Genomic DNA, 57,671 nt, shown 5'->3' with positions numbered 1-57,671 from the left:
ACCGTGAGCATGGCCCAGGACGGCTACAAGGCGCTGCAGCAGCTGCAGGAAAACCCGGGCATCGAACTGGTGCTGATGGACATCATGATGCCGGGCATGGACGGGTACGAAACCACCCGCGAGATCCGCAAGCGCGCGGAGTGGAGCAACCTGCCGATCATCGCGGTCACCGCCAAGGCGATGCATGGCGACCGTGACAAATGCCTGGACGCCGGCGCCAATGATTACCTGACCAAGCCGGTGGACCTGGACAAGCTGTTGTCGATGATGCGCGTATGGCTGCAGAAGTAGGCTCTCCGGTGCCCACACCGCGCCGCGATGACATCGACGATATCGAAGTCGACGGTTTCATCCAGGCAATGACGCGGCGCCATGGTTACGACTTCAGCGGCTACGCGCCGGCCTCGCTCAAGCGGCGGGTGCAGGCGTTGGTGCAGTCGCTGGAAATCGCCCATGTCGGCGAACTGACCGCACGCGTGCTGCGCGACGATGAAATGGTGCCGCAGGTCATCGCCAAGTTGTCGGTGCCGGTGTCGGAGATGTTCCGCAACCCGGCGGTGTTCCGGAAACTGCGCGATGAAGTCTTCCCGGTGCTGGCTTCGTACCCGCAGATCAACATCTGGCAGGCCGGCTGTGCGCACGGACAGGAGGTCTATTCACTGGCCATCCTGCTCAAGGAAGCCGGCCTGTACGACCGCTGCCAGATATTTGCCACCGACTTCAGCGATGAGGCGTTGGCGCGCGCGCAGGAAGGCATCTTCCCGATCCGCGATGCACGCCTGTACTCGGAGAACTACCTTGCTGCTGGCGGCCGCCACACGCTGTCGGACTATTACCACGCTCGCTATGACTTCATGAAACTGGATGAGCGGTTGAAGGAACGGGTCACGTTCGCCAACCACAATCTGGTCTGCGATGGGGTGTTCTGCGAGGCGCAGCTGATCCTGTGCCGCAACGTGCTGATCTATTTTTCCGACACGTTGCAGGACCGCGTGCTGGGGTTGTTCCGCAACAGCCTGAGCCGGGGTGGCATCCTTTGCCTGGGCAACCGCGAGTCGATCCGCTTCGCCCCCAGTGCACGCGATTTCGTACCGCTGGACGCCGAGCTGCGCCTGTATCGCAATGCCGGAGCAACCCTGTGACTGCGCTCCCGCTGTCGCCGCCGGAGATGGTGGTGATGGGCTGCTCGGCCGGTGGGTTGTCAGCGCTGCACAGGGTGCTGGGTGGTTTGTCCAAGCCGCTGCCGGTACCGATGGTGGTGGTCTGCCATAGCGGCTCGGAAGACATGCGGGTGTTCTGCGAGCTGCTGGAAAGCCGTAGTGGATTGCCGGTACGCGAAGCCGAAGAGCGGCTGCTGCCCGAGCCCGGCCATGTCTATGTCGCGCCTTCGGGCTATCACCTGTTGTTGGAGCGCGACAAGCGTTTTGCATTGAGCGTCGATCCGCGCGTGGCATTCTCGCGGCCATCGATTGATGTGTTGTTCGAATCGGCCGCCGACGTGTGGCGCGACCGGGTGCTGGCAGTGCTGATGACCGGCGCCAACGCCGATGGTGCCGAAGGTTGTGCAAAGGTGCGTCGTGCCGGTGGCACGGTGGTGGTGCAGGACCCGGAAACCGCACAGGTGCCGATGATGCCCGCCGCAGCGCTTGAGCTTGCCGGTGCCGACTATTGCCTGCCGTTGCCGGAAATTTCTCTTTTGCTGGAATCCTTATGTTCGTGACCAAGTCGCCTGCCGTGCAGCGCCCCAAGATCCTGGCCGTGGACGACAACCCGGCCAACCTGCTGGTGATCCGGCGGGTGCTGGCCAAGCTCGATGTCGAAGTGGTCGAAGCCTCCTCCGGCAACGATGCGCTGAAGGCCACGCTGGATGATGAGTTCGCGCTGGTGTTGCTTGATGTCTACATGCCGGACATCAACGGCTTTGAAGTAGCCGAGATCCTGTCGCAGGAAGAAGGCACGCGGCAGACGCCGATCATCTTCGTCACCGCGACCTATGCCGACGACGTGCACCGGCTCAAGGGCTATGGCTTCGGCGCGGTGGACTACATGGCCAAGCCGCTGGAAGCGACCATCCTGCTGTCCAAGGTGCAGGTGTTTCTGGAGCTGTACCGGCACCGTGTTGCATTGCGCGCGGCGCTGGGAGAGCTGTCCGAGCGCAATCGGCAGCTGGAGATCGAAGTAGAGCAGCGCAGGCTGATGGAGCAGGAGATGCGCCACCTGGCCATGCACGACATGCTTACCGGCCTGCCCAACCGTGCCCTGTTCATGGATCGCCTGGAGAGCGCGCACCATCGCGCCACGCGGCACGGCGGCATGTTCGCCCTGGTTTATGTGGACGTGGACCGTTTCAAGGCGGTCAACGATACCTGGGGCCACGCCGCCGGCGATGCGATGCTGGTCGAACTGGCCGCACGACTGCGCAGCACCCTGCGTGAGAACGACACCGTCGCGCGGCTGGGCGGCGATGAATTCGCATTGGTGCTGGAAGAGCTGGAGGACATGCAGGACGCGGAGCGGCTGCTGGAGCGCGTGCGCGCCGCCCTGCTGTCGCCGATGCGGTACCTGCGCGACGGTGAGGAAATCGAGCTCTCGGTCAGCGCCAGCATCGGCCTGGCCGCGTACCCGGCCGATGGCGCCGAGGTGGGTGCCCTGCTGCACGCCGCCGACCAGGCGATGTACCTGATCAAGCGCGGCCGCGAAGTGGCGTGAACCGCCGGGGCATGTGCAGGCGGGGATGAAGTCCCCGCCCGTGGACTGATCGGGCCGGGGCCTCAGGCCTCGAACACGTGGCCCGTCTGCTTGGGCGCGGACGGCGTGCCGGTCGAGGCCGGTGCCAGCATCTGCTTCCAGGCGGCGTATACCGCACCGGCAAATACCGGCATCAGCACCGCCATCAGCAACAGCTGGGCGATGGCCAGGGCCGCTGTCTGGCCGGCGACCAGGCCGACGATCAGCGCCACGATCATCACCGCGAAATAGATCGCGAAGATGGCGATGAAGGCCAGCACGAAGAACACCAGCATCGCCGGCAGGTTGTGGATGCTGGCGCGCAGGCTCTGGCGCAGCGCCTGTACGCCGGTGCTGTTCTCGAACATCACCTGCGGCGGCATCACGAACAGCGCCAGCGTCAACGCCGCGAATGTGCCCAGCATCAGCGCCAGCCACAGCAGGATGCGACCGGCCGGCAACGTGGCCACCAACGACTCGATCTGCGTCGGGTCTGGCTGCGCGCCGGACTGGCTGATCTCGTTGATCTTGAGCATCACGTCCGACAGCTGCTGGAAGCCGGCGGGCCCGCCGACCAGCACGAACAGCAGTGCACCCAGCACCAGCGCGGCGATCAGCTGCGGCAACAGGGCGACCAGCAGATGCGGTGCGCGGCCTTCCTGCACGCCCTGCAGCAGGTGTGCCGGACGGGCCTGGCGGCCCTGGTCGACCTCGCGGATCGCCCACAGCATGCCGCCCATGAACAACGGGCCGGCCAAAATCAGCAGGAATTGCAGCACCAGGCCCAACGATGCCGGGGCCAGCACGGCCAGCGACAACACCAGCGAGGTGCCGACGCCCCACAGGATGCCCAACGAACCCAACGCCAGCGGTGCGCGCTTGAGCAGGCCAAAGCCGGTCAGCAGCCAATCCGCACCGGCAGACGCCGGCACTTTGTGAATCTCGCTCATTGCAGTTCCGAAACAGGGGGGAACGCCGGCAACGCTGCAGACGCTGGCCGATTATCGCCCGAAACCCAACCCGGGGTTATGAGCAACAAGTAACGGGGGAGGGTTGGGGAGGCGGGGCTTTCAGGTGGGCCGCGCCGGCTTCATGGGTACGGCCATCCCGCAGATACCGGCCCCGCCAAGGCGGCCGGCAACCTCAATGCGTCGAACTACCCCGGCGGACATGCCGCACGAACCGGCGCAGCAGCTGGCGGGCCAGCGGTGCGGCGCTCACATCGCGGGCGACGCTGCGTGCGCAGCCGCCGTGGCGGGCGATGCAGTCGGCGCGGGCGCGGACGTAGCCGCGCATGTGGTGGGTGGCGAATTCGGGGTGGAACTGCAGGCCCCAGGTCTGCTCACCCCAGCGGAAGGCGTGGCAGTTGTCCTGCGCCGAGCGGGCCAGCACGGTGGCACCGTCGGGGGCGCGTAGCACGGTCTGCAGATGGGTGGCGTGGGCCGGGAAACTGGCCGGCAGACCGGCGAACAAGGGGTCGGCGGCGGCCGGTGCTTCCAGTTCCAGCACGATGGTGCCGGACTCGCGGCCGGCCGGGTTGTAATCCACCTGCCCACCCAGCGCATGCGCCAGCAGCTGGTGGCCGTAGCAGATGCCCAGCAGCGGCATGCCGCCGTGGGCGGCGTCGCGCAGCCAGTCGGCGCTGCGTTCGCTCCAGTCGGCGCGGTCGGTGACGAAAGCCGCCGAGCCGGTCACGATGGTGGCCGCGAAATCGCCACGTTCGGGCAGTGCTTCACCGTGCTCGACGTTGACCACCACGGTCTCGGCCTCTTCCAGCCCGGCGGCGACGCGGATCCAGTGCGGGAAGCGCCCGTAACGGCGCAGGGTCGGGAACGGCTGCCCGGTTTCAACGATCAAGAACGGCTGGGGCTTCATTCCGAGGGCGGCAGGACAGACAGGACTTCCTCGATTGTAGTCAGCCCTGCGGCCACCTTTTCAAGCCCGGTGCGGCGCAGGGTACGCAGCCCTTCGTGGCGTGCAGCGCGGTTGAAGGCGGCCAGGTCCATGTCGCGGGTGATCAGTGCGCGCAGCCGCGAACCCAATGGCAGCAGCTCATATAGGCCGACGCGGCCCATGTAGCCGGTGCGCCGGCACTCCAGGCAACCGACCGGTGCATATGCAGTGACGACATCAGGTAATGCTTCATGGGCATCACGCAACGGCGCCCAATCGGCATCACTGAGTGCATCCGGCACCTTGCAGTGCGGGCACAGCGTGCGCACCAGGCGCTGCGCGAGCACGCCGTTGACGGTGGAAGCGATCAGGTAATGCGGCACGCCCAGGTCGAGCAGGCGGGTGATGGCCGACGGTGCGTCGTTGGTGTGCAGGGTCGACAGCACCAGGTGGCCGGTGAGCGAGGCCTGCACCGCCATCTGCGCGGTTTCCAGGTCGCGGATTTCGCCGATCATGATGATGTCCGGGTCCTGCCGCAGCAGGGTGCGCACGCCGCTGGCGAAATCCAGGTCGATGTTGGTCTGCACCTGCATCTGGTTGAACTCGGGCGCGATCATTTCGATCGGATCTTCCACCGTGCACACGTTCACGTCCGGCGTGGCCAGCCGCTTGAGCGTGGAATACAGGGTGGTGGTCTTGCCCGAGCCGGTGGGGCCGGTGACCAGCACGATACCGTGCGGGCGGGCAACCAGCTCGTTCCAGCCGGCGGCCTCTTCCGGGCTGAAGCCCAGCTGCTCGATGCTCTTGAACGCCGAGTCCGGGTCGAAGATGCGCATCACGCACTTCTCGCCGAACGCGGTGGGCATGGTCGACAGACGCATTTCCACCTCGCGGCCGCCCGGCGAGCGGGTCTTGATGCGGCCATCCTGCGGGCGACGGCGCTCGGCCAGGTCCATGCGGCCCAGCACCTTGACCCGGCTGATCACCGCGGTCATCACCGACGGTGGCAGCTCGAACACCTTGTGCAGCACGCCGTCGATACGGAAGCGCACCCGACCCATGTCGCGGCGTGGCTCCAGATGGATGTCGCTGGCGCGTTGTTCGTAGGCGTACTGCAGCAGCCAGTCGACGATGCTGACGACGTGGTGGTCGTCGGCGTTGACGTCGCCGGAGCTGCCCAGTTCCACCAGCTGCTCGAAACTGGGCAGGCCGCTGCTGTTGCCGCCATCGCGGGCGTCGCCGCGGGCACCGCGCACCGAGCGGGTGACACCGAAGAACTCCATCGAGTAGCGGTGCAGATCCAGCGGGTTGACCAGCACGATGTCGATACGGCGTCGGGTGAGGTGCTGCAGGTCCGGCACCCAGTCGCGCGCCATCGGCTCGCTGGTGGCCACCAGCACGCGCTCACTGTCCACCGCCAGCGGCAGGATGCGATGCCGGCGTGCGTAGGCATGGGACACCACGGCGGTGGCGGCGGCCACGTCGACGCGGGTCGGATCAATGCGCAGGTGGCGGGTGTTGGTACGTGCGGCCAGCCATTCGGTCAGTCGCTCCAGCGCCAGATCGCCGGAGGCCGGCGGGGCAGCGGCCAGCTTCAGGTTGGCCAGCAGCACCAGCGGGTGCACTTCGCTGGCGTTGCGCGCGCCCTGGGCCGAGAAACGGATGCGTTCCAGGTCATGCGCGGCGACCATGCCATCGCCCAGCAGGGCCGAGGCGACATTGGAAAACTGCAGCCTTCCCGGGGCGATGTTCACGGGAATGGGTGGTATCTGTGCGCTGTGCGCGGCCTGCTGTTCCACCCCTAACTCCTTGTCGGCACGGCCGCCGTGCGGTCGGTCGCTATACTAGCGCACCCCTTATGCACGGCTCAGGCAGCATGTCCGCGACCCCCAACGTTCCTATTACCTTCCAGGGCCTGATCCAGACCCTCAACGAATACTGGGCGAAGCAGGGTTGCGTGCTGATCCAGCCGCTGGATCTGGAAGTGGGCGCCGGTACCTTCCACCCGGCCACTTTCCTGCGTTCGATCGGCCCGGAAAGCTGGAATGCCGCCTACGTGCAGCCGTCGCGCCGTCCTACCGACGGCCGTTACGGCGAGAACCCCAACCGCCTGCAGCGCTACTACCAGTACCAGGTGGCGATGAAGCCCAGCCCGGACAACATCCAGCAGCTTTACCTGGATTCGCTCAAGGCGCTGGGCATCGACCCGCTGGTGCATGACCTGCGCTTCGTCGAGGACAACTGGGAGTCGCCGACCCTGGGCGCCTGGGGCCTGGGCTGGGAAATCTGGCTCAACGGCATGGAAGTCACCCAGTTCACCTACTTCCAGCAGGCCGGTGGCCTGGAGTGCAAGCCGGTGCTGGGCGAAATCACCTATGGCCTGGAGCGGCTCTGCATGTACCTGCAGAACTGCGACAACGTCTATGACCTGATCTGGACCTACGGCCCGGACGGCACCCCGGTCACCTACGGCGATGTCTACCTGCAGAACGAGGTGGAACAGAGCACCTACAACTTCGAGTACGCCGACGTGGAAGAAATGTTCCATCGCTTCGACGCCTGCGAGAAGGAAGCGCAGAAGCTGATCGACGTCGGCCTGCCGCTCCCGGCCTACGAACAGGTCTGCAAGGCATCGCATTCGTTCAACCTGCTTGACGCGCGCCGCGCCATCTCGGTGACCGAGCGCCAGCGTTACATCCTGCGCGTGCGCACGCTGGCCATGGCCGTGGCCAAACTGTACGAGGCCAAGCGCATCGAAGCCGTGGCCGCCAAGGAGGTGCAGGCATGAGCATGCAACCGCTGCTGATCGAACTGGGCGTGGAAGAGCTGCCGGTCAAGGCGCTGCCGGGTCTGGCGCAAGCCTTCTTTGATGGCGTGATCGACGGGTTGGCCAAGCGTGGCATCGCCTTCGAACGCGATGACGCCAAGCCGCTGTCCACCCCGCGCCGCCTGGCGGTGCTGCTGCCGGGCGTGGAAACCGAACAGCCCGAACAGCATTCGGAAGTGTTCGGCCCGTACCTGAACATCGCGCTGGACGCCAACGGCGAGCCGACCAAGGCATTGCAGGGCTTTGCTGCCAAGGCCGGCATCGACTGGACCGCGCTGGAGCGCACCACCGACGCCAAGGGCGAGCGTTTCGTGCTGCGTTCGGTCACCCCGGGTGCGCAGACTGCCGCGCTGTTGCCGGAGATCGTGCGCGAGGCCATCGCCGCGATGCCGATTCCCAAGCCGATGCGCTGGGGTAGTCACGAATACGCCTTCGCGCGTCCGGTGCATTGGCTGGTGCTGCTGCACGGCAACGACGTGGTTGATGCCGAACTGCTGGGTTTGAAGTCCGACCGGATGAGCCGCGGCCACCGCTTCATGGCCGACAAGCAGGTATGGCTGAGCAACCCGGGCGACTATGTTGAATCGCTGAAGGCCGCCAGCGTGCTGGTCGATGCCGACGCGCGCCGTGAGCGCATCGTCGCCGAGGTCAACGCCGCAGCCGCGCAGGCCGGTGGCGTGGCGCGCATCACCGACGACAACCTGGAACAGGTGGTCAACCTGGTTGAATGGCCGACGGCGGTGCTGTGCAGCTTCGAGCGCGAGTTCCTGGCAGTGCCGCAGGAAGCGCTGGTCGAGACGATGGAGGTCAACCAGAAGTTTTTCCCGGTGCTGGATGACGGCGGCAAGCTGACCGAGAAGTTCATCGGCATCGCCAACATCGAATCCAGGGACGTGGCCGAAGTGGCGAAGGGTTACGAGCGGGTGATCCGTCCGCGTTTCTCCGATGCCAAGTTCTTCTTCGACGAAGATATGAAGCAGGGCCTGGTGTCGATGGGCGACGGCCTGAAGACCGTCACCTACCAGGCCAAGCTCGGCAGCGTGGCCGACAAGGTGCAGCGTGTATCGGCGCTGGCCCAGGTCGTCGCCGCGCAGGTGGACGTGGATCCGGTGCATGCCAAGCGTGCTGCCGAACTGGCCAAGAACGACCTGCAGTCGCGCATGGTCAACGAGTTCCCGGAACTGCAGGGTATCGCCGGTCGCCACTATGCGCTGGCCGGTGGCGAATCGCCGTCGGTGGCCTTGGCCATCGACGAGGCTTACCAGCCGCGTTTTGCCGCCGATGACATCGCCGCCTCGCCGCTGGGCAAGGTGCTGGCGATTGCCGAGCGTCTGGACACGTTGGCCGGCGGCTTTGCCGCAGGCCTGAAGCCGACCGGCAACAAGGATCCGTTCGCGTTGCGTCGCAATGCGCTGGGGTTGGCGCGCAGCATCATCGAATCCGGCTTCGATCTGGACCTGCGCGCGCTGCTCACCGCCGCCAACGCTGGCTTGGCCGAGCGCAAGGTGCAGGCAGATGTTGGTGAGCTGTACGACTTCGTCGTCGACCGTCTGAAGGGTTACTACGCCGACAAGGGCGTGCCGGCCACCCACTTCAACGCCGTGGCCGAGCTGAAGCCGGCCTCGCTGTACGACTTCGATCGCCGTATCGATGCCATCGGCATCTTCGCCCAGCTGCCGGAGGCCGAAGCACTGGCCGCGGCCAACAAGCGCATCCGCAACATCCTGCGCAAGGCTGAAGGCGAGATCCCGGGCACGATCGATCCGTCGCTGCTGCGCGAGCCGGCCGAGAGCGAACTGGCCGAGGCCGTGGTCGCCGCCATCGACGACACCGGCACCGCACTGTCGCAGAAGGACTACGTGGCCGTGCTCGGCCGCCTGGCCCGTCTGCGTCCGCAGGTGGATGCGTTCTTCGACAACGTCATGGTCAACGCCGAAGAGCCCGCACTGCGCGGCAACCGCCTGGCGCTGCTGCGCACGCTGGGCGACCGCCTCGGCAGCGTGGCGGCGATCGAGCATCTGTCCAGCTGACGCATGGACGTCGGCGCCTCCTGGCAGTCCGCACAGGCCGCTCTGGCCCGGCGTGACATTCCCGAGGCCCGACGACACCTGCTTGCGGTGATTGAACAGCAACCCGCGCATGCCTATGCGCGGGTACTGTTGGCCGGCACGGTGCTGGCACAAGGCCGCCTGCGCGAGGCGGTGCAGCAGTTGCAGCATGCTGCGTCACTCGATTACCGCGACCCGGCATTGTTGTTGCGCGTCGCGCAGGCGCTGCTGCGGGTAGGTGACAGCGAAGGGGTGGCCGTGTTGATGCGGCAGGCCTGCGTGAATCAATGCAACGATGCCCCGACCCTGGCGGCTCTTGCACATGTGCTGCAGTCGCTGGGACTGCATGCCGATTCGCTGCGCTTGATGCGGCGTGCTGCCGACGCCGGTTTCGACAATCCGGATTTCCAGTATTTCCTCGGCGTGCAATTACAGTTCAATGGCGAGCTGGATGCTGCGGAGCAGGCGCTTATACATTGCCTGCAGGTACGCCCAGGCTACGGTCGAGCGGCACTGACGCTGGCCAGGCTGCGTCGATGGAGTGCAGCAAGCAACCACGTCGATATGCTGCGCCGGCAATTGACCATCGCGCCCGGCGACAGCGAAGAGGCCGCTGCGTTGTGGTTCGCCCTGTACAAGGAACGGGAAGACCTGGGCGATTACCACCAGGCCTGGCATGCATTGCGCGAAGGCAACCTCCTGATGTGGCGGCGGCTGCGGCATGACAGTGTTGTCGATCAGGGGCAGCACGATGCGATGGCGCAGCTGGCTGCCGCCGGTACTTTTGCAGGTGCGCCCACCGCGTTGCCGGAAGACGAAGGCCCCCAGCCCATCTTCATCGTCGGCATGCCGCGCTCGGGCACGACGGTGCTGGAGCGCATGCTGGGCAATCATTCGCAGGTGACATCGGCCGGCGAGCTGGGGGATTTCGCACAGCAGTTGCGCTGGGCGGCGGACCAATCCGGGCGCGCGTTGCTGGACCCTGCATTGCTGCGGGTGCTGCCCGATCTGGACTATGCCAGCGTCGGCCGGGGTTACCTGCAACAGACCCGTTGGCGCCTTGCAGGGCAACGCTGGTTCATCGACAAGCTGCCGCCCAATTACCTGTTGGCCGGTCCGATTGCGCGCGCGCTGCCAAAGGCGGTGATTGTCTACGTACGGCGTGATCCGATGGCGGTGTGCTTCTCGAACTACCGCGCGATGTTTGGTGAATCCTACGGTTACAGTTATGACTTCAATGCACTGGTGGTACATCACCGGGCGCATGCGCGCCTGATGGCCGCATGGCAGACGCATCTGCCGGGACGCGTGCTGGAGATCGATTACGAAGTGATGGTGCGGCAGCCGGATGTTGCCCTGTCGCAGGTGCTGCAGTGCTGTGGCCTGGCCAGTGAAAGCGGCGCCAGTGATCTCACCCGCAATGCCGCAGCGACGGCCACGTTGAGCAGCGTGCAGGTGCGCGAGCCGGTGCACGCCCGCAACATCGACGAGTGGCAGCGCTATGCGACGCAGCTTGAGCCGCTGCGCGAAAAGTTGCGGGCTGCCGGATAACAGAGGAGCGGCCAAAGCCGCTCCTCCGTCCCCACGAACTGCTCCGTCTTTTTACTGGGCGCGACCGAAGCGCCAGTTCATCTCCAGCATGTACGAGCGGCCGTAGCCGTTGTAGTTGAAGATGTTGTAGTACGGATACGAGGTGTAGGTGCGATCACGCGGCGGTCGTTCGTTGGTCAGGTTGTTGGCGGTGACGCTCAGTGAGACATCATCGGTAACCGCATAGTCCAGGGTCAGGTTGAAGGTGGTCCATGCCTTGACCTTGCCGGCATCATCCGCAGCGTAGCCCTCAGTGGTGTCCTGGGCGGCGAAGTTGGGCGTACGCCCGTAGCGGATGCCGTACAGCGTCGTCGTCAGGTCACCCATCTGCCAGCCCAGCGTGCCGCTGAAGATGTTCTTGAACTCGGACGAGTAGTACGGATTGCGCAGCAGGTCGATCACCGGATCCTCCGGATACTGCTGGCTTTCGTGCTTGAGCGTGACGTTGTAGCGCGCGCCCACCATGAAGCTGCCCCAGTTGTCGGTGGCCCAGCGATAGTCCAGGTTGGCTGTGATGCCGCTGACATCCTCCTTGGCGACGTTGATCGGGTTCACCGCCACGGTGTCGATCTGGTTGGGCTGCGGCGCATTGGGGCCGGCGCGGCCGATGCGTGCCAAGGCATCGATGCAGGTGGGCGAACTGGCGTCGAGCTGGCCCTGGCGGCACGCGGCTTCGTTGCGCAGCAGCAGGTCCAGATCGAGGTCGGCGACCTTGTTGTCGATCTTGATGCGGTAGTAGTCGGCGCTGATTGTGAAGCTGTTGTTGGGCGACCAGACGACCCCGCCGCCCCATGATTTGGCGGTGATCGATTTCAGATCACCATTGCCGGAGCGGGAGCCGCGCACCTGTTCGTCGTTGAGTGTGCACTGGCTGATCGGGACGCCCGGTTGCTCGGTGGCGCAGCGGTAGTAGTCCGGAACGAAGGTGTAGAAGCCGCTGTCGCCTGCAAAGACGTAGGCCATGTCCGGCGACTTGAACGCGGTGGCGTAGTTGCCGCGGAACAGCAGCGAATCGATCGGCCGGAATTCCAGCGCGGCCTTGTAAGTGGCGCGGGAATCACTGCCGCCACCATCATTCTTGTAGTCGTCATAACGCCCGGACAGGCTGGCGGTGAGTTTGCTGAAGATCGGTACGCGCAGCTCCACCGCCGCGGCCCAGTTGTCGCGCTTGCCCTTGCCCTGGGTGCCGCTGAGCCCCCAGAACTGGTCGCTGACCACGCGTGTATCGGTGGGGTTGCTCCACGACTGTTGGCCGGCCTGCAGCACGCCGGCAAAGCCGACATCACCGGCGGGCAGGGTGAACAGCGAGGTGTTGGTGAACTGCAGGTTGACGTTCTGTGTCCAGGTCTTGGATTTGGTGCGGATCTCACCCTGGAAGCTGCGGTACTGCTCGGGCGTCAGTGCCTGATAGAAGCCTGCATCGTTTGGCTCGTAGATTGGATAACCGTAGTACTCACCCAACTGCGGGCCGAGGAAGTGCTCGCGGAAGAAGTCTTCCATCTTGTCTTTCAGCGGCCACCATTGGCGGCTGTCGATGTGGTACTCGGAGCGGGCGTAGTAGGCGTTGTAATCCCAGTTGGACTGGCCCACCGCACCCTTGATGCCGAGGGCGATGTTGTACGAATCGGCGGTCTGGCGCTCGTTGTTGAAGTTGAGGTCGCCGGTTTCCTCGGGCGAGAAGATGCGCTGGTAGCTCTCCAGGTCGCCGGTGAGGTTGTTGAAGATGTAGCCGCTGGTATCCAGTGAGGGTTGCCAGAAACGCGAGCCGGAGTTGCTTTCGTTCTTGGTGCGGTTGACCAGCAACGTCGCATACAGATCGGTGCTGTCGTTGAACGCATAGTTCAAGTTGGCGTAGCCGGACGCACTGCGTTCCTTATTGAGGATTGACGAATAGCCGGGCTCATAGCGGCTGCCGCAATAGTTGCCGCGACCGGGTCGCGTGTCGTAGATGGTGGTGCCCCCGAACAGTCCGGCCAGCGGCGCGCAGGCGTCTGCGCCAGGATCGATATAGGCGCCGCTGCTGCTGTTGTGGACGAAGGTGCGGCTGCCATAGCGCGCATCCGCGTCGGGGTTGTCGTTGGTGGAGTCGAAGTCCTTGCGGTTGAGGCCGTAGATCGGATCCTGGTTGCTCAACTGCAGGCCCCAGGTCACATCGAGCTTGTCCCAGCTGTGGCCGCTGGTCAGCTGGAAGCGCTGGTTGTTGCCGCCGCCACCGTCATAGCTGCCGATGCGGAAGCTCATCTCGGTGCCGTCGATCTTCTTCTTCAGGATGATGTTGACCACGCCGGCGATGGCGCTGGAGCCGTAGATGGACGACTGGTTGCCGGGGGCGATGTCGATGCGCTCCACCATCGCGGTGGGAATGCTCGCCAGATCCACGAAATTGCTCTGCCCGTTGTAGAGCAGCGGGTAGTCAGCCATCGGCCGGCCATCGATCAGCACCAGGGTGAAGCCCGGGTCCAGGCCGAGCAGGCTGATCGGCTTGGCAGAGGCCGTGAAGCCGCCCGAGAACTGGCTGTCCTGCACCGCGCCGGTCGCCAGTGGCTGCGAGCGCAGCACTTCGTAGACGTCCTTGAAGCCCTGTCGTTGGATGTCCTGGGAGGTGATGGACGTGATCGGAGTCGCGGTCTCGACCTGCACCTGCGGGATCAGCGAGCCGGTGACGGTGATCTTGTCGAGGGTCTCCACGTCCCGCTTGTCATCGGTGGGCTGGGATTGGGCGAAGGAAAGAGGGGAATAAGCGGTAATGACGGCACAGACTGCCGTGGCCAACAGGTGTGGTTTCATCGTTTATTTCCTGACGCATCGAATTGAGGGCAATGCCCAGTCAGGCCGGTTGCTCCTTCCAGGAGCGGAGTTCTTCCGGGATTACGTCACGCACGAATGTCAGCTGCCGGTGAGGCTGGTGCGTTTACGATAATTTAACCAAAGCCGTGAACGTTGCGTGATGCTTTGGGTCTTCACGCAACGCATCGGTATGCTTGTTCACATGCTGCCAAAGATTTTTGCTTTTTTATCCCTGACCGCGCTCCTCGTAGCGCCCCTCGCCCATGCCCGTGGAACCGTCCAGAAGGTGGAGATCAAGGGGTTGGACAAGGGCGATGACGCCGCCATCCTTGAGAACATCGAGGTCTCGCTGTCGCTGTATGACGTGATCGACAAGGTCCAGGGCGAGTCGCGACTGGAGTACCTGCTGTCGCAGGCCGAGCGCCAGACCCGCCAGGCGCTGGAGCCGTTCGGCTACTACAACCCCACCATCTCCGTGGAGGCGCCACGCGAGGGCGACAACGTGCGGGTGGTGATCCAGGTGGACAAGGGCCCGCAGATCAAGGTGCGCCAGGACGAGGTGATCATCACCGGCCCCGCCTCGCGCGACCGCTACCTGCAGGAAGACCTGGAGGCATTCCAGCCCAAGTCCGGGCAGCCGTTCGATTCGGTCAATTACGAGGCCAGCAAGGTCACCATCACCCGGCGCCTGGCCGAGCGCGGTTACTTCGATGCCGACTTCACCCAGCGCAAGGTGGAAGTCACCCGGGCCGAGAACGCGGCCGACATCTTCCTCAGCTGGGACAGTGGCCGCCGCTACAACATGGGGCCGATCACCTTCCAGGAGGATTACTTCCGCCCGGGCCTGTTCGACCCGCTGGTGTACTGGGAAGAAGGCAGCTACTGGCATGAAGGCAAGCTCGACCGCCTGCGCGAGTCGCTGACCAAACTCGACTATTTCAGCGTCATCGACATCCAGCCGCATCCCGAGCAGGCCGATGAGAACGGCGATGTGCCGGTGAACGTGAAGCTGACCAAGGCCAAGCGCACCATCTACACCGCCGGTGTCAGCTTCGGCAGCGAGAGCGGCGCCGGTGTGCGCGGCGGCGTGGAACGCCGCTACGTCAACCGCCGTGGGCATAAGCTCAACACGCAGCTGGACTACGCACAGCGGCGCAAGAGCCTGATCACCAGCTACCGCGTGCCTGGCTTCCGTTGGCTGGACGGCTGGTACACCTACGCGATCAGTGCCTACGACGAGCAGACCGACTACATCGACCTGCGCAACGTGAAGCTCATCGCCAGCCGCAGCGGTGAGATCAACGAGCACTGGACCGCCATCGTCTCGATGAACGCTTTGCGCGAGCGCTGGGGGTACAACTCCGGCAATACCTTCGACAAGCGGCTGTACCAGTACTCCACGCTCGTTTATCCGCAGTTGACCGGCGACTACGTGAACGTGGACGACGAGAGTTTTCCGCGTAGTGGCATCAGCGGCAACGCCACGGTGCGGGGTGGCATTGAAGGTGCCGGCTCGGATACCAGCTTCGTCCAGGCGGACATGACCCTGCGCTGGTACATCCCGGTGGGCGATGCCGACCGCCTTATCCTGCGCGGCCAGGCCGGTACCACCTGGACCAGCGATCTGGTGTCGATGCCGCCGAGCCTGCGTTACTTCGCCGGTGGCGACCGCTCCATCCGTGGCTACGCCTACCGCGAAGTGGGCCCGCGTACCCCGGCCCCGGACAAATACGCGCTCGGTGCCAAGAACGTGGTGGTGGGCTCGGCCGAGTACGAGCATTACTTCAATGGTGGCCCGTGGGGCGCGGCGGTGTTCGTCGATACCGGCAGCGCCTTTGACAACACCATCGACCTGCATACCGGCGTGGGTTTCGGCGTGCGCTGGAAATCCCCGGTCGGCCCCGTGCGCATTGATATCGCCCGCGGCTTGAACAGCCCGGATTCGGCCTTCCAGCTGTACCTCAACATCGGAGCCGACCTGTGAGCCGCCGCCCGGATGACGTAAGCCCGGAAGAACGCGAAGCGCGCATCGCCGAACTGCGTGCCAAGCGCAAGGCGCGCCTGCGCAAGCTGGCCGTGCGCAGTGGCATCACCATCACCGCGCTGGTGTTGCTGGGCCTGTTTGCGGTGTATTGGCTGCTGCAGACCGTGGCAGGGCGTGAAGTGCTGCTGGCGCAGGTGGTGGCGCGCCTGCCGGCCAATTCGTCGCTGACCTGGAGCAAGGCCGAAGGCCCGCTGGCCGGCCCGTTGATCCTGCACGACCTCGATTTCCGCTACGAAGACCTGCATTTCACTGCCGCGCAGGCCTATCTGGACCCGGACATCCGCCCGCTGCTGGGCCGCAAGCTGCGCCTGGACGCACTACGCATCACCGATGCCACGCTGGACCTGGGCCCGTCGGAAGACAAACCCTTCGAGCTGCCGAACTGGCCGGACGTGCTGCCTGCGATCGAACTGCCGCTGGCCCTGCAGGCCGACACCATCGTGGTCGATGGCCTGCGTATCAGCCAGGTGCAGGAGCCGGTGATCGACATCACCCGCATCCGCGGCGGACTGGAAGCGGCCGATGGCGAGTTCCGTGCCGTCCAGATCAAGGTCAACAGCAACCTTGGCGATTTCCGCATCGACGGCCATTACCTGCCGCGCAACGATTACGACACAGACCTCACCGTGCGCGCACTGATGCCGGCGCGGCCGGGCCAGCCCGCAGCACGGTTGGGCCTGGTGGCGCGTGGTGATCTGGCGCACATGGAAGTGGCGTTGGCCGGTTACGCGCCCAAGCCGCTGCATGCCAGCCTGATCCTGGATGGCCGCGACAATCCGGTGTGGAACATTGCCGCGCGTTCGGAAGAACTGGATCTGGGCCAGCTGGTGCCGGCGCAGTTCATGGCCGAAGCGCCCGCTCCACTGGCGCTGGATTTCACCGCGCGTGGCCGTGGCGGCCAGGCTCAGTTGCAGGGCCGCGTGCGCCAGGGCGAGCAGGAGCTGGTGCTGGCACCGTCCAACGTCGCCATCGACAAGCAGGTGCTGACCGTCGCACCGCTGGTGGCCGAAGTATTCGGCGGCAGCGTGCGGCTGCAGGGCACCGCGGATTTCAGCGACGCGCAGAACCCCGGCTTCCGCTTTGCGGTGGTGGCCAACCAGCTGACCTGGATGCCGGAGCCCGATCCCTCCGCGCCGGATACCGCGCCGGTGCCGATGCACCTGAAAGAAGCACGGCTGGGCGTGGCCGGCAACCTCAAGAACTGGGCCGCCATCGGCACGGCCGACGTCGCCCGCGATGCACAGGACGCCAGCCTCGATTTCGACGTGCGTGGCAATGACCAGCAGGCCCGCATCGAACAGCTCAAGGCGACCACGCCGGGCGGCTCGCTGGACCTGACCGGCTCGGCGGCATGGGCACCGATGCTGGCCTGGGATGTAGACGCCAGGCTGGCCGGTTTCGACCCTGGTTACTTCCTGCCGGGTTGGGAGGGCAACCTGTCCGGTACGCTCGCCTCCCAGGGCAAGCAGTTGCCGGCGCCAGCCGGTACTGACGAGATGCGCTTTGAGGCCACCGTGGACGTGCCGCAGCTCAAGGGCAGGTTGCGTGGTCGCAGCGTGGATGCACGCGCCAAGCTCGCCTTGCAGGGCACCCAGGGCGAGGGCGACGTGCGTCTGGTGGTGGGCGACAGCCGCATCGAAGCCAAGGGCAAGGTCGGCGACCGCATGAACGTGGACGCACGGCTGGAGCCGCTGCATCTGTCCGACCTGCTGCCCGGCAGCAGTGGCAGTCTGGCCGGCACCCTGCAGTTGCGAGGCACGCCAAGCCAGCCGGACATCACCGCCGACCTGCGCGGCAACAGCCTGCAATGGGATGACTGGAAAGCCGGCCAGATCAGCATCAACGGCCGTCTGCCGTGGCAGGGCGACAACGGTGCCCTGCAGGTGCAGGGCAGCGCGGTGGAAGTGGGCATGCTGCTGGACCAGGTGCGCATCAATGCGCGTGGCAGCCTGCAGAACCTGCATCTGGATGCGGAGACCGGTAACGAACTGGGTGCCATCGCGCTCAGTGGCAGCGTGCGTCAGGCCGGGCAGGCGTGGCGTGGTGAACTGGCCTCGCTGCGGCTGGCGCCGGTCAAGGGCGCGCCGTGGCAATTGCGCCAGCCCGCGGCGTTCAACGTGCAGGGCAGCAACTTCACCCTCGGCGAAGCCTGCCTGGGGTCGACCACCGGCGGTGCGGTGTGCGCGAGCGCCAACTGGCCGCGTGACGGTCTGAAGCTGCGCGGCGATGCACTGCCGCTGGCGCTGGTGCAGCCGTGGTTGCCGCCCAATGCCGGCCGTACGCTGCACCTGCGTGGCGAAGTCACCTTCGACGGCGACATCCGCCCGCGTGGCAATGCGTTTGAAGGCGGCTTCAAGGTGGCCTCGGCCGAGGGCGGCATCCGCCTGGGTGACAACGCCCGTGGCGAGCTGGTGCGTTATGACCATTTCTCGCTCAACCTGGAAATGCAGCCCAACAGCATCAAGGGTTTCCTCGGTGTCGGTTTCCAGGGCGACGGCTTCGTCGATGCCAAGGTGCAGACCGGTTGGGAACCGGGCGCTGCACTCAACGGTGAGCTGTACCTCAACATGTCGCGGCTGTACTGGCTGGAGTTGTTCTCGCCGGATCTGGTGCGGCCCAAGGGGTTGATCGAAGGTCATGTGAGCCTGCGCGGGACACGCGGGCAACCGACCCTGGGCGGTGACGCCAAGCTCAGCAATTTCACCGGTGAACTGCCGGCGCTGGGCCTGACCCTGAGCGAAGGCGCCGCCACCTTCATCGCCCAGCCCGATGGCTCGGCGCGTATCAACGCCGCAGCCAAAACCGGTGGCGAAGGCACGCTGAAGGTGGATGGTGGCCTGTCGTGGTTTGGCGATGCCCAGCCGCTGCAGCTGCATATCTCCGGCGACAAGGTGCTGCTGGCCAACACCAGCGAACTGCGCGTGGTCGCCAATCCGGATCTGGACTTCACCTTGGCCGGCACCGCGATGGAACTGCGCGGCAGCGTGCACGTGCCCGAGGCTGATCTGGACCTGGAGCGTCTGGATCGCGGTACCTCCGTGTCCGAAGACGTGGTGGTGCTGGATCCGGTGGACCCGGCAGAAGGTCCGTCCTCGCCGCTGGACATGGACCTGACCGTGAGTCTGGGCGACAAGGTCAAGATGACCGGTTTCGGCCTCAAGGGCGCGCTGACCGGGCGCATGCAGGTGCGTGCCCGACCGGGCCGCGAGATGACCGCCAACGGCGGTCTGGAGGTGAGTGGTCGCTACAAGGCCTACGGCCAGGACCTGACCATCACCGACGGCCAACTGCTGTGGAACTACGGCATCGTTTCGGACCCGCGCATCAACATCAAGGCTGAGCGTGCGATCGGCGACGTCACCGCGGGCATCCACGTCACCGGCCGCGCGCAGGCGCCGAAGGTGGACGTGTGGTCGGATCCGGCGATGTCGCAATCCGAAGCGCTGGCGTACCTGGTGCTCGGCCGCAGCCTGAGCATGGCCAGCAACGACCAGGCACAGCAGGTCAATGCCGCTTCGGCGGCCCTGTCGGCCGGCAGTGGCCTGCTGGCCGCGCAGGTCGGCGCCAAGCTGGGCCTGGATGATGCTGGTGTAAGCCAGTCACGCGCGCTGGGCGGCTCGGTGATCGGCGTGGGCAAATACATCACGCCCAAGCTTTACGTCGGCTACGGTGTGTCGCTGGTCGGCAGCGGCTCGGTGCTGACGCTGAAGTACCTGCTGCGTCGCGGCTTCGACATCGAAGTGGAATCGTCCACGGTGGAAAACCGCGGCTCGGTGAACTGGCGCACGGAGAAGTAATTCGGAGGGATGCAGGAGTGGTATCGGCAACGACGCCACCTTCCTGCCCTCCAGCGCCGAGTAGGGAAGTTGCGTTCTGAGAGTTCAGGTTGTGCTTTCAGGGGGCTGTCACTCCGTTGCTTGCAGGGCAGGATTGGGAGGGGCTGCGATTGGCTCTGCATTGCTCCCATCGAATCTCCAGTCCATGACCGCTGGCGGTTGCCGCCCTCGGGCGGCGCCGCTACTGTCCACGCCTGTTCTGTATTTCGCTGGAGTTCCAATGACGCGCAAACCGCTTACCGCCGCGCTGGTGCTGGGCATGAGCCTGGCTGCTGCCGCCAACGCCAACGAGGGCATGTGGATGCCCACGCAGTTGCCTGAGTTGGCAAAAACGCTGAAGGAAGCCGGTTTCAAGGGCAATCCGGCGGAATTGGCCGATGTCACCGCGCCGCCGTTGAGTGCGGTGGTACGTGTGGGGGGCGGCACCGGTGCGTTCGTGTCCGGTGATGGCTTGTTGCTGACCAACCACCATGTGGCCTATGGCGTGATCCAGTACAACGCCAGCAAGGAACACGACACGATCAACGAGGGCTTCATCGCCCAGGGCCGCGCTGATGAGCGTGCGGCCAATCCGGATTACCGCGTGCTGGTGACGGTGGGCTTCGACAAGGTCACCGATGACGTGCTCAAGGACGCGCGCGGCAAGACCGGCCGTGCCTACTACGACGCGGTGGAAAACGCGCGCAAGCGCATCGTCGCCGACTGTGAAGCCGAAGGTGGCGTGCGCTGTTCGGTGGCCAACATGTATTACGGCACCGATTTCTACCGCATCCGCCAGCTGGAGCTGACTGACATCCGCCTGGTCTACGCGCCGCCGCGCGCCATCGGCAATTATGGCGATGAAGTCGACAACTTCATGTGGCCGCGCCACACCGGTGACTTCACCCTGCTGCGTGCCTACGTTGGCAAGGACGGCAAGCCGGCGCCTTACAACAAGGACAACGTTCCCTACCAGCCGCCAGCACACCTGAAGATGGCGGCTGATGGCCCGAAGGAAGGTGACTACGCGATGCTGGCCGGTTACCCGGGAACCACCTATCGCCTTCGCACCGCCGCCGAGTTCAGCAACCAGATCGACACCGTGCTGCCGCGCCGCGTTGATGTGTTCCAGCAGTTGATCGACACCATTGAAGCCATCGGCAAGACCAATGCCGATGCGCGTACCCGCTATGCGTCCCAGCTGCAATCGCTGAAGAACAACCGCAAGCGCGCGGCCGGTGAGCTGGAAGGCCTGCTGCGTAGCGATGCCAAAACCCAGCGTGCCCAGGACGAGCAGGCCATGCTGGCCGCCACCGACAGCAAGTACAAAGCCGACATCGATGCGTTGTTCGCATCGCTGGCAGCGGATCGTGAAGTGGGAAGCAGCGAGTTCCTGGTGACATTGCTGTCCAGCCAGACCCAGCTGCTGCGCTCGGCGTTGCTGCTTGAGCGGTTGCGCGTGGAATCGCTCAAGCCCGACGCCGAGCGCGAAGCTGGTTACCAGCAGCGCGATCAGGCGCTGATCGAAGGTGTGCTCAAGCAGGTACAGCGTCGCTACGACCCCGTCGTGGAGAAAGCGATTCTCACCGCGCTGCTCACCCGCTATCAGCAGCTGCCCGATGCACAGCGCAACGCGCACTACGACAACCTGTTCGGCCGTACGCCGGCGCAGCTGACCACGCGTCTGGACACGTTGTACGCACAGACGCGCCTGGGTGATGAAGCGCAGCGTCTGTCGCGCTTTGAAAGCGCCCGCAAGGGTGGCGCGATTGAAAGCGACCCGCTGGCATCGGTGGCCTCGGCTTTGGTGGTGGCCCAGCTCGACGCCGAGCGCCAAAGCAAGGAACGCGAAGGCGAACAGCTGCGTCTGCGTCCGTCCTACATGCAGGCGTTGTTCGCCTGGCGTGCAACGCAGGGCCGTGCGGTGTACCCGGATGCCAACAGCACGCTGCGCATCAGCTACGGCAAAGTCGAAGCACTGCATCCGCGTGATGCAGTGAGTTATTCACCGGTCACCACGGTGGCTGGCATCGCCGAGAAAAACACCAACACGGTGCCGTTCGATGCACCCAAGCCGCTGCTGGCGGCCATCGCCAAGGGCGATTTCGGCAGCACTGCCGATCCGGTGCTGAAGACGCAGACGGTCAACTTCCTGACCAACCTGGATACCACCGGAGGCAACTCCGGCTCACCGGTGCTCAACGCGCGTGGTGAGCTGATCGGCCTGAACTTCGATTCCAACTGGGAATCGGTGAGTGCCAGTTGGTGGTTCGATCCGCGGTACAAGCGCGCGGTGCATGTGGACATGCGCTACCTGCGCTGGTTGCTGGCCAAGGTTTACCCGGCACCGGAGTTGTTGAAGGAAATGGGCGTCCCGGCGGAGTAGGCCGTGACGCACCGCATGCCGGGCAATCCCCGGCATGCGGTGCTGCTGGAAAATCATGCAGTCAGACATGCGGTGTGGTGCCGGGCCACGCCCGGCAAGGCCATTGGTCGGAAACGTCCTCTTGGAAACGCGGTTCCGCATCTGCGATGCGCCACGCGCAGCATTTCACCAAATTCACGCAGCTCATTTTCAGCAGGGGCGTCGGATTGCTCAGGTCTTTTTCAACGCCTGTCAGAAAGCTCTTTACGCTTTGCCTCAGTAACTGACATTACGCTGGGCTAATATTCCCCTATATTGAGCGAGGTCATGTGCCTCACAGCGGGGAAATTGTGTGGTAACGCAACTGATGGAAAACGCGCCGGCAGCGACGAGTGATGCATTGGCGCTGGCTTTGGCGCCGCTGCGCATATGGATTGTTGGAAGTCTGGACGTGGTGCTGCCATTGCAGCGCTACGGCGCGCAGGTGCATGCCATGGACAACATCGCGGCGCTGTACCGGGAGCTGGCCATCGTTCCCTGCGATGTGGTGCTGATCGATACCGCGCTTGTGGATGAAGGACTGTCCTCCACCGTGGAACACCTGCGTCGTCGTGATGACCTGGGCGTGGTGCTGTTGGTGGATGCGGCAACCCCGCAGCGGGTGGCCGAAGGCCTGTGGGCCGGTGCTGATGCCTGCCTGGCACATCGGCCGGATGTGGAGTTGCTGGCTGCGGGGTTGTACAGCCTGCGTCGGCGCTTGCCGGGGGAGCCGGCACAGGTGATCGAAGCGGCGTCAGCCGGTGAGACATCAACGGCCTGGGAGCTGGAATCGGGCGGTTGGAACCTGCGAGCCCCCAGCGGCCAGGTTCTCGCTTTGACCGAGGCCGAGCGTGCATTTTTGTCCCTGTTGTTCGCATCGCCAGACGAGACCATCGGCCGTGCGCAGCTGATCGCAGCCCTGACCGACCAGCCCTGGAGCTTTGATCCGCACCGGATTGAGGTGCTGGTGCACCGCCTGCGCAACCGCGTGCGCAGCGTCACCCGCTGCACCCTCCCCATCCGCGCAGTTCGCGGTTCGGGTTACCGCCTGACGCTCTAGTTCACACTTTGACATTCAGCCAAAGGTCACATTTGTAAACGGGAAGCGGGTTCACATCGGTGAATTTGCGGCTAATGAAATTCCTGAAAAATCAATGATCTAGCAAAAAAATGCGGACTGGTTCTCGATTCGCGTGTGATTTTCAGTGAGTTTTGGTCAGAAATCGGCACTGTAACCCTCCAAGGCCAGCGTAAGAATTCGCGCCTTCACGACGTCTCTGAATAGGGACTCGTTCTGACGACCCGTTTTTGGGGCGGTTCGTCTTCCAACCAATCACGCCTTACCCGGGTTGCCAATTGAACTGGCTGCCCGGCGTAGCAGCGCGCTTGCAGAGGGTTATCCGGTGACGATTCAGTACGAGCAGTGCATTGCCAGCAATGGCGCTCACGCGATGGAACAGAACGGTCGGCAAGGCAGCAGCCGTCTAGCGCGCTTTGTCCGCCGGGCATCGTTGTTGGTACTGAGTCTGCTGCCGGTTACGGCCCTGGCAACGGTGGTTCCACAGAACGTCAACCTGCCACCCAACATGGGTGAGGGTATCGACACGCCATTGACCATCAGCTGGCTGCGAACCGCAGCCGATGCAGGCCAGACCAGTATTTCGGTGGTTCTCCCGCCCTCTGTGGACTTTGTTCCTCCGGCTTCTCCGGGCGCCATGGACTGCACGTATGCAACTGCCAGCAACACGGTGACCTGCCCGATTGCTCCCGGCAATACGGTCAATGCACCCAGTGGTTCGGTGGGTTTCAGCATCCGCGCGCGCCAATTGGGCAGCTTCAATCTGACCGCGACCTCCAGTACCAGTCCAACGCCGGCCACCGGCACCACGACGGTCCGCGAAACCGGCAATCTTCAGGTCACCAAGAGACTGATCAGCCCGGACAATGGGCAGGGCGCCACTGGCGGCACCGCAACCTTTGAGGTGGACCCGCAGATTGCAGCGGGCGGCAGCAATCTGCCAGCTGGCGCAAAGATCGAGGTCACCGACCAGCTGCCCAACGATGCAGCCAATGTGGTGACCAGCATCACGCCGACCCCGGGCGGTGGCAACCCGGTGTGTGAAACGGTTGCCAAGGCCAACAGCAGTCGCTCTTTCACCTGTGTCTACACCGGGCCGATGACGGCGGCGCAGTTCAATGCCGCCAAGATCACCGTGGTCATGCGCACCAACGGACTTGGCACGCATACGAACAATGCGAGCATCGCCACCGTCAACGACAACTATTTCGATGCTGACCCGAACGATAATTCGGGTAGCGCCAGCTACAACATCGTGCTCGGTACGGATATCGAAGCGCTGGTGAGCTTCCCCAGCCAGCCGCTGGAAGTGAACACCGCGCAAAACCTGGTGCTGACGTACAAGAACAACGGGCCGCAGACCAGTACAGTCGGCGGCACCGTCAGCACCATCATTCCTGACGGTTTTGTCATTGGCACGCTGCCTGTGGGTTGCAGCCTGGAAGCCGGCAAGCAGCTCACTGTTTCCGGTACTTCCTACACCGGCACCTTGGTGACCTGTGATGCCGGTGTTGTTGCTTCGGGTGGTAGCAAGCCTTTCACCATTCCGCTGACCATGCCGCCGACCGGCACCGACGGGCGCTTCCCGGTCGTGGCCACGCCGCCGGCCGCGCTGAAGGACTGGAACGAAGCCAACAACAGCGTGCTCGCGCCGTACCAGATCAACGAGCCCTACACCGACATCGGCCTGACCAAGACGAAGAACCCGTCCAGTGGCCCGGTCAGCCCCGGCGCGCCGATCACCTCCTCGTTCTCGGTCAGCAATGGTATGAACAGCACCAGCGCGGCCAGCTATACGCCGGCGCAGCCGCTGTACGTGGTTGATTACATGCGCCCGCAGGAAATGGACGCCGGCTACGGTGTGAACGGGCTGGCGAACGTCACCCCGGGCTGGGAGTGCACGGTCCAGCGCAACGTGACACCACCGAACGGCATTTCTGCCGCCTTCACCACCCAGGTGACCTGCAAGACCACCGGTACCGGCTCGATCGCGCGTGGCGGCAGCCTGCCGTTGTCGTTCCAGACCCGCGCCACCGCGATCTCCGGCCAGTTGAACCTGTCCAACCGTGCCTGCACCGGCATCACCGCGCTGGGCCAGCTGGGTGTCAACCCGGCCGACGCCGCGCAGCCGGCCGACCGTGTTAACACCAATGACTGCGCCACCGCCGGCGGCGGCCTGAACCTGACCGACGTCATCGACAACACCGCCTGGGTCAACATCCGCAAGGAGTCCTCGGTCGACCAGATCAGCTGGCACGACCCCGTGGCCGACGCCCCGACCCTGTCCGGCGCCGCAGAGACGGTGTACTGGAAGATCCTGGTGTCCACACCGAGTACCACGGACAAGCCCAACCAGAAAACCATCCCGACCCTGAACCTCACCGACGACGTGCCCGGTGTACTCAACACCGCGGCCTTCAAGGGCCGGGTGCGGGTACTGTCGGCGGCCGCGATCAGCGGTAGCGCAGCCAGTGTCAGCTGTCCCGCGCTGCCGCTTGGTGCGCGCAGCCAGACCTGTGTGTTCAGCCAAGTGACACCGGGCACCGAGATTGAAGTGGTGCTGGCGGCGGATCGCCCGCTGCAGTCCACCAGCGGCAACACCGTGCTGACCAACACCGCAACGCTGACCTCGCCCAACGCGGTGCTGTCGAGCCTGCGCGCCGATGGTCTGTACTCCGACTCGGCGGCGGTGAAGGTCCTGCCGCGCACCGACTACCGGATGACCAGCAAGACCGTCACCCCGAGCGGCACGGTGCTGATCGGCGAGCCGATCGCCTTCACCCTGACCGCGCGCAACCACGGCCCGGACGCGGCGCCGCAGAACGACTTCCACATCACCGACGCCCTCCCGACCGGGACGGCGACGATGGCCGGTGCCACCTACGAAATCATCGACGTGACCGTGCCATCCGGCAGCATGCTGGACTGTTCCGCCAGCAACAAGGCCACCGGCGCCATCTCGTGCGTCAACAGCCGTGGCGCGATCGCCGCGCAGACCACCGAGACGGTGACGATCAGCGCACGCGTCAAGAAGCCGGCCAACCTGCAGGTCGCTGCCGGTGGCGTGGTCTATCCGTCGGTCACCAACCAGGCGTCGGTCGCCAGCCTGGGCGCTGTCTGCCAGTGGCTGCCGGGCTCCTCGACCAGCTGCGACGACGCCGCTTCCAACAGCAACAACAGTGCCGACGTGACCTTCGAGGTCCGCGTGCCGACCATCGACCTGCAGCAGAAGAAGACCCAGGTCTATCCGAACGGCCGCAGCAAGTTCGTCATGGGTGACCAGCTGCGCTACCGTTTGAGTGCCTTCAATCTGGGGCCGTCGCAGGCGGAGAACGTGGAGGTCCGTGACCGGATCACCGCACCGGCAGGGTTCACCGCCACCTTCGACCGCATCGAGAACGTAAACACCCGTCCGGCGGTGAGCGGCTACGCGTACAAGCCCGATACCGACGTCAGCTGCACCCAGCAGGGTGCTGAGCTGGTGTGTGTGCTGAACTCAGTGCAGGCGTTGAACCGCCTGGACAAAGAACACATGGTGGAGTTTGAAGTGCTGTTCACCGTGACGGGTGACTCCAGCCTGCCGGTGTTGTTCAACAATATCGCCTATGTCTGCGGTGACGAAACCACCAACTACGAAAGCCAGGGCAAGTGCAGCTTCGATCCGAATGATGCAGGCAACAATCTGGAGCAGGTCAACGATGTGATCTTCCCGTCAGCGGACCTGGAGGTGGTCAGCAAGACCACCGTGACTCCAGGGCCGGTGAACGTGGGGCAGCCCATCCGGTACGACATCGTGGTGCGCAATGCCCAGGGCAGCCGCGTCGAGAAGATGCGTGTCATCGATACCCTGCCTGCAGGTTTCGAATGGGTGCATGACGACACCAGCCATCCGTTGACCGTCAAGGTGGACAGTGGCAGCGGCGCAGTGCTGTCGGGTACTGGTGAGGTCAAAGTCCAAGTCGGCAAGCCCCCGGTCGGCGCTGACAACTACTGCTATCTCTCCGCCGGGCCGCCCGAAATCACGAATTTGAACCAGCAACAGGCGGTGACCTGTGACCTGGGCGGCAGTTTCCCGTCAGGCGCTGCAAACACACTGACATTGACGCTGTGGGTCAGGACCGTGCCTGGCGTGTTCACGGGCGGCTATGTGCCTGCCATTCACACCAACAAGGCTGCCATTGAGCCGGGTCGCGATGCAGATGACGAACCGACCTCGATGGATCTGAATCCGAACAACAACGAGAAGACGTCCACCACCCAGGTGCGTGACGCGCGTCTCGGCGGCCTTGTGTTCAGCGATGACAACGACAACGGCGACGTGGATGGCGGCGACACCGGCATTGCCAATGTCGACGTGACCCTGACCGGTACCGACCTGTATGGCAACCCGGTTTCGATCACGGTCAAGACCAATAATGACGGTGAATACCAGTTCATCAACCTGGCGCCGTCCAACGCCGCCGGCTACACCATCACCCAGACTCAGCCGGCGGGCTATGTCGCCAACGGTACGCCGCAGCCCAACACGGCGCGTCCGAACCGCAACGACGCCAGCACCAATGTCAGCGGTACCTACACCACCACGAACACTGCCACCACCAGCGTGATCGGCGGCGTGGTGCTGGGCGGCGGTGGCGTGGGCGTGCAGTTCGATTTCCCGGAGCCGCTGGAGCGCAAGCTCTCCGGTTACGTCTACATCGACCAGGACAACAACCACGTCCTGAGCAGCGCCGATGCACGCATTGGCGGCGCCACCGTGTACCTGGACGAAGTGGAGACCGGCCGTACCCTTACGGCGACTACCGACAATGACCAGAACCCGGGCTTTTATGAGTTCACTGGCCTGACTGCCGGCAGGACCTACGTGCTGCGCGAGCCGCTGCCGACCATGCCGACGGGCCTGCAGAACCTGCCGGCCGCGGTGAACCCGGGCAAGATTGGCAGCGTTCTGTGCGGTCCTGTCTGTCTGGTGTCCACCACCGGCAGCGAAGACAAGATTGCCGGCATCAAGCTGGTGGCCGGCAACGGCACCGAGTTCAACTTCGGTGAAAACATCACCACTGCCATTTCCGGCAAGGTCTACCTGGACCGCGACGACAGCGGCCTCCAGAACGGCACCGAACCGGGCATTCCGGGCGTGACCATCACCGTCACCGATAGCACCGGCACCGTTGTGTGGACCGGTCCTACCGCCGCTGATGGCAGCTACACCGTGCCCGGCCTGATCGCCGGTCACGACTACACCATCACCGAAACCCAGCCCGGCGGCCTGAAGGACGGCCAGGAGAACAACTCCAACGTCATCACCATCACCAAGCTGCCGCCGACCGGTTCGTCGGGCAACAACTTCGGTGAGCTGGCCGCTTCGCTGGCAGGTCGCGTGTATCTGGACCAGGCCAATGACGGTCACACCGCCACCGATCCGGGCCTGGGCAACGTGCAGGTCACCCTGAGCCGTCGTGACGGTCAGCCGGTGGTCGATGTGCTGGGCAACACCGTGTCGGTGCTGAATACCGTCGCCGATGGCAGCTATGCCTTCATCGACCTGCCGGCCGGTGACTACATCGTCACCCAGCAGGTGGCGCAGCCGGTCTATACCCCGGTCGGCGGCACGCCGGTCACCACGCTCAATGGCACCACCACCGCCGGTACCGTCATTGACGGTGTCGCCGGTGTGGCCTCGACCGTTCGCGACACCCCCAGCGCCATCACCGGCGTGGTGTTGAATGCCGGCGGCAAGTCGGTGAACAACAACTTCGGCGAGATCCTGCCGGTGTCTGCCTCGGGTGTGGTGTTCTTCGACCTCAACAACAATGGCGTGCAGGAACCGGGCGACGCAGGTATCGGTGGCGTGGATATCCGTCTGGTCGGTACCGACGACCAGGGCAACCCGGTCGACACGACCGTGCCGACCAACGCCGACGGCAGCTTCAGCTTCGACGGCCTGCGTCCGGGCACCTACACCCTGATCGAGCCGACCCAGCCGGTGGGCACCGCGCAGGGCAAGACCACGGCCGGCCAGCTGGACAGCACCAAGACCGGCAGCGGCACCGCCAGCAATGGTGCGGCGCCGGAGTCGAGCAAGATCGCCAACATCGATCTGAGCAAGCCCGGTGATACGTCGACCGACAACCTGTTCGCCGAAGTGCCGACCAACAGCGGCATCACCGGCAAGGTGTGGCTGGATGCCAACAACGATGGTGTGGTCGATCCGGGCGAAGTCGGTATTGCCGGCGTCGAAATGGAACTGACCGGCTCCGACATCAACGGCAACCCGATCACCCCGATCACCGTCACCACCGGTGCCGATGGCAGCTACAGCTTCCTCAACCTGCCCCCGGGCGAATACAAGGTGGTGGAAAAGCAGCAGCCAGCCGACACCAACGACGGCAAGACCAAGCCGGGCAACATCGGCGGTACGCCGGTGGGCAATGGCTCGGTCGAAGGCAGCGCCACCGCGCAGAACCCGTCGTTCATCGGCACGATCACCGTTGGCGTGGGCCAGGTGTCGGTCGAGAACAACTTCGGCGAGGTGCCGGCGGCCAGCATTTCCGGCAACGTCTACAACGACAGCAACGACGATGGCATCCGCCAGCCTGAGGAAGGCGGCTTTGCCAACGTCACCGTCGAGTTGACCGGTACGGACGACCTGGGCAACCCGGTCACGCTGACCACCACCACCGATGCCAACGGCAAGTACAGCTTCGACAACCTGCGTCCGGGCACCTATGTGGTGACCGAACCGAACCAGCCGGCTGAAACGCTCAACGGCAAGACCACCGCCGGCAGCACCGGCGGCACGGGCAGCAATCCGTCGACGACCACCTCGGAGATCACCGGTATCGTGCTCAAGCCGGGCGACAAGTCGGTGGACAACAACTTCGGTGAGATCGGCGATTCGCCGGACATGCTGGTGAGCAAGTCGTCCACCACGGTGAAGTTCACCGTCAACAACGTCGCCACCTACACCATCCGTGTGCGCAACGGTGGGCAGCAGGCGTCGAAGGGCGAGTACCTCGTCAAGGACCGCCTGCCGGTGGGCCTGAACCTGGCGCAGGTTCCGTCGGGCAATGGCTGGACCTGCTCCGGCGCGGTGGGCGATACCCGCTTTGAATGCCGCAGTTCGGAAGTGCTCAACGCCGGCGTGACCTCCACCTCGGACATCACCGTCAAGGTCAACGTCACCGCCGAAGCCGCGCAGGCCGGCACCGTCAACAATGCCGTGCTGGTGGAAGGCGGCGGCGAGAACGAGTTCCGCACCCCGACCACCACCGAGCGCGCTGCGTTCGACGGTGATGTCAGCACCCTGCCGGTATGCGATACCGCCATCACCCAGAACGTGTGCCGCGTACCGAACCAGGTGCAGCTGTCCGCGTCGGTGGGTGGCACCGTGTGGTTCGACATCGGCAGCGAGGACACCCGTCTGGATGGCGGCGACGAGCGGCTGCAGTCGTGGATCGTGGAGTTGCTGGATTCGGCCACCGGCCTGGTCTCGCAGAGCACCATTACCGCCGCCGATGGCAGCTACCGCTTTGGTGACGTGATTCCGGGCATCAAGTGGAACCTCCAGTTCCGTGATCCTGCTTCGGGCGTGTTGTGGGCATGGCCGGTCAACCAGGAAACCGCCGGCGGCATGGGTGTTGCCTGTGATGGTCCGCGTGCCATCAGCGATTCCAGCGTCAGTGCCTGCCGTATCACCGAGAACGGCACCAGCCAGCTGCAGGTCGTGCTTGAAGCCGGCCAGCATCTGCCGCAGCAGAGCTTGCCGGTGGATCCGTCGGGCGTGGTGTATGACGCCGTCACCCGTGATCCGGTGCCGGGTTCCATCGTCACCATTACCCCGGTGGGCGTGTGCAACGGCTATGACCCGATGACCGCCATCCTCAATGCGGCAGCCGGTGGCTACCGCGTGGAAGGCAATGCGGTGTCGATGACCGTAGGCAACAACGGCTACTACCAGTTCATGTTTGGCCCGGCCGCGCCGGCACGTTGTGAGTTCCAGCTGACGGTGACGCCGCCGGGTGGCTACCAGTTCGTGTCGTCGCTGATCGCGCCGCAGGAGGGTTCGTTGTCGCCGCTTGGCGCTGCCGGCAGCAGCCATCTGGTGCAGCCGCAGTCCAACGCACCGACCGGTGCGGTGGGTACGCCGACGCAGTACTGGCTGACCTTGTTTGCCGGTTCGTCGACCGCGGGCATCGTCCACAACCACCTCCCGCTGGATACCGCCGAAGCTACCGGCCTGGTCATCACCAAGACCGGTGATCGCCAGACCGCGGAAATCGGTGACACCGTGCAGTACACCATCACCGTGCGGCAGACCGCCGGCAGTGCGATGGCGACGTTGAACATCGTCGATACGCTGCCGCGTGGCTTCACCTACATCGACGGCACTGCCCGCGTCGGTGGTCGTGCGCTGGAAGAGCCGTTCGGCAAGCCGGGCCCGCGTCTGGGCTTCAACCTGGGCCCGATCAACGTCGGCCAGCAGCTGGTGTTGACCTATCGCGTGCGTGTCGGCGTCGGTGCGCAGCAGGGTGACGGCATCAACCGCGCCCAGGCGCATGGCTGCTCGATCACCGGCGGCTGTATCGACCCGGGCTCGATGACCCCGGTGCCGGGTTCGGTGCCGTCCAACCGTGCCGAGTACCGCGTGCGCGTCACCGGTGGCGTGTTCACCGAGGAAGCCTGCGTACTGGGCAAGGTGTTCGTGGACTGCAACAACAACCACCTGCAGGACAACGAAGAGCTGGGTATCCCGGGCGTGCGCCTGTACTTCTCCAACGGCACCTGGGTGATCTCCGATTCGGAAGGCAAGTACAGCTACTGCGGTCTGACCCCGCAGAGCCACACGTTGAAGGTGGATCCGTCCACCCTGCCGGCCGGCTCGCGCCTGACCACCAGCAGCAACCGCAACCTGGGCGATGCCGACAGCCTGTTCCTGGACCTGAAGAACGGTGAGCTGCATCGCGCCGACTTCATCGAAGGCAGCTGCTCCAACCCGCTGCTGGAGCAGGTCAAGGCCCGTCGTACCCAGGGCGAGGTGCGTGCACCGGAAACCGAAACCGGGCAATCGCAGCTGCGTTTTGAAAGCAAGCCCGCCCGTGCGCCGCAGCAGGCCACGGACTCGGCCAACCAGAGACCGATCGTGCATCCGCGACCCAACCCGCCCTCGGCATCCGCTTCGCAGGAGGTGCAGCCATGAGCCGTCATTCCCTGCGCAAGATGCCGCGCATGAGCCTGCTGGCCTGCGCGCTGGCCACTGCCGCAATGCCGGTCATGGCCCAGAACGTGGGCACCAGCAGTCGCTTCACGCCGGTGCTGGGTGATGCCAGCACGTTGTATCCGCGTTCGCTGGTCACCACCGATACGCCGCCGGAAGTCGTGGCTGCCCGTTCGGGCCAGGCCGACTACAGCCGCAACGTTGGCGTGGACCGCGTGTCGGTGGAAGTGGACCGCGATGGTGTGCCGGCCGATGGCCAGACGCCGGTGCACATCACCGTGCGTCTGCTCGGTGCCGACGGCAAGCCGCTGGCCGGTACGTCGTTTGCCACCATCGAGAACAGCGGTGGCCGCATCCGCCTGCCGGGTTCGCGGACCGACGAGTTCGGCCCCGGCGCTGCCGATGCCGACAAGGTGATGCCGGGCATCCAGGTGGAAGTGGAAAACGGCGTGGCCGAGTTCGACCTGGTGGCCCCGCACGATCCGCAGGATGTGCTGCTGCGCATCACCTCTGGCGACCAGACTGCCGAAGGCACGATTGGCTTCCTGCCGGAAATGCGCGACCTGTTGGCGACCGGCCTGATCGAAGGCATCGTCAATTTCCGCAACAAGTCCGATGCCGGGTTGGTCTCGCCGGTGCAGCACCACGATGCGTTCGACCGCGACATCCGTCGCTGGGAGAAGCAGTTCAACAACGGCAAGGCCAATGCAACGGCGCGTACTGCGTTCTTCGTCAAGGGCCAGATCAAGGGTGAGTATCTGCTCACCGCCGCCTACGATTCGGACAAGGACGTGCGCGGCCGCCTGCTGCGTGACATCCAGCCGGAAGAGTTCTACCCGGTGTATGGCGACTCGTCGCTGCGCGGCTTCGACGCGCGTTCGGCCGAGCGCCTGTACGTGCGCGTCGACAACAAGCGCAGCTACCTGCTGTATGGCGATTTCCAGACCGGCGACACCCTGGCAACCACCAGCGGCATCGGTGGCAGCGGCCCGATTCCGCAGCGCATCCTGAGTACCTACAACCGCACCGCCACCGGCCTGGGTTGGCACTTCGAGAGTGAGCGCGTGCGGACCAACGTGTTCGCCATCGAAGACTCGCTGCGGCAGATCATCGAGGAGTTCCGCAGCCAGGGCAGTGGCCCGTACGCGCTGCGCAACAACGCGGTGCTGGAAGGCAGTGAGCGCGTGGAAATGATCGTGCGCGACCGCAACCAGCCCACCCGTATCGTCTCGGTCAAGCCGTTGGCGCGTCTGGTGGACTACAGCTTCGAGCCGTTCTCCGGGCGCATCCTGCTCAATCAGTTCCTGCCCTCGTTCGACAGCGACCTCAACCCGGTGTCGCTGCGCATCACCTATGAACTGGACCAGCAGACCGAGAAGTTCTGGGTGGTCGGCGCCGATGGCCAGTTCAAGCTGACCGACAAGCTCGAAGTAGGGGCTTCTGCGGTGGAAGACCGCAACCCGTATGCCGAGTTCAAGATGGGTAGCGTCAACGCCGGCTATCGCTTCGGGCAGAACACGATGCTGGTGGCCGAGTTCGCGCGTACCCGCAGCGAGGTCAACACCAACTCGCTCAACCAGGTGACCTCGCAGGGCTTGAAGGATGTCACCGGCGAAGTGGAAGGCGATGCATGGCGCGTGGAATTCGCCCATGACGGCGGCAAGTTCGACGCCCGCGTGTTCGCCGCGCGGACCGATCCGGAGTTCAACAACGCTGCCTCGCCGTTGTACGGCGGTCGTGGCGAGTACAGCGCACGCATGGCGTATGCCGTGGGTCCGCGCCTTGAGCTGTACGTGGAAGGCCTGCGCAGCGAAGACCGCAACCCCGACGGTGGCAAGCGCGATGCCGGCGGTGCCGGTGTGCGCATCGGTGCCACTGAGCGTCTGACCGTGGACCTGGGTCTGCGCAGCATCCGCGAAACCATCGGCGTGACCTCGCCGTGGTCTTCCGGTGCGCCGTTCGGCCAGACCGGCGGACTGACCGGTGGTTTTGCCACGGGCGGTGGTGGCGGTGCGCTGGGCTACGGCCAGCAGGCACTGGACCCGGCCACCGGCCTGATGGTCATCAACGGTTCCTCCAGTGGCAGCCCGATCACCAGCGACCTGCCGATCGGCACCAAGCTGGAATCGGACAGCGCCCGCCTGGGCCTGGGCTACCGCTTCAGCGACAAGTTCAGCGGCGGCGCCGAGTACGAGCAGAGCGTCAGTGGTGAGGACCGCAACCGTGTTGCTGCGGGTGTGGATTACCAGGTGTTCGAGCGCAGCCGCCTGTACGGCCGTTACGAGAGGCAGACCGGCCTGACCAGTGCCTACGGCATCACCACCACCGACCGCGAGGCCGATGCGCTGGTGTTCGGTATCGACAGCAGCTACATCCGCGACACGCAGGCGTTCTCCGAGTACCGCATGCGTGACTCGATCAGCGGCCGCGACGTGCAGGCAGCATCGGGTATCCGCAACAACTGGGATATCGCCCAGGGCCTGCGCCTGAGCAGCTCGATCGAGCGGGTGAACGTGGTGGCCGGTGATACCGGCGACAGCACCGGCCTGGCACTGGCGTTGGATTACAGCGCCAACCCGTTGTGGCGCGGCGCCATCCGTGGCGAGCACCGCATCTCCGAGGACGTACCGGGCACGGTCGCCAACGAGGCCTTCAACACCACGCTGCTGCAGTTCATGCTGGCCCGCAAGTTGAGCCGCGACTGGACCCTGCTGGGCCGCAACTACCTGCTGGCCACCAACTACGAAGACCGTGGTGACGTGCTGCAGGATCGCTTCCAGCTCGGCCTGGCCTACCGCGACACCGACCGCAACCGGGTCAACGCGCTGATGCGCTACGAGTACAAGCTCGAGCGCGACGAGAGTGGCCTGACCCTGCTAGACGGTGAAGTGGTGGATGGCACCAGCCAGGACGTGCGTACCCGTGCGCATATCGTCTCGGCGCATGCCGACTGGCACCCGTCGCGTCCGTGGTGGCTGACCGGCCGCATTGCCGGCAAGTGGCAGCGTGACCAGTTCGCCTACAGCGACGGTGGCCGCGTCAACAGCAGCTTCAACGCCGTGCTGTTGTCGGGTCGCGTGGTCTACGACATCACCGAGAACTGGGACATCGGCGTACTGGGTTCCACCTTCCGTGGCCAGTACGGTGCCAACCAGTACGCCTACGGTCTGGAAGTGGGCCGCCTGTTGCGCCAGAACCTGTGGTTGTCGGCCGGTTACAACTGGACCGGCTTCGAAGGCGACAGCGACCTCAACGGTTACGAGTACACGCAGCAGGGTGCGTTCCTGCGCCTGCGCTTCAAGTTCGATGAAGATCTTTTCCGTCGGGACCCGGTTCGTTACCGCGATCCGGCCCGCTGAGGATGACACCATGACCCTTTCGCCTATGAAAACCCGCTCGTTCCGCACCCTGCTGGCTGCTGCCGTCCTGACGGTGGTTGCCGGTGGCACCAACGCCCAGCAGACCCAGCTCAATCCGCAGGCCAAGCGCATCACCGATGAGGCCATCCATGCCGACCTGGAGTCCTACGAGGCCACCCAGGGCCGCATCCAGGCGCTCAACGACGGTGGCCGGCCGATCCGCGATTACCACCTGTCCAAGGCGCAATGCTGGCTGGACGTGTCGTTCCACGAATACACCCGCAACGACCGCAGCGCATTCCCGCAGGAAGCGTTGACCGAGTCGGAGAAGCTGATCGTGGACATGGAGAACGGCGTCTCGCCGATCCCCACCGACACCGCATTGGTCAACGACGCCAAGTACCTGCGGGCCGACCTGTGGCAGCGGCTGAAGGTCATCCACGGCACCCCGGGCTTTGCCTGCGCCTCGCAGAAAGTGGCCTGCGGTGAAGTGGAGCTGGTGCACGCCGGCAACGAGTTCAACCAGCAGCAGTGGCGTCACTCCAAGCCGTACATCCAGATCGCCGAAGACCTGGTCAATGAAGCCGAGACCGCGGCACGCCTGTGTGGCGTGGACCCGGCCGGCCCGGCCGTGCCGCCGATCGCAGCGGGTCCGCTGATTGCCAATGTGCTGTTCGAGTTTGATCGCAACGGCTACAAGGACATCCGCACCTACTCGCTGGAAAGCGTGGACCGTGCGCTGGCCACCATTGCCGCCGAGAAGCGTGAGCTGGCTGGCGTGGCGCTGGTCGGCCATGCCGATCGCATGCAGGGCAAGGGTTTCGACTACAACCAGGCACTGTCCGAGCGTCGCGCCGAAACCGTGCGTTCGCTGTTGATCGGCCGCGGCGTTCCGGCCGACAAGATCCGCTTCGAGTACCGCGGTGACACCCAGCAGGTGCAGCAGTGTGACGGCGTCAAGCCGCGTGCGGCACTGCTGGAATGCCTGCTGCCGAACCGCCGCGTGGAAGTGCAGTTCGAGCTGGCACAGTAAGACATCGGCCAATGTTGAACCCAGAACGCCCCGGCATTGCCGGGGCGTTCTGCTTTTGTTCGCTCGCTTTCTTTGAAGGTGTGGGGGCCAAGGCGCACTTCGGTGAAAGGCAGAGGAGTAAGGCCGCACTCCGGTGGGGGGAGAGAAGCGGCACTTCGCTGAAACGGAGCGGAGCCGCATCTGCCCTCTCCCCTGCGCAGCAGGGGAGGGTTGGGAGGGTTGGGAGGGGCACGGCTTCCCCTGCTTCAGCCCCGCCGAAAGCCCCCGCCCAATGGAATGGCTACACTGGGCCGCTCCGCTCGACGGGATGTGCTCTTGGTCTCCAGCTGGATCCTGCTCCTGGTCTCCCTCGGCTACGCCGCGCTGCTGTTCGGTGTGGCGTGGTGGGGTGACCGTCGCCCGCTGTATCCGGACCGCCCGTGGCTGCGGCCTGTGGTCTACAGCCTGGCGCTGGCGGTGTACTGCTCGTCGTGGACGTTCTATGGCGGCGTCGGCACTGCGGTGCGTTATGGCATCGGCTACCTGCCCATTTATCTGGGTCCGCTGCTGATGCTGGCGTTCGGTTGGCGCATCATCGAGCGGCTGGCGCTGATCGCGCGCAGTGAGAACGTCGTCTCGATCGCCGATTTCATTTCCTCGCGCTTCGGTCGCTCGCGGCGGTTGGCGGCCCTGGTGGCGTTGATCGCGTTGATCGGCGTGGTGCCGTACCTGGCACTGCAGTACAAGGCGGTGGCGATGAGCCTGCAGGTGCTCAGCGGCGATGCCGGTGGTCAGGGGCCCCTGACCGATCCGGCGTTGTACGTGGCACTGCTGATGGCCTTGTTCGCCATCCTGTTTGGCACCCGCCAGGTGGATGCCACCGAGCACCACCACGGCATGATGCTGGCCATCGCGCTGGAATCGATGATCAAGCTGATCGCGATGGTCGCGGTGGGCCTGTTCGCCTACCTGCTGATCTCCGACCGTGGCGAATCGGTGGTGCGCTCGGCGCGCACGTTGTTCGAGGGCATGCCACCGGTGGGCTTCGTCTCGCAGACGCTGCTCAGTTTCCTGGCCTTGATCTGCCTGCCACGCCAGTTCCATGTTGCCGTGGTGGAGTGCGGCAATGCCGCCGACGTGCGCCGCGCGCGCTGGATGTTTGGTGGCTACCTGGTGGTGATCTCGCTGATGATCATCCCCATCGCCACCGCTGGCGCCACCCTGTTCGGCACCGGCCTGGCCTCCGACGACACCCTGGTGCTGGCCCTGCCGATGTCCGAAGGCAGCATGGCGCTGGCCCTGGCCGCCTATGTGGGCGGCTTCTCGGCGGCCACCGGCATGGTCATCGTGTCCTCGATCGCCCTGGCCACCATGATCAGCAACGATCTGGTGATGCCGGTGCTGCTGCGCCGCAGTGGCGACCACCGTGAAGCGGCCAGCGTCGCCTCGCGCGTGCTGTGGATCCGTCGCCTGGCGATCCTGTTGCTGGCGCTGGTGGCTTACGGCTACTACCGCGGCAGCAACAACGACACCATGCTCGCCACCTATGGCCTGATGGCATTCGCCGCAGTAGCGCAGTTCGCGCCTGGCCTGATCGGCGGCCTGTACTGGCGCGGCGCCAGCCGTCGTGGCGTGGAGACCGGCATGCTGGTCGGCTTCGGCGTGTGGATCTACACGCTGCTGATTCCGGCGCTCAGTCATGGCGGCTGGTTGAGCGGATCACTGTTGCAACACGGCCCGTTCGGCATTGAATGGCTGCGCCCGCAGCAGCTGTTCGGCTTGGCCGGCTGGGACGCACTCACGCACGGCACATTCTGGTCGCTGCTGCTCAATACCGGCACGATGCTGCTGGTCTCGATGCGCTGGCGGCCGGATGTTGCCGAACGCCTGCGTGCAGCGCCGTTTCTCGACCCCTATGCAAAACGCCCGGCCGTAGCCGGTGACTGGCCGGCACACATCAAGGTGCGTGACCTGTTGGCGCTCGCCACCCGGGTGATCGGCGACAGCCGCGCGCGCCGTTCCTTCATTGAACAGGCGCAGCTGTTGCAACGCGATTTCCTGCCATCCGCCGCGGCCGACCGCGTGTGGGTGCAGTTCACCGAACGCCTGTTGGCCGCCTCCATCGGCGCGGCATCGGCGCGCCTGCTGCTGACCAGCCTGCTGCGCGGCTCGGGCATGGACCTGGGTGAAGTGGTGGCGGTGCTGGACGAAGCCGGCCAGGAGCTGCGCTTCAACCGCGAGATTCTTTCCACCACGCTGGAAAACATCAGCGCCGGCGTCAGCGTGGTCGATCCGGAAATGCGCCTGACCGCGTGGAATCGCCGCTACCAGCAGATGTTCGGTTACCCCGACGGCATGCTCTACGTCGGCCGCCCGGTCGCCGATCTGATCCGCTACAACGCCGAACGCGGCGAGCTCGGTTCGGGCGATACCGAAGTGCAGATCAACCGGCGCATTGGTTACATGCGCGCCGGCTCGCCGCATGTGTTCGAGCGGACCGGTGCCGATGGCAAGGTGATCGAACTGCGTGGGCAGGCGCTGCCCGGCGGCGGCTACGTCACCAGCTACAACGACATCACCGATTTCAAGCAGGCCGAGCAGGCGCTGCTGGAGGCCAACGAAACACTGGAACAGCGTGTTGCCGAGCGTTCGCAGGCGGCCGAGGCCGCGCAGCAGTCCAAGACCCGCTTCCTCGCCGCCATCAGCCACGATGTGCTGCAACCGCTCAACGCCGCGCGCCTGTTTGCCTCGGCATTGCGCGACAGCCTGCAGGAGACCGACGAACAACGGCATCTGGCCGAACGTGTGGATGCCTCGCTGCGTGCCGCCGAGGAACTGCTCGACGGTCTGCTGGATGTGTCACGCCTGGATGCTGGTGGCATGCGGCCGACCATCACCGATTTCGATGCCAGTGTGCTGGTGCGCGAAATGGCCGCGCAGTACACCCCGATAGCGGCGGGCCGTGGGCTGCGCCTGCATGTGTTCGCGCGGCCGGCCTGGGTGCGCAGTGACCGACGCCTGCTGCGCCGCGTGCTGCAGAACTTCATGGCCAACGCGTTGCGTTACACCCGCACCGGCCGCATCGTGCTGGCGTTGCGGGTGCGCGGTGAACAGGTCGAGCTGCAGGTGTGGGACACCGGCCCGGGCATTCCCGAGCACCACATGCAGCAGATCTTCAAAGAGTTCCACCGCTACCAGCAGCCGTTCGACTGGGGTGAACAGGGCTTGGGATTGGGCCTGTCCATCTGCCAGCGCATCTCGCGCCTGCTCGATCACGGCTTGAACGCGCGCAGCCAGATCGGCCACGGCAGCATGTTCTCCATCACCTTGCCGCATGTTGCCGCGCCCAGCGTGCCGCAATCGGCGACAAAGCCGGTTTCTGCCTTTGGTGGCGACGATTCGCTGGCCGGCATGCGCGTGCTGTGCGTGGACAACGATCAGGAAATTCTTGATGGCATGCGCGCGCTGCTGGGCCGCTGGAAGGTGGATGTGATCGCCGCCAGCACCGTGGACATGGCGCTGGAAAAAGTGGCCGAACAGCCGGATGTGATGCTGGTGGATTACCACCTGCATGACCGCCTCGACGGTCTGGATGCGCTGGTCGCGCTGCGCGAAGCCGCAGGCCGTCCACTGCCGGGTGCGTTGCTCACCGCGGACGGCCGCGATGAACTCAAGCGCATGGCGCGCGAGCGTGGCTATCGCGTGCTGACCAAGCCGGTGAAGCCGGCCTCGCTGCGTGCGTTCCTCACCGCGTTGAACGACCCGCGCCGCCGGCAAGGCGGCGCGTAGAGGCGTACAAGGGGGGGGCTGGGGAGGGATGCTTTTGCTTCCGCTCCCAAAGCTGCGACTCTTACCCCGCCGCGTTCAGATGCTCATAGAGAATCGTGCAGCCGATGATGATCAGGATCGCGCCGCCGATGATCTCCGCGCGCTTGCCGGCCAGCGTGCCCAGTACACGGCCGAGCATGATCCCCAGCGTCACCATGGTCAGCGTGCACAGGCCGATCACCAGCGCCACTACGCCGATATGCACGTCCAGGAACGCCAGGCCCACGCCAATGGCCATCGCATCGATGCTGGTGGCAAAGCCGGTGACAGCCAGTGCCCAGAAACCATGGCGCGGCTTGTCGCTTGATGCTTCGTCGGCTTCCTCTTCATTGGGTTTGAGCCCGGCAAGGATCATGTGCACGCCCAAGGCGCCCAGCAGTACGAATGCGATCCAGTGATCGAAGGCTTCCACGTACTGCGAAGCGGCGCGGCCCAGCAGCCAGCCGATGATCGGGGTGATGGCTTCAATGACGCCGAAGATCAAGCCTGCACGCAGGGCATCGGCAAAGCGGGGCTTGCGCATTGCTGCGCCTTTGCCGACCGCAGCGGCGAAGGCGTCGGTGGACATGGCAAAACCAACAAGCAGGATGGAGAGTGGGGACATCTGGAGCACCGGGTTGGGCGGACACAAACGGCATGCGTCGCGCCCAACCTGAAGTTGCGCACGCATGCCGCTGGTCTCGCCAACCGGGTCTGGCTGCCCACACCACGGCGCAATGGCCGAGTATGTTGATGTGGGCGCTTCCAATGCTGGAAGCAGGCTACTCCCCAAGGGAACACGGATTCTAGCATGGCCGCTGGCGGGGCCAGCGGCAGCAATATGCTCGTCACACTCCAGTGCCTTAATGGGCGCCGCATCGCGGCCGTGCCAGGCCGCACGATGCGCTGGAAAGCGGCGCTAAAGCCCAGTCCGCCATGGCCGATATAGGTGCGTCCCTACGCCCGGAGTCATGGCATGAAATTCCCGCTTGGAATCGCCCAGAAGCTGCGTCTGAGCCTGCTGGCGTTGGTGGTCGGCCTGGCCGTCATCGGCTCGGCCTACGCTTGGCTCAGTGCCGGCATGCAGCGTGCCGATCTGCGCTTGCAGAACTACCAGCAGGACGCGGCGCGGCTGGAAGCGTTGGCTGCCGCCTTCGCCGAGGTACGGCGTGCGCAGGCCGAGTATGCCATGTCGTTTTCGGCGCCGGCCGGCACCGCCTTCCTGGCTGCCAACGAACGGCTCCAGGCTGCGTTGGCGTCGTCCACTGGCAGCGCGCCGTGGAGCAAGGAACTGGCCATGCCATTGCACGGCTACCTGGAGTCGGGCACGGCACTGGACGAGCGCATCAACGCGTTGGGCCATGACGCCGACAGTGGTTTGCAGGGCGAGTTGCGCGGTGCCGTGCACCAGGTCGAGAACCTGATCGGCAACTACGACGTGCCGGCGCTGCAGGTATCGATGTTGACCATGCGTCGTTACGAGAAGGATTTCATCCTGCGTCGCGAACAGAAATACGCCGATGAACTGAGCGGGCAGGTGATGCCGTTCGAACTGCTGTTGCAGCAGGCGCGCATGCCCGAGGATATCAAGGGCCAGGTGCGCGATGCGATGCAGCTTTACCAGGGCGCGTTCCTGTCCTACGCGGCGGCGCGCTACGGCGCCGACAGCGAGACACAGTCGATGGACGATCTTGCCGCGCGGGCCGGGCCGGTCATCCGGAAGCTGCAGCAGGAGCAGCGCGCGGCATTGCAGCAGCAACGGGCCGAGCAGGCGTCGGCGCGCACCTGGATGAACGCGGCATTTGCGGTCACCGTGCTGCTGGTCGGGCTGCTGCTGGTCATCCTGTTGCTGTTGTTGCTGCGTGCGGTCAGTCGCCCGCTGGTCGACGCGGCTGACTTCGCCCGTGCCATTGCCGATGGCCATCTCGACGGCAGCCTGGTGGTGCGCAACACGCACGACGAGATCGGCCGGCTGGCGACGGCGCTGATGCAGATGCAGGCCAGCCTGCGCGAGCGCATCGCCAGTGAGCGCATTGCCGCTCAGGCCAATCAGCGCGTGCGCCAGGCGCTGGATGTGGCCGGCGCGGCGGTACTGGTCACCGATGCCGAAGGCCGCGTGGTCTATGCAAATGAAGCGTTGGCACAGAGTTTCGCGCAGGCCGGTATCGGCCAGACGATGGACACCGGCACTGATGTGGCACTGCTGGGCGAGGACGTGCTGGCGGTCCTGCGCCGAGCGCAGCAAGCGGCCTCCGCTGTCGATGCGGAAGTGGAGCTGGGCAACAGTGGCTTTCTGCTGCGTACCAGCCCGGTGCTGGAGCACTCGCGGGTGCTGGGGTTGGTGATGGAGTGGCAGGACCGTCACCTCGAGCGGGTGATCGTCAACGAGGTGGCCGCCGTGGTGGCTGCCGCCGCCGCGGGCGAGCTGCAGGGGCGCATCGCACTGGACGACAAGCAGGGTTTCGTCCGCCAGTTGGGTGAACGCATCAACGCATTGCTGGATGGCGTGCAGACGCAGTTGGGCGATGCCACACGGGTGATTGGTCATTTCGCACGTGGCGATCTGAGCGCGCGCATGCGCGATGACGGCCGGGGCATCTACGCCACGTTGCGCCAGGGCTTGGAAGTGGCGATGCAGCAGGTGGGCGGCATTGTTTCCAGCATCCAGCAATCGGCCGGCAGCGTGCAGGAGGCGGTGGACGACATGGCCAGCGGCACGGCCGATCTGTCCGGGCGGGTCGAACAGCAGGTGCGCGACGTGCATGACGCGCTGGAGCGGATGCGCTCGGTAGCCGGCGAGGCCCGTGAGAATGCCGGCAGTGCGCGGCACAGCGCGGAGGTCTCCGGTGCGGCAAGCCGGGCGGCGGAGCGTGGCAGCGAAGCCACTGCCGCAGCGATCAGTGGCATGGAGCAGCTCCGTGCATCGTCGCGGCATATCCGCGAGATCGTCGCTACCGTCGACAGCCTGTCGTTCCAGACCAATCTGCTGGCACTCAATGCGGCGGTGGAAGCGGCGCGTGCCGGCAGCCACGGTCGTGGCTTCGCGGTGGTGGCCGGTGAAGTGCGGATGCTGGCGCAGCGCTCCGCCGAAGCATCGCAGCAGATCCGCACGCTGGTGGATGACTCGTTGCAGCAGGTGGAGGCCGGTGCGCGACTGGTGGACACCAGTGGCGAGGTGATGCACGACATCAGCGGCCGGGTGCAGCAGGTGGTAACGGCGATGGCACGCATTGATGCCGCATCGGAACGGCAGGTGGTTGCGGTTGATGACGTGGAGCGGTTGTTGCGCCGCATTGGCGAGGGTACGCAGCAGAGTGGCAAGGTCGCGCGTGCCTCGTCGCAGGCGGCGGTGGAGATGCGGGCGCAGGCACAGGAGTTGGCGGCGGCAGCGGAGAGGTTCGTGCTGGATACCGTGCAGGACGATTCAGCTGTGACGTTGCGGCATTCGGCCTGATGGGTGATGCCGTGCATGGTGCGATTGGGCTGCAGGAGCGGCCCATCCGCAAACCGCCGCCGGGATGCATCAAAGACGGGAGGCAGCCCGGCCCCGCGACGGTCTGGCCGATCGCATGAATCACGCTCGCCCCTTGGCGCAGCCCAGTGGCGGGTGGGCGGAAGAGGCTTTCAGCGGTTCAGCCGCACTCCCTGCAAGCACGAGCGGGGATGAAAGGCAGACAACACTGCGGTGGGTGCAAACGCGCCTGGACGCAATGCCGGGCGGTAGCCAACGCTCAGTCTTCTTCCGGCGGCAGCACGATCGCGTCATCGTCGATGGCCAGCTTGCCGGCCATCAGCACCGCCTGGGTGCGGTTGGTCACGCCGAGCTTGCGCAGGATCGCGGTGACGTGCGCCTTGATGGTGGCTTCGGACACCCCCAGGTCATAGGCGATCTGTTTGTTCAGACGGCCAACACCGAGCATCTGCAGCACACGGAACTGCTGCGGGGTCAGTTCGCGCAGGCGTTGGCCCACTTCGCGTTCTTCATGGTCGGTGGGCGGCACGTTGTGCGCCTCGGCCGGGGCCCAGCGTTCACCATCGAGGATGGTGCCCAGTGCATGACCGATGGTGTCCGAATCTGCGGATTTGGGAATGAAGCCGAATGCGCCATGGTCGAGTGCGCGGCGCATCACCGTGGGCTCCTCGCGGGCGGACACCACCACGATCGGCAACTGCGGGTGCAGCGAGCGCAGATGCACCAGTGCGTTGAAGCCCTGCGCGCCAGGCATGTTCAGATCCATCAACACCAGGTCGGCATCGGGATGCTGCTCGGCCAGCGTGTACAACGCCTCCACGCTGTCGGCCTCCAGTAACTGCACGCCCGGGATGACACGTTGCACCGCGCCTTTGAGGGCTTCGCGGAACAGCGGGTGGTCATCGGCGATCAGCAGGGTAGGCATGGCGGGAATCGGAGTTGGCGGAGTATTGAAGCCCCTCTCCTTGTGGGAGAGGGGTTGGGGAGAGGGTACACAGGCTGAGCCCGTTGTGCGCTGCGCGCCTACCCTCATCGGCCCCTTCGGGGCACCTTCTCCCACAGGGAGAAGGTGAAGCCGCGCAGCTTCCCGTACCCGCGTTACCGAACCTTGCGCTCTTCCACCAGCGAGGCGACCACCGAGGGATCGGCCAGCGTGGAGGTGTCGCCCAGTTGGTCCGGTGCGTTCTCGGCGATCTTGCGCAGGATGCGGCGCATGATCTTGCCCGAACGGGTCTTGGGCAGGCCCGGCGCCCACTGCAGGTGGTCCGGTGCGGCGATCGGGCCGATTTCCTTGCGCACCCAGACCACCAGTTCCTTGAGCAGCTCGTCGGTCTGCGGCTCGCCGGCAACCAGCGTGACGTAGGCGTAGATGCCCTGGCCCTTGATCTCGTGCGGGAAGCCGACCACGGCCGCTTCGGCCACCTTCGGGTGCGAGACCAGTGCGCTTTCCACTTCGGCCGTGCCGATGCGGTGGCCGGAGACGTTGATCACGTCATCGACGCGACCGGTGATCCAGTAGTAACCGTCTTCATCGCGACGGCAGCCGTCACCGGTGAAGTAGCTGCCCGGGTAGGTGCGGAAGTAGGTGTCAATGAAGCGCTGGTCATCACCGTAAACGGTACGCATCTGGCCCGGCCAGGAATCACGGATGATCAGGTTGCCTTCGGCAGCGCCTTCCAGCGGCTCGCCGTCGGCACTGACCAGTGCCGGCTGCACGCCGAAGAAGGGCAGTGTCGCCGAGCCCGGCTTCAGGTCGACCGCGCCCGGCAGCGGCGAGATCAGGATGCCGCCGGTTTCGGTCTGCCACCAGGTATCGACGATGGGGCAGCGCGAATCGCCGACCACTTCGTAGTACCAGCGCCAGGCTTCCGGATTGATCGGCTCACCCACGCTGCCGAGCAGGCGCAGGCTCGAACGCGAGGTGCGCTTGACCGGTGCTTCGCCCTCGCGCATCAGTGCACGGATGGCGGTCGGTGCGGTGTAGAAGATGGTGACCTGGTGCTTGTCGATCACTTCCCAGAAGCGCGAGGTGTTGGGGTAGTTCGGCACGCCCTCGAACATCACCGAGGTGGCGCCATTGGCCAGCGGGCCGTAGACGATGTAGCTGTGGCCGGTGACCCAGCCCACATCGGCGGTGCACCAGTAGATGTCGTCTTCGCGCAGGTCGAATACCGCTTCATGCGTGTATGCCGCATACAGCAGGTAGCCGCCGCTGGTGTGCAGCACGCCCTTGGGCTTGCCGGTGGAACCGGAGGTGTAGAGGATGAACAACGGATCTTCCGCGTTCATGCGTTCGGGTTCGCACACCGATGGCTGCGTGTCGACGATGTCGTGGAACCAGCGGTCGCGCGGCGCCTGCATGTCCACCGCACCGCCGGTATGGCGGACCACCAGCACGGTTTCCACGGTGTTGGTGCCGGGCAGCTTCAGTGCGGCGTCGACGTTGGCCTTCAGCGGTACCTTCTTGCCACCCCGCAGGCCTTCATCGGCGGTGATGATCAGCTTGCTGGCGCAATCGCCGACACGGTCGGCGATGGAGTTGGCGGCAAAGCCCCCAAACACCACCGAGTGGATTGCACCGATACGCGCGCAGGCCAGCATGGCCACGGCGGCATCGACGATCATCGGCAGGTAGATGGTGACGCGGTCGCCTTTCTTGATGCCGAGCGCGCGCAGCGCGTTGCCCAGGCGGCAGACGCGTTCGTACAACTCGCGGTAGGTGACCTTCTGCGCCGGGCTGTCCGGGCCATCGGGTTCGAACAGCAGGGCGGTCTTGTCGCCACGCGTGGCCAGCTGCCGGTCCAGGCAGTTGACGCTGACGTTGAGCTCGCCGTCCTCGAACCACTTGATGCGGAAATCGTCGAGCTTGTAGCTGACGTTCTTGATCTTGGTCGGCTTTACATACCAATCCAGACGTTCGGCGGCCTTGGCCCAGAACGCATCGGGATTTTCCACCGATTCGCGGTACAGCTGTTGATACGTGTTCTTGTCGATCCGGGCCTTCGCGGCGAATGCGGATTCAACGGGATAAACATCAGTCATGGCAACCCTCACCTTTGCACTTGTAACCAATGAATGAGCCATATCGTGCGACATGGCCGGACTCCCCAAGTGTGCCGCATCCGCCCCGTGTCGCGCTGCCCCCCTCGTTAGACGATGGTCGAATGCGCCGCTACTTACGACTAATGGCGAATAGCCGCCTGCCATCAGCGCCGCGCACCCTGCCGAGCAAGGTGCCGCTGCTGCGGTTCACAACGCCGGTCGGGAGAGAGGCTGATCCAATGAGTACACATCTTTTGAAAACGGCCCGTCGGCCGCTGGCTGCCGCGGTATTCGTGGCGCTGCTGGTACCCGGCATGGCCTTTGCGCAGACCGCCAAAGAGCGGGCACTTGAGTCACGCGTGGCTGAACTGGAGCGGCAGGTGCAGTTGCTGCTGTCGGCCCAGCAGCAACAGCAGGGCGTGATCACCCAGACCCAGAATGACGTGGTGCAGGTGCGTGCGGCGCAGGCCGAACGCCCGGCCGTGGCCGCGGTACCGGCCGGCAAGCAGCCGATCCAGGTCACCAGCATCACGCCGGGGTCGACCCCGGGGACCACCTTCAAGTTTGGTGGCTTCATCAAGGCCGATTTCCTGGCCACGCGCACTGGCGATGGCCAGCTGGCCGACGATGCAACCGGCCGCTCGCTGTACCTGCCGGGGCAGACGCCGGTGGCCGGTGCGGGTGGTACCGGCAAGGCCTCGGATGTGGACTACAACGCACACGCCAAGTTCTCGCGCTTCAACCTGGGCGTGGACCACGTGGCCGAAAACGGCGACAAGGCCGGCGCCCTGGTCGAGATGGATTTCTTCGGCAATTCGCTGGGCAACCAGACCGCCACCAATACCTACGGCGTCACCCTGCGTCACGCCTACATGTACTGGAACAAATGGCTGGCCGGCCAGACCTGGTCCAACTTCATGGACGCCGGTGCGATCCCGGAAGCGGTCGACTTCGTCGGCCCGACCGATGGCGTGCTGTTCGTGCGGCAGGCGCAGATCCGCTACACCAGCGGCGGGCTGAGCGTTGCCCTGGAAAACCCGGAAACCACCAGCCTCACCGGCACCTTCAACCCGGTGACCGGCAAGTGGAACGTGCCGGCCGTGGCCAACTCCGATCGCGGTTCGCTGCCGGACCTGACCGTGCGTTACGGCTGGAAGGGTGACTGGGGCACGTTTGGTGTCGCCGGCTTGGTGCGCCAGCTGAAACTGGACAACCAGCTCACCGGTGCCGATGCCAGCAAGGTGGCCGGCGGCGTCACCCTGGGCGGCAAGTGGGTGATGGGTGACAGCGACAGCCTGCACTACCAGTTGACCGGTGGCGAAGGCATTTCGCGCTACATCGGCCTGGGCATCACCGCAGACAGTGGTTACGACGCCATCCGCGATGAAATCGATCCGACCGGTGTGGTCGCCGCCTATGTTGGCTGGCGTCACGCATTCAGCCCGAAGCTGCGCACCAACCTGATCTATGCCCGCAGCGACTACGACAACAATGCTTCCATCACCGGCGACCTGGTGACCAAGAGCGTGCAGTCCATCCGTGGCAACGTGTTCTATACACCGATGCCCAAGGTCGATATCGGCGCCGAACTGATGTACGGCGAGCGTGAAATCGAAAACGGCAAGAAGGGTGACATCAGCCGCTTGCAGTTCACCACCAAGTACAGCTTCTGACCCATCCGGTGCCGGCGGTGAAGTGCCGCCGGTGCCGCGTCTGAAAACGTAGTACGCCGCATCTCCCTACCCCCACGGGGAGCACTCATGTGACCGTCAAGGCATGTTCCGCATGCCGTGGCGTTCGTATTCCCAACGCCTGGAGAATTCCGATGAATGCTTCCGTCGATCCCCGTGTAGAGCGGATCGCCTCCAACCCGAAATACCAACGACTGCGCAGTACGCGCAACAAGCTGGGTTGGTTCCTGACCATCCTGATGCTGCTGGGGTACTACGGCTATATCGGCCTGATCGCCTTCGACAAGGCCTTCCTGGCCACGCCGATCGGTGCCGGCAAGATCACCACCGTCGGCATTCCGATCGCGTTGGGGCTGATGGTGTTCACCATCCTGATCACCGGCTTCTATGTGCGCCGTGCCAACCGTGAATTCGACAAGTTGACCGAGCAGATCGTGGAGGAAGCACAATGAACCACCCCGTCCTCCGATCGGGCGCTTTGCTCGGTCTGCTGATCGCCAGCGGAGCGGCCATGGCCGCCGGTGGCGACATCGGCCAGACCGTGCGCCAGCCCACCAACTGGACCGCGATCATCATGTTCGCGACGTTCGTGCTGTTCACGCTTGGCATCACCAAGTGGGCCGCCGGACGCACCAAGTCCGCGTCCGACTTCTACACCGCCGGTGGCGGCATCACCGGTTTCCAGAACGGCCTGGCCATCGCCGGTGACTACATGTCGGCGGCCTCGTTCCTCGGCATCACCGCTGCGGTGATGACCAACGGTTACGACGGCCTGATCTACGCGCTGGGCTTCCTGGTGGGTTGGCCGATCCTGACCTTCCTGATGGCCGAGCGCCTGCGCAACCTCGGCCGCTTCACCTTTGCCGACGTCGCCGGCTACCGCTTCCAGCAGAAGCCGATCCGCATGTTCGCCGCCTCCGGCACGCTGGTGGTGGTGCTGTTCTATCTGATCGCGCAAATGGTCGGTGCTGGTGCGTTGATCAAGTTGCTGTTCGGCCTGGACTACTGGATCGCAGTGGCGCTGGTCGGCGTGTTGATGATGGTCTACGTGCTGTTCGGTGGCATGACCGCCACCACCTGGGTGCAGATCATCAAGGCCTGCCTGTTGCTGTCGGGCGTGACCTTCATGGCCGTGATGGTGATGTGGCACTTCAACTTCAGCTTCGAGGCGTTGTTCAGCGAGGCGGTGCGGGTCAAAACCCAGATCGCAGCCAATGGTGGCAAGGGGCCTGAAGAAGCGGCGTTGACAGGGTTGTCGATAATGGGCCCGGGCGGTTTCGTGAAAGACCCGATCTCGGCGATCTCGTTCGGCATGGCACTGATGTTTGGTACCGCCGGCCTGCCGCACATCCTGATGCGCTTCTTCACCGTTCCCGATGCCAAGCAGGCACGCAAGTCGGTGCTTTGGGCGACCACCTGGATCGGCTACTTCTACATCCTGATCTTCATCATCGGCTTTGGTGCGATTGCACTGGTGCTGACCAACCCGGAGTATGCGGACCCGGTCACCGGCACCATCCAGGGCGGCCCGAACATGGCAGCGGTGCTGGTCGGCAAGGCGGTCGGCGGCAACCTGTTCATGGGCTTCATCTCGGCAGTGGCGTTCGCCACCATCCTGGCGGTGGTTGCAGGCCTGACACTGTCCGGTGCCTCGGCGGTGTCGCATGACCTGTATGCCACCGTGTTCAAGAAGGGCAATCCGCCGCCGGGCTCGGAGCTGCGTGTGTCGCGCATGACCACCTTGGCTTTGGGTGTGATCGCGGTGCTGCTGGGTATCGTGTTCGAGAAGCAGAACGTGGCCTTCATGGTGTCGCTGGCCTTCGCCATCGCCGCTTCGGCCAACTTCCCGGTGCTGATCCTGTCGCTGTTGTGGAAGGACTGCACCACGCGCGGCGCGGTGATTGGTGGTTCGCTGGGTCTGGCGTCGTCGCTGATCCTGACCCTGCTGTCGCCGTCGGTGTGGGTGGATACGCTGGGCAATGCCGCCGGCAGTGCGCCGTTCCCGTACACCAGCCCGGCGCTGTTCTCGATGACGATTGCCTTCGTCAGCATCTGGTTCTTCTCGATCACCGACAAGAGCAGGAACGCGCAGGCCGAACGTGCTGCCTATCCGGCACAGCAGGTGCGTGCTGAAACCGGCATTGGTGCCAGCAAGGCATCCGATCATTGATGGCATAGGCTGATTCCGGCCAAAGGGCCGCCTCGAAAGAGGCGGCCCTTTTTCTTTGGGTACCTGGCCGGACCGTAGCTGCTGCGGATGCGAGGGCCTGCGTCGGGGCGCGCTTTTGCTTTCATTTGATACCGCCTCACCACGCATTGCGAGGCTGCGCAGATGGGTGATCCGCCGCCGGCCTTGGGGCGGATTGCCTTGCTATTGGCGACGGCTATGCGGGTTTTCCCCGATGCGGGATCGGAAGTGGCCTTCCTAAGATGCGACAGGGGTCATCAGGTCCGTTGTTTCCACTTCCAGTCTTCTGTGAGGAACCGCATGACGTGTCGTATCGCCAGAACCGCGCTTTCAACGGGCATCGCTCTGACCCTGATGGGAATGACTGCCGCCGCATTCGCACAGACGGCTGCCACGCCAGCCGCCGATGACAAGGACAAGGTGGTGGAGATCGCCAGCGTCAATGTCACGGCCGCCGGCTCGCGCATTGATCGCCCCGGCTTCAACGCACCCACGCCGACGGTGAAGGTCACCCCGGAGGATCTGCAGCTTTCCACGCATACCAATATCGCTGCCGCGCTCAATGACCTGCCGCAGTTCCGTGGCACGGTGTCACCGCAGACCCATACCACCGGTGTGGATGCGGCGCGTGCACCTGTCGATCTGCGTGGACTGGGCACCAGCCGCACGCTGGTGTTGCTGGATGGTCGGCGCTTCTCCAGCGACAACGACCTGGCCAGCATCCCCTCGATCCTGATCAGTGGCGTGGATGTGGTTACCGGCGGTGCATCCGCGGCCTGGGGCTCGGGTGCAGTTGCTGGTGTGGTCAACGTGCAGTTGGACAGCCAGCTGGTCGGCACCAGGATCGATGTGCAAGGCGGCATGTCCTCGCGCTCGGACAACCAGAAGCAGTACATCTCGGCCGCTACCGGCTTCGAGATCGCGCAGGGGCGCGGCCACATCGTCATTGGCGGCGAGGCGCTGAACAACGACGGCATTCTGCCCAAGTCATCGCGGCCGTGGTTGGGCCGCACCGCGCAACTGTCCAATGGCGACGGCACGTTCACGATGAAAGACGACGTCGGTTATGGCAATGCCGCCATCGGCGGCTTGATCACCACCGGCGTGCTGGCCGGGCAGGCCTTCAATCCGGATGGCAGCCTGCGTGCGTTCCCGGGCTATACCGGTGCGTCGCTGATCCAGGGCGGCGAAAGCCCGAACAACGATGACATCAGCTCACTGATGACGCCACAACGCCGCTACATCGTGCTGGGTCGGTTGTCGTGGAACCTCACCAACAACACCAGCCTGACCATGGACGTGCGCCACTCGCGCAGCTGGAACCGTTTCCCGTGGTTCGGCGACCACAACCGTGGCACCGGGCTGAAGATCGGCGTAGACAACGCCTACCTGCCAACGGCAGTGCGCGATGCACTTGTGGCCGCAGGTGAAACCAGCTTTGGTCTGGGCCGCTTCAACAGCGATTTTGCTTTTCCCGATATCGATTACGACCGTCGCACCACCCAGTTCACCTTGGCGCTGGATGGCGTGGTCGGCGACAACTGGCGCTGGAGCGGCTATTACAGCCGCGGTGACAACCAGTCCGACCTGGCCGCGCCGGGCTTCCTGCTGACCAGCAACTACCGCGACGCGGTGGATGCGGTGATCGACCCGGCCACCGGCAAGGCGGTATGCCGGGTGACGCTGACCAATCCCAACTCCGGCTGCGTGCCGATCAACCTGATCGGCCACGGCGCACCATCGGCGGAGGCGGCGGCGTACGTCACCGGCACGCCCAAGCGCATGACCAATACCAAGCTCGACGCGGCCGGGCTGGACCTGCGTGGCGAACCGTTCTCGCTGCCAGCAGGTGAAGTCTCGGTGGCCGTGGGCCTTGAGGCGCGCAAGGAACAGATTGATCAGAAAGTGGGTGCACAGGATCTGACCAAGTCGTTCAGTACCTGGAGCTCCTCGCCGATGGCGGGGAGCTTCCAGGTGCGCGAAGCCTTCGCCGAAGTGGCCGCGCCGCTGCTGCGTGATGTCCCGGGGCTGCGCGACCTGCAGGTCAATGCGGCGGCGCGCTTCAGCGACTACAACAGCTCCGGTGCGATCTGGTCGTGGAAGTACGGCATGACCAATGAATTCTTCGATGGCTTCCGTGGCCGCTTCACCCGTTCGCGCGATATCCGTTCAGCCAATCTGTCGGAGATGTACACCACCAGCACCACCGGCTGGTCGACCATCAGCGATCCGCTGACCGGCACCTCGATCAGCGCGCTGGTGATCGGCGGCGGCAACCCGCTGCTGGACCCGGAGAAGGCCGACACGCTGACCGCCGGCTTCACCTGGGCACCGGCCAGCGTGCCGGGGCTGATCATGTCGGTGGATTACTTCGACATCGAGATCAAGGACGTGATCACCCAGGTGTCGGCACAGGAAACCGTGCTGCGCTGCATCGCCGGCAACCAGGCCATGTGTGGGCGCATCCAGCGCGATGGCAGTGGTGAAATCGAGCGGATCAATTCCAACTACGTCAACCTGGCCGAGTACCGCACCAATGGTGTCGACCTCGACCTGCTCTACAACCTGCCGGCGGCCAAACTATTCCCGGCGATGTCGGGCAACTTCCACACCCGCGTGCTGGCGACGTGGACCGATAATCTCAGCACCTACGATGGCAAGAACACTTTCGAGTATGTGACCTCGCAGGGCCTGACCGGTGGCTCCGGTGTACCACGCTGGCGGGCCAATGCCACCTTCGGCTGGCGCGGTGACCGCTATGGCGCACAGGCGCGGGCGCGTTACATCTCCGCCGGTGTCTACAACAACCAGCTGATGCTGACCAACGGCAACATCCCTTCGTATGTGTACTGGGATGTAGGTGGCAAGGCGCGTTTCCCGCTGTCGGGCGACAACGAGGTTGAGGTCTACGCCGACATCAGCAACCTGTTCGACAAGAAGTCACCACTGGGCGCGGTCGGCTCGCCTTACTACGATGTGGTGGGCCGTTACTTCACGCTGGGTGCGCGCATGCGCTTCTAGGGATGATGGCCGCTGCCCCCAATGATGGGCGGCGGCGTTGCATTTGCGGGCTTTTTGTAGAGGATTCCAGCATGTATCAGCACCAACTTCGTCGTTCCCCATCGCGTCCCCGCCTGCGTGCGCTGTTCGTGGCACCGCTGCTGGCCTGCATGCTGCTGCCGGCAATGGCCGCCACCAAGCCTGCATCCAGCCAGGGCCTGCAGGCCGAAGCGCAACGGCTGTCGGCACTGTTGCCCGGCCAGCTGGGTGCGGCCATCGTCCATCTGGAAAGTGGCCGCAGCGTCTTCCTCAATGCGGACCATCCGTTCCCGATGGCCAGCACCATGAAGGTGCCGGTGGCAGTGCATATCCTCACGCTGGTCGACGAGGGCAAGCTGTCGCTGCAGCAGCAGGTGACGCTCGGCCCCGACGATGTGTATCCGGAAATGGGCGGGCCGATGGACCTGCACCTGAGCGCCGGTTCGGCGATCACCGTGCGCGATCTGCTGCATATGATGATCACGGTCAGCGACAACAACGCCACCGACATCCTGATCCGCCTGGGCGGAGGCACCCACGCGGTGAATGCACGCATGCAGGCGCTGGGCATCAGCGGCATGCGGGTGGACCGCTACATCTGGGAATTGCTGGCCAATTACCGCGGTAATGCTGCCTCGCAGGCCAAACCGATGGGCCCGGCGGCTTATGCCGAGCTTTCGCGCAGTGAGCGCAGCGAGGAGCTGCGTCGCGGCCACACCAATGCCTGGAATGAAGACCCGCGCGACACCAGCAGTGCCCGCGCGATGGCGACCCTGTTGCAGAAAGTCTGGCGTGGCGAGGTGCTGAAGCCAACGTCGACCCAGCTGCTGCAGGAGATCATGCGCGACACCCGCACCGGTGCCGCACGCCTGCGCGGCATGCTGCCCAAGGACACGCCGGTCGCGCACAAGACCGGCACCGTGGGTGACGTGATCAACGACGTCGGCGTGATCACGCTGCCGGGCGGGCGCGGCCATGCCATCGTCACCGTATTCGTGCAGTCACGGGCAAGCAGCGAGGAGCGTGATGCAGCCATCGCACAGCTGGCGCGTGCGGCACACGACTACTTCCTGTTCGTGCCGTGAGCGGCGGTTGTCCGCGATGCTTCAGCAGACGGTGCTGAGCAACCGGACCAGTTGTGCGCGATGGCCGACATCGAGCTTGCGGTAGATCGCGCTGATCTGGCTCTCGATGGTCTTGCGCGAGCGGCTGAGGTGATGGGCGATCTCATCGTTGCGCATCCCATCTACGACCAGCCCGGCCACGCGCTGCTCGGTGGGTGAGAGCTTGGACCACATCGGCCGTGCCGGGGTCGCCGTGGTCGACTGCATCGCTGCCAACCGCAACAGGTACAGCGGTTGCTGGGGATGGGCCAGCAGACGGCCTTCCAGGGTGATGTGCAGCTCCACCTCGGGGCGTCGTGGGTGGCTTACCTGCAGGCCACTGCCGATATCGCGTTTATCGGCGCGGCCGAGCCAGCCACGCAGGGCAGAGGCAATTGCATCGGGAAGGTCGGCGGGTTGGTCGTGACGGCTGAGCCAGTCTGCGTACAGCCGCTGCGCGGCCGGTGACACGCTGATCGGGTGCAGGTCGTGATCAAGAATGATGTCCGGCAGGCTCTGCCGGTCCAGCAATGCCTGGTAGACCGTGCGACGCTCATCCTGCAACGAACGCACGCGCTGCAGGCCGGCGCCCATCAGCTGGTGCAGTTCGCCAAGGAACTGCTGGTGCGCATCGGTGATCTGTTCGTGGCCTTCGTGCATGCGGATGCTCAGCACCGCCTCGGGGCCGTCATCACCCCAGAACGCCATGTGGATGAACTCGCGCCAGCCCGGTGCCGGGTTCTGCGCGCGCAAGCGCTGCCGCGCCTGCGCATCGCTGGAGGCAATCTGCGAGAGCGTGTACCAGTGGACGCGGGGGTTCTGCTGCAGGTAGGGCGCGGCCACGTCCAGGCTGCGCAGCGGCCGTGCATCGCTGCAGGGTGTCTCGCCGAGAAAGTGCAGGCTGCGTTGTGGCTGGTAGCCCCCGGTGATGTCGTACATCAGCGTGCACGAATGGCAGGGCAGGTGCTGGTTGATCAGGTCCACGCAGGCCCGCCACAACGCGTGCATGTCCAGCGCCCGGATCATGTCCACCTTGGCCTGGACCGGGCAGGCATCCGGGTTCAATGCGATGTCATGTTCTCGTCCCAGCATGGTGTTGCCTGCCCCCAAGCGAAAAGCACGGCGACCAACGTCGCAGCCAATCCTGCGTGCCCCGTCACACTTGGCCAGAGGCCGGGCCGCATAGGCTTGAACCCTTCTAGCACCCGCTCCAAGGTGCAGGCAAGCCGGCCCAGGTCCTGCTGCCGGTGGCGCCTGTTGACGTTGCCCGGGGCGGGTGCCTATGTTCGCGGGTGGAAGCACTCCGCCCAGGTGCCTGAGCTGTGGTCCCAAGCCCCTGCCGATCGCGGTGTACAGGGGCAGGTAATCGCACTGTCGCGCGGCTTCCCATCCATCCACCATTGCTGGTGGGACGCATAACGCTCTGGGGGCCGCCTGTGACGATGTCCGAAACGCCAGCAGTGACGCTGGCTGCAACGCTGGATCAATTACGCCAAGCATGGCTGCAGCAACGGCCCGACTACACGCAGCGCCGCGATGATCTTCGTCGGCTGCGCGCGGTGTTCAAGGCGCGCATTCCGCAGATGATCGAGGCGATCGCCGCTGACTTCGGCCACCGTTCGCACCACGAATCCATCATTGCCGACGGCATGACTGTCACTGGTGAGATCGATCATCTGCTCAAGCACCTACGCGGCTGGATGAAGCCCGAGCGGGTCGGTGTGGGTTGGCGGTTCTGGCCGGCACGGGCCCAGGTGCGGGCGGTGCCGGTGGGCGTGGTGGGGGTGATCTCGCCGTGGAACTACCCGGTGAATCTTGCCCTGGTGCCGCTGGCCACGGCGATTGCGGCCGGCAACCATGTGCTGCTGAAGCCGTCGGAACATACACCGGCGACGTCAGCCTTCTTGCAGTCGTTGCTGGCCGAGGTATTTCCGGCCGGGCGGGTGCGGGTGGTGCAGGGCGATGCCGGTGTGGCGTCGGCGTTCTCGGCCTTGCCGTTCGACCACCTGGTATTCACCGGCTCCACCGCGGTGGGGCGCAAGGTGATGGCCGCCGCCGCACAGCACCTGACGCCATTGACGCTGGAACTGGGTGGCAAGTCTCCGGCGGTGGTGGCGGCCGACTACCCCGTTGCCGGTGCGGCTGCGCGGTTGGCAACCGGCAAATGGTTCAACGCCGGGCAGACCTGCATCGCGCCGGATTACGTGCTGATCGACGAAGGTCGCATCGATGCCCTGGTCGATGCGCTGCGCGAGCAGGTGCGGCTGCGCTATGGCGACTTCAGTGACGCCGCCGACTACAGCCGCATCATCAATGACGCGCAGTTCCAGCGGCTGAAGAACTATGTCAGCGATGCACGCGGGCGTGGCCTGCAGGTGATCGAGCTGGCGCAGATTGATGGTGAGCGCTCACGCCGTGAGCGTCTGTTCCCGCCGACCCTGATCCTGCAGCCGGGCGACGATGCCACGGTGATGCAGGAGGAAATCTTCGGGCCGATCCTGCCGATCCGCAGCTACCGGAATCTGGAT

30 protein-coding genes and 1 riboswitch (2 of these 31 cut by a window edge) are annotated in these 57,671 nt (G+C 64.8%); of the genes, 22 read left to right on the top strand and 8 right to left on the bottom strand.

The genetic code is table 11. The annotated features are described in order from the left end of the window. The 4 genes in view from ABB26_RS13105 to ABB26_RS13090 are tightly spaced (each overlapping or abutting the next) and all read left to right on the top strand, a layout consistent with a single transcriptional unit that may run on beyond the window. Positions 1 to 291, top strand: the 3' end of a protein-coding gene (locus ABB26_RS13105) for a hybrid sensor histidine kinase/response regulator (protein ID WP_057634849.1). It extends 3,297 nt beyond the left edge of the window; the window shows 291 of its 3,588 coding nt (coding positions 3,298-3,588); the start codon falls outside the window, past its left edge; it ends in the stop codon at positions 289 to 291. Beyond that, positions 276 to 1,142 carry a CheR family methyltransferase gene (locus ABB26_RS13100; protein ID WP_057634847.1) on the top strand — a complete coding sequence of 289 codons (867 nt, stop codon included), beginning with the start codon at positions 276 to 278 and terminating at the stop codon, positions 1,140 to 1,142. Before ABB26_RS13105 ends, ABB26_RS13100 begins: the two co-directional genes overlap by 16 nt. Beyond that, entirely contained in the window at positions 1,139 to 1,720 is a 582-nt protein-coding gene (locus tag ABB26_RS13095) for a chemotaxis protein CheB (RefSeq protein WP_338062623.1), read from the top strand. Before ABB26_RS13100 ends, ABB26_RS13095 begins: the two co-directional genes overlap by 4 nt. Further along, the gene (locus tag ABB26_RS13090) at positions 1,717 to 2,709 is read left to right on the top strand and encodes a diguanylate cyclase domain-containing protein (RefSeq protein WP_245626218.1); all 993 of its coding nucleotides are present in this window, start codon (positions 1,717 to 1,719) and stop codon (positions 2,707 to 2,709) included. The genes ABB26_RS13095 and ABB26_RS13090 overlap by 4 nt, the downstream gene beginning before the upstream one ends. Positions 2,710 to 2,771: 62 nt before the next feature. Here ABB26_RS13090 and ABB26_RS13085 read toward each other — a convergent pair whose 3' ends face one another. From ABB26_RS13085 to ABB26_RS13075, 3 genes are all read right to left on the bottom strand, one after another. Continuing rightward, on the bottom strand, positions 2,772 to 3,677 hold the full coding sequence (locus tag ABB26_RS13085) for a BPSS1780 family membrane protein (RefSeq protein WP_338062622.1): 906 nt from the start codon (positions 3,675 to 3,677) through the stop codon (positions 2,772 to 2,774). Between the two features lie 193 nt (positions 3,678 to 3,870). Further along, the gene (locus tag ABB26_RS13080) at positions 3,871 to 4,602 is read right to left on the bottom strand and encodes a glutamine amidotransferase (protein WP_057634843.1); all 732 of its coding nucleotides are present in this window, start codon (positions 4,600 to 4,602) and stop codon (positions 3,871 to 3,873) included. After that, complete coding sequence (locus ABB26_RS13075; protein ID WP_484600314.1) at positions 4,599 to 6,389, bottom strand: GspE/PulE family protein; 1,791 nt, start codon at positions 6,387 to 6,389, stop codon at positions 4,599 to 4,601. Before ABB26_RS13075 ends, ABB26_RS13080 begins: the two co-directional genes overlap by 4 nt. Before the next feature lie 107 nt (positions 6,390 to 6,496). Between ABB26_RS13075 and glyQ the strand changes: the two genes are divergently transcribed. Genes glyQ through ABB26_RS13060 form a run of 3 tightly spaced genes read left to right on the top strand, consistent with a single transcriptional unit; the run spans position 6,497 to position 11,046 of the window. Continuing rightward, complete coding sequence (gene glyQ, locus ABB26_RS13070; protein WP_057634839.1) at positions 6,497 to 7,408, top strand: glycine--tRNA ligase subunit alpha; 912 nt, start codon at positions 6,497 to 6,499, stop codon at positions 7,406 to 7,408. Beyond that, entirely contained in the window at positions 7,405 to 9,477 is a 2,073-nt protein-coding gene (glyS, locus tag ABB26_RS13065) for a glycine--tRNA ligase subunit beta (RefSeq protein WP_057634836.1), read from the top strand. The genes glyQ and glyS overlap by 4 nt, the downstream gene beginning before the upstream one ends. 3 nt (positions 9,478 to 9,480) lie before the next feature. Then, positions 9,481 to 11,046, top strand: a complete 1,566-nt coding sequence (locus tag ABB26_RS13060; RefSeq protein WP_057634835.1) for a tetratricopeptide repeat-containing sulfotransferase family protein — start codon at positions 9,481 to 9,483, stop codon at positions 11,044 to 11,046. Between the two features lie 51 nt (positions 11,047 to 11,097). On the opposite strand, the gene ABB26_RS13055 is transcribed toward ABB26_RS13060, so the two are convergent. Beyond that, the gene (locus ABB26_RS13055; RefSeq protein WP_057634833.1) at positions 11,098 to 13,872 is read right to left on the bottom strand and encodes a TonB-dependent receptor; all 2,775 of its coding nucleotides are present in this window, start codon (positions 13,870 to 13,872) and stop codon (positions 11,098 to 11,100) included. Between the two features lie 190 nt (positions 13,873 to 14,062). On the opposite strand from ABB26_RS13055, the gene ABB26_RS13050 reads away from it, so the two are divergent. From ABB26_RS13050 to ABB26_RS13015, 8 genes are all read left to right on the top strand, one after another. After that, positions 14,063 to 15,856, top strand: coding sequence for an autotransporter assembly complex protein TamA (locus ABB26_RS13050; RefSeq protein ID WP_057634957.1), 1,794 nt, complete (start codon positions 14,063 to 14,065; stop codon positions 15,854 to 15,856). Positions 15,857 to 15,900: 44 nt separating this feature from the next. Further along, positions 15,901 to 19,713, top strand: coding sequence for a translocation/assembly module TamB domain-containing protein (locus tag ABB26_RS13045; protein WP_057634955.1), 3,813 nt, complete (start codon positions 15,901 to 15,903; stop codon positions 19,711 to 19,713). Between the two features lie 259 nt (positions 19,714 to 19,972). Continuing rightward, positions 19,973 to 22,117: a S46 family peptidase gene (locus tag ABB26_RS13040; RefSeq protein ID WP_057634830.1), complete on the top strand. Its 2,145-nt coding sequence runs from the start codon at positions 19,973 to 19,975 to the stop codon at positions 22,115 to 22,117. A 346-nt stretch (positions 22,118 to 22,463) separates the two neighbouring features. Beyond that, positions 22,464 to 23,195, top strand: a complete 732-nt coding sequence (locus ABB26_RS13035; RefSeq protein ID WP_057634828.1) for a winged helix-turn-helix domain-containing protein — start codon at positions 22,464 to 22,466, stop codon at positions 23,193 to 23,195. A 343-nt stretch (positions 23,196 to 23,538) separates the two neighbouring features. Next, positions 23,539 to 32,412 carry an SdrD B-like domain-containing protein gene (locus tag ABB26_RS13030; protein ID WP_152982672.1) on the top strand — a complete coding sequence of 2,958 codons (8,874 nt, stop codon included), beginning with the start codon at positions 23,539 to 23,541 and terminating at the stop codon, positions 32,410 to 32,412. Beyond that, positions 32,409 to 35,789, top strand: coding sequence for an Ig-like domain-containing protein (locus ABB26_RS13025; RefSeq protein ID WP_057634824.1), 3,381 nt, complete (start codon positions 32,409 to 32,411; stop codon positions 35,787 to 35,789). The genes ABB26_RS13030 and ABB26_RS13025 overlap by 4 nt, the downstream gene beginning before the upstream one ends. Before the next feature lie 10 nt (positions 35,790 to 35,799). Beyond that, positions 35,800 to 36,822 carry an OmpA family protein gene (locus tag ABB26_RS13020; protein ID WP_161809052.1) on the top strand — a complete coding sequence of 341 codons (1,023 nt, stop codon included), beginning with the start codon at positions 35,800 to 35,802 and terminating at the stop codon, positions 36,820 to 36,822. A gap of 315 nt (positions 36,823 to 37,137) precedes the next feature. Next, positions 37,138 to 40,590, top strand: a complete 3,453-nt coding sequence (locus tag ABB26_RS13015; protein WP_057634953.1) for a hybrid sensor histidine kinase/response regulator — start codon at positions 37,138 to 37,140, stop codon at positions 40,588 to 40,590. A gap of 61 nt (positions 40,591 to 40,651) precedes the next feature. Here the strand turns inward: ABB26_RS13015 and ABB26_RS13010 are convergent, their stop codons facing one another. Beyond that, positions 40,652 to 41,233 (bottom strand): manganese efflux pump MntP, encoded by a 582-nt coding sequence (locus ABB26_RS13010; RefSeq protein WP_057634820.1) that lies wholly within the window; start codon positions 41,231 to 41,233, stop codon positions 40,652 to 40,654. Positions 41,234 to 41,236: 3 nt separating this feature from the next. Further along, positions 41,237 to 41,404, bottom strand: a riboswitch (yybP-ykoY riboswitch). A gap of 180 nt (positions 41,405 to 41,584) precedes the next feature. On the opposite strand from ABB26_RS13010, the gene ABB26_RS13005 reads away from it, so the two are divergent. After that, a complete protein-coding gene (locus tag ABB26_RS13005; RefSeq protein WP_057634818.1) occupies positions 41,585 to 44,062 on the top strand; it encodes a methyl-accepting chemotaxis protein in 2,478 nt (825 codons plus the stop codon). A gap of 277 nt (positions 44,063 to 44,339) precedes the next feature. On the opposite strand, the gene ABB26_RS13000 is transcribed toward ABB26_RS13005, so the two are convergent. Together ABB26_RS13000 and acs are read right to left on the bottom strand one after the other, a co-directional pair. Then, the gene (locus ABB26_RS13000) at positions 44,340 to 45,005 is read right to left on the bottom strand and encodes a response regulator transcription factor (RefSeq protein WP_057634817.1); all 666 of its coding nucleotides are present in this window, start codon (positions 45,003 to 45,005) and stop codon (positions 44,340 to 44,342) included. 173 nt (positions 45,006 to 45,178) lie between these two features. Next, positions 45,179 to 47,122, bottom strand: a complete 1,944-nt coding sequence (gene acs, locus ABB26_RS12995; protein WP_057634815.1) for an acetate--CoA ligase — start codon at positions 47,120 to 47,122, stop codon at positions 45,179 to 45,181. Positions 47,123 to 47,361: 239 nt separating this feature from the next. Between acs and ABB26_RS12990 the strand changes: the two genes are divergently transcribed. From ABB26_RS12990 to bla, 5 genes are all read left to right on the top strand, one after another. Next, complete coding sequence (locus ABB26_RS12990) at positions 47,362 to 48,795, top strand: DcaP family trimeric outer membrane transporter (RefSeq protein ID WP_057634813.1); 1,434 nt, start codon at positions 47,362 to 47,364, stop codon at positions 48,793 to 48,795. Between the two features lie 152 nt (positions 48,796 to 48,947). Continuing rightward, positions 48,948 to 49,265 carry a DUF485 domain-containing protein gene (locus ABB26_RS12985; RefSeq protein ID WP_057634811.1) on the top strand — a complete coding sequence of 106 codons (318 nt, stop codon included), beginning with the start codon at positions 48,948 to 48,950 and terminating at the stop codon, positions 49,263 to 49,265. Next, positions 49,262 to 50,983 (top strand): cation acetate symporter, encoded by a 1,722-nt coding sequence (locus tag ABB26_RS12980; RefSeq protein WP_057634809.1) that lies wholly within the window; start codon positions 49,262 to 49,264, stop codon positions 50,981 to 50,983. Before ABB26_RS12985 ends, ABB26_RS12980 begins: the two co-directional genes overlap by 4 nt. Positions 50,984 to 51,301: 318 nt before the next feature. Beyond that, complete coding sequence (locus ABB26_RS12975; RefSeq protein WP_057634808.1) at positions 51,302 to 54,022, top strand: TonB-dependent receptor plug domain-containing protein; 2,721 nt, start codon at positions 51,302 to 51,304, stop codon at positions 54,020 to 54,022. Positions 54,023 to 54,093: 71 nt separating this feature from the next. Next, positions 54,094 to 55,125 (top strand): class A beta-lactamase, encoded by a 1,032-nt coding sequence (gene bla, locus ABB26_RS12970; protein WP_057634806.1) that lies wholly within the window; start codon positions 54,094 to 54,096, stop codon positions 55,123 to 55,125. Positions 55,126 to 55,146: 21 nt separating this feature from the next. Here bla and ABB26_RS12965 read toward each other — a convergent pair whose 3' ends face one another. Continuing rightward, positions 55,147 to 56,235: a helix-turn-helix transcriptional regulator gene (locus tag ABB26_RS12965; protein WP_057634805.1), complete on the bottom strand. Its 1,089-nt coding sequence runs from the start codon at positions 56,233 to 56,235 to the stop codon at positions 55,147 to 55,149. A 350-nt stretch (positions 56,236 to 56,585) separates the two neighbouring features. Between ABB26_RS12965 and ABB26_RS12960 the strand changes: the two genes are divergently transcribed. Beyond that, positions 56,586 to 57,671, top strand: partial view of a coniferyl aldehyde dehydrogenase gene (locus ABB26_RS12960; RefSeq protein ID WP_057634952.1) — the 5' portion only. It continues 324 nt past the right edge of the window; 1,086 of the gene's 1,410 nt are visible here — the first part of the coding sequence; the start codon lies at positions 56,586 to 56,588; its stop codon lies beyond the right edge, outside the window.

This window comes from Stenotrophomonas humi, from assembly GCF_001431415.1.
GTDB classification, from domain to species: Bacteria; Pseudomonadota; Gammaproteobacteria; order Xanthomonadales; family Xanthomonadaceae; genus Stenotrophomonas; species Stenotrophomonas humi.
This window is presented reverse-complemented; position numbering and strand designations above follow the sequence as displayed.

What these genes read in the sequence shown, in the direction of transcription:
- ABB26_RS13100 (WP_057634847.1), top strand. Translation starts at nt 276, where the DNA reads ATGGCTGCAGAAGTAGGCTCTCCGGTGCCCACACCGCGCCGCGATGAC.
- ABB26_RS13085 (WP_338062622.1), bottom strand. Translation starts at nt 3,677, where the DNA reads ATGAGCGAGATTCACAAAGTGCCGGCGTCTGCCGGTGCGGATTGGCTG.
- ABB26_RS13080 (WP_057634843.1), bottom strand. Translation starts at nt 4,602, where the DNA reads ATGAAGCCCCAGCCGTTCTTGATCGTTGAAACCGGGCAGCCGTTCCCG.
- glyQ (WP_057634839.1), top strand. Translation starts at nt 6,497, where the DNA reads ATGTCCGCGACCCCCAACGTTCCTATTACCTTCCAGGGCCTGATCCAG.
- glyS (WP_057634836.1), top strand. Translation starts at nt 7,405, where the DNA reads ATGAGCATGCAACCGCTGCTGATCGAACTGGGCGTGGAAGAGCTGCCG.
- ABB26_RS13060 (WP_057634835.1), top strand. Translation starts at nt 9,481, where the DNA reads ATGGACGTCGGCGCCTCCTGGCAGTCCGCACAGGCCGCTCTGGCCCGG.
- ABB26_RS13055 (WP_057634833.1), bottom strand. Translation starts at nt 13,872, where the DNA reads ATGAAACCACACCTGTTGGCCACGGCAGTCTGTGCCGTCATTACCGCT.
- ABB26_RS13050 (WP_057634957.1), top strand. Translation starts at nt 14,063, where the DNA reads ATGCTTGTTCACATGCTGCCAAAGATTTTTGCTTTTTTATCCCTGACC.
- ABB26_RS13040 (WP_057634830.1), top strand. Translation starts at nt 19,973, where the DNA reads ATGACGCGCAAACCGCTTACCGCCGCGCTGGTGCTGGGCATGAGCCTG.
- ABB26_RS13035 (WP_057634828.1), top strand. Translation starts at nt 22,464, where the DNA reads ATGGAAAACGCGCCGGCAGCGACGAGTGATGCATTGGCGCTGGCTTTG.
- ABB26_RS13025 (WP_057634824.1), top strand. Translation starts at nt 32,409, where the DNA reads ATGAGCCGTCATTCCCTGCGCAAGATGCCGCGCATGAGCCTGCTGGCC.
- ABB26_RS13020 (WP_161809052.1), top strand. Translation starts at nt 35,800, where the DNA reads ATGACCCTTTCGCCTATGAAAACCCGCTCGTTCCGCACCCTGCTGGCT.
- ABB26_RS13010 (WP_057634820.1), bottom strand. Translation starts at nt 41,233, where the DNA reads ATGTCCCCACTCTCCATCCTGCTTGTTGGTTTTGCCATGTCCACCGAC.
- ABB26_RS13005 (WP_057634818.1), top strand. Translation starts at nt 41,585, where the DNA reads ATGAAATTCCCGCTTGGAATCGCCCAGAAGCTGCGTCTGAGCCTGCTG.
- ABB26_RS13000 (WP_057634817.1), bottom strand. Translation starts at nt 45,005, where the DNA reads ATGCCTACCCTGCTGATCGCCGATGACCACCCGCTGTTCCGCGAAGCC.
- acs (WP_057634815.1), bottom strand. Translation starts at nt 47,122, where the DNA reads ATGACTGATGTTTATCCCGTTGAATCCGCATTCGCCGCGAAGGCCCGG.
- ABB26_RS12990 (WP_057634813.1), top strand. Translation starts at nt 47,362, where the DNA reads ATGAGTACACATCTTTTGAAAACGGCCCGTCGGCCGCTGGCTGCCGCG.
- ABB26_RS12985 (WP_057634811.1), top strand. Translation starts at nt 48,948, where the DNA reads ATGAATGCTTCCGTCGATCCCCGTGTAGAGCGGATCGCCTCCAACCCG.
- ABB26_RS12980 (WP_057634809.1), top strand. Translation starts at nt 49,262, where the DNA reads ATGAACCACCCCGTCCTCCGATCGGGCGCTTTGCTCGGTCTGCTGATC.
- ABB26_RS12975 (WP_057634808.1), top strand. Translation starts at nt 51,302, where the DNA reads ATGACGTGTCGTATCGCCAGAACCGCGCTTTCAACGGGCATCGCTCTG.
- bla (WP_057634806.1), top strand. Translation starts at nt 54,094, where the DNA reads ATGTATCAGCACCAACTTCGTCGTTCCCCATCGCGTCCCCGCCTGCGT.
- ABB26_RS12965 (WP_057634805.1), bottom strand. Translation starts at nt 56,235, where the DNA reads ATGCTGGGACGAGAACATGACATCGCATTGAACCCGGATGCCTGCCCG.